Origin of the sequence: Bordetella pseudohinzii (assembly GCF_000657795.2) — a bacterium.
Lineage (GTDB): Bacteria > Pseudomonadota > Gammaproteobacteria > Burkholderiales > Burkholderiaceae_B > Bordetella > Bordetella pseudohinzii.
The window spans coordinates 454211-509204 of record NZ_JHEP02000001.1; the positions used below are offsets into that span (position 1 = coordinate 454211).

Consider the following 54994-nt stretch of genomic DNA (forward strand, 5'->3'; position numbering starts at 1 on the left):
TCGCGGAAGTCTTCCGGCGTCACCTGGCGAGCCAGGCACTGGCTGATGTCGTAGCCGCGCTTGCGGGCAGCAGCCACCGCCCGGGCATCCGGGGCCTCGCCAATATGAAAGGCATGAGTGCCGGCGGAATCGATCCGCACGATCTCACCCAAACCAGCGTCGTTCACCAGGTGGCGAAAGACACCCTCTGCGCTCGGCGAGCGACAGATATTGCCCATGCAAACGAAAAGTACCTTGGTCATCATGGGAGCTAGTGTGCGGGAAAACCCGGAATTTAGCAAGCTTTTTTTGCGTTTTTATGATTTAGCGACCAATCTCGTACAACTTAAATTTATTCAACAAAAACAATAGGTTATTAAATTAATTTAACGTGTTTGATGACGTTTTTTGGCGTCTTTTTGCTTATTTTCCGCCAATGTGCTTGACACACCCCTGGATAAGCATATTCCGCGATGCAGCAACGCGCGCGGCACGCCGGCCGCGCGCGCCCGCGCCGCTATCGCGCCCCGTCCAGCAGCACCCGGTTCTTCAGCGCGGTCAGGGCGTCGCGCGCCGCCGCCGCCTGCTCGAACTCGAGGTTGCGGGCATGATCCATCATCAGTTTTTCCAGGCGCTTGATCTCGCGCGCCATGGCCTTTTCGTCGGTCAGGGCGGCGGACGGCACGGCGTCTTCCAGCGCGTCGTGCGAACCGGCCGGCGCCAGCACGCCGTCTATCATTTCGCGCACCGCCTTGCTTACCCCGCGGGCGGTGATGCCGTGGTCCTTGTTGTGCTGCAGCTGCTTGGCGCGCCGCCGGCTGGTCTCGTCCATGGCCCGCCGCATGGAATCGGTGACATGGTCGGCATACAGGATGGCGTGGCCATGCAGGTTGCGCGCCGCGCGCCCTATGGTCTGGATCAGGCTGCGCTCCGAGCGCAGGAAGCCCTCTTTGTCGGCGTCCAGGATGGCCACCAGCGACACCTCGGGGATGTCCAGGCCTTCGCGCAGCAGGTTGATGCCCACCAGCACGTCGAAAGTGCCCAGGCGCAGGTCGCGGATGATCTCGACCCGCTCCACGGTGTCGATATCCGAGTGCAGATAGCGCACCCGCTCGCCGTGCTCGGTCAGGAAGTCCGTCAGGTCCTCGGCCATGCGCTTGGTCAGCGTCGTCACCAGGACCCGCTCCTGCCGCGCCACCCGCTTGCGGATCTCGCCCAGCAAATCGTCGACCTGGGTGCGCGCCGGCCGGACCTCCACCTCGGGGTCCACCAGGCCAGTGGGGCGCACCACCTGCTCGACGACATTGTCGGCATGCTGGCGCTCATACTCGGCCGGCGTGGCCGAGACGAACACGCACTGGCGCATGCGGGCCTCGAACTCCTCCAGCCGCAAGGGACGGTTGTCCAGCGCCGAAGGCAGGCGGAAGCCATACTGGACCAGGGTTTCCTTGCGCGCCCGGTCGCCGCGGTACATGCCGCCCAGCTGGCCCATGGTCACATGGCTCTCGTCGATGAACATCAGCGCATCGGCGGGCAGATAGTCGATCAGCGTGGGCGGCGGCTCGCCCGGCGCGGCGCCCGAGAGGTGGCGCGAATAGTTTTCGATGCCCTTGCAGAAACCCAGTTCCTGCAGCATTTCGAGGTCGAAACGGGTGCGCTGCTCCAGGCGCTGGGCCTCGACCAGCTTGCCGTCGCGCGTAAAGACGTCCAGCCGCTCGCGCAGCTCTTCCTTGATGGTCTCGATGGCCCGCAGCACTGTTTCGCGCGGCGTCACATAGTGCGAGCCCGGATACACGGTAAAGCGCGGCAGTTTCTGGCGCACCTTGCCCGTCAACGGATCGAAGAGCTCCAGCGTCTCGACCTCGTCATCGAACAGGGTCAGGCGCAGGGCCAGCTCCGGGCTTTCCGCCGGAAAGATGTCGATGGTCTCGCCGCGCACGCGGAAGGTCCCGCGCGTGAAATCGGCGTCGTTGCGCGTGTACTGCATGGCCACCAGCCGGGCCAGCACCTCGCGGCGCGAGATGTTGTCGCCCGTGCGCAGGATGAGCACCATCGCGTGGTAATCGCCCGGATTGCCGATACCGTAGATACAGGACACCGTCCCGACGATCACCGTATCGCGGCGCTCCAGCAGGCTTTTGGTGGCCGACAGGCGCATCTGCTCGATATGCTCGTTGATCGAGGAGTCTTTCTCGATGAACAGGTCGCGCGTGGGCACATAGGCCTCGGGCTGGTAGTAATCGTAGTAAGAGACGAAATACTCCACCGCGTTCTTGGGAAAGAACTCGCGCATCTCCGCGTAGAGCTGGGCCGCCAGCGTCTTGTTGGGCGCCAGCACCAGCGCCGGACGCCCCAGCCGGGCGATCACATTGGCCATGGTGTAGGTCTTGCCCGAGCCCGTCACGCCCAAAAGCGTCTGGTACATCAAGCCATCGGCCACGCCCTGCGTCAGCCCCTCGATGGCCGCGGGCTGATCCCCGGCCGGCGGATAGGGCTGGTACAGCTGAAAAGGGCTGCCGGGAAATTCCACGTATCCAGGGTCTGTCATGCTAGACTGTCCGAGGGTAAACCCCCCATTATCCACAGCACACGAATGTGCGTCCACCCATACTCTCCAGTCCCATGAGCACCCTCTTCGCTTCCGTCGAACTCGCGCCCCGCGATCCCATCCTTGGCCTGAACGAACAGTACAACGCCGACACCCGTCCCGGTAAAGTGAACCTGGGCGTGGGCGTGTATTACGACGATGAGGGACGCATCCCCTTGCTGGGCGCCGTTCGCAAGGCTGAAATCGCTCGCGTCGAGGCCGCCGCCGCGCGCGGCTACCTGCCCATCGAAGGCATCGCCGCCTACAACAAGGGCGCGCAGACCCTGCTGCTGGGCAATGACTCCACCCTGGCCGCCGAAGGCCGCGTGCTGACCACCCAGACCCTGGGCGGCACGGGCGCCCTGAAAGTCGGCGCCGACTTCCTGAAGCAGCTGCTGCCCCAGTCCAAGGTCATGATCAGCGACCCCAGCTGGGAAAACCATCGCGCCCTGTTCGAGCGCTCCGGCTTCAAGGTCGAAACCTACCCCTACTACGACGCCGCGACCCGTGGCCTGAACTTCGAAGGCATGCTGGCCGCCCTGAAGGCCGCCCCCGAGCAGACCATCGTCGTGCTGCACGCCTGCTGCCACAACCCCACCGGCGTGGATCCGACCCCCGAACAATGGAAGCAGATCGCCGAGGTGGTCAAGGCCCGCAAGCTGGTGCCCTTCCTCGACATCGCCTACCAGGGCTTCGGCGAAGACCTGGAGCAGGACGCTTCGGTCGTGCGCCTGTTCGCCAGCATGGACATGACCATGTTCATCAGCTCCTCGTTCTCGAAGTCCTTCTCGCTCTATGGCGAGCGCGTGGGCGCCCTGACCGTGGTGGCCGGCGACAAGGACGAAGCCACCCGCGTGCTGAGCCAGCTCAAGCGCGTCATCCGCACCAACTACTCCAACCCGCCCACCCATGGCGGCGTTGTTGTCGCCAACGTGCTGAACACGCCCGAGCTGCTGGCCGAATGGAAGCAGGAACTGGCCGGCATGCGCGACCGCATCCGCCTGATGCGCAAGCAGCTGGTCGAGAAGATCAAGGCCCAGGGCGCCACCCAGGACTTCAGCTTCGTGCTGCAGCAGCGCGGCATGTTCTCTTACTCCGGCCTTAGCTCGGCCCAGGTGGACCGCCTGCGTGAAGAGCACGGCGTGTACGCCGTGGCCAGCGGCCGCATCTGCGTGGCGGCCCTCAACAGCCGCAACATCGACGTCGTGGCCGCCGCCATCGCCGCCGTGCTGAAGTAAGCGCATCGCCCGCCTTGCGGCAAAAAGGAGCCTCCGGGCTCCTTTTTTCATGCGCGCCGGCTCTCAAGGCCCGCCTCCGGGCCGCTTGCTTTTTTTCGCTTCGTCCCCCAGAATCACGCTGTATATACATACAGTCCGTGGTTTATACAAGCCCCGGGCCATCAATGGGATCAATACCATGGCCACCAAACTCACGGATCGCCAGCAGGAAATCCTGGACCTCATCCGGCAGACCGTCGCCCGCACGGGCTTTCCGCCCACGCGCGCCGAGATCGCCCAGGCCCTGGGCTTCCGGTCGCCCAACGCCGCCGAAGACCACCTGAAGGCCCTGGCGCGCAAGGGCGCCATCGAACTGACCGCCGGCGCCTCGCGCGGCATCCGCCTCAAGGGGCCGGAGCCCGCCGCGTCCAGCCAGGCCCTGCTGCCCCACCCCGCCCTGGCGCAGCTGCTGCTGCCGCTGGTGGGCCGCGTGGCCGCCGGCAGCCCCATCCTCGCGGCCGAGCATGTCGAGCGCGAAGTCGGCGTGGACCCGGGCCTTTTCGCCCAGGCGCCCGATTACCTGCTCAAGGTGCGCGGCATGAGCATGCGCGACGCCGGCATCCTCGAAGGCGACCTGCTCGCCGTCAAGAAATCCACCGAAGCGCGCAACGGCCAGATCGTCGTCGCGCGGCTGGGCGACGACGTCACCGTCAAGCGCCTGCAGCGTCAGGGCAGCCGCATCGAGCTGCTGCCCGAAAATCCCGAGTTCTCGCCCATCCTCGTCAGCCCCGAAGACGAGTTCGCGCTGGAAGGCATCGCCGTCGGTTTGATCCGCACCCAGCCCCTGCATTAAAGCGGCATGAGCGCGCCGTCGTTTCGGCGCGCGACACGCCGCGGCGCCGGTTTACCAGGTATACCGATAGCCAACGTGAAAACTCCACGGAATGCTGATGCGGGCGCCCTTGCTGTACTCGTAGGATGCAAACAGGCTGCTATTCCTGCCCAAGGCCGCCGCCAGACCCAGATCCAGCTCGGTGCGCCCCCCGCGCAGCCTGACATGGTGACGCCCCATATCGGCAGTGCGCGCCTTGGCTACGCCATCGAATTCCTGCAACCAGCTCAGCTTGGCATAAGGCTGCACCGCCTTGCCGCCGCCCAGGTCGAACTTGCGGCCCAATTGCAGGCCGACACGGCCCATCACGGACTTAAGGCTCTTGATGTCGACATGCATGCCGTTGCTGGCCGTGTAATGTGCGCCACCCAAATGCAAGACAGCCATTTCGAGCTGCGGCTCGACAAACCAGTCACTCCCCCAGCTGATACGCTTGCCCGCCTCCAGTGACAGTCCCGCGCCGTTGGCGCGGTAATTGCCCCCACGGGTACCGCGGGCATGACTCACCTTGACATCGTGCTTGTAGCGATTGACCCGCACAATACCGTCGACGTAAAAGCCGCTGTCGCCGATATAGGTCGCATAGGCGCCCACATGCACGCTATCGCTATCACCGCGCGCGCTGTGATCCCACTTGCGCCGTGCGTGGCTGTAACCGGCAACCCCGCCCACATACCAACGGCCGCGGCGCACGGACCAGCCTTTGTCGGCGCCGATCTCAATCCCTTCCACGGTCTGGCTGAGTCGATCTGCTGCGTTGACCTTCAGGTGCTGGTGCTGTCCGAATGCGCGTCCCCACACACCGCTGGCCGCCGGCGTCAGGCGCAATTCGCCCATACGCTTGCTCAGGGCGTTCATCTCCGCCAGCCAAATCCCCATCGACGCGCTGTGCATCCCTAAATCCACGGTGTCCCCGCCGGCGGCTCGGCCAGCGCCAAGATCGCCACCGCTATTGGGAGCCTCGCCCCCGGGGACGCCATCAACGCCGGCGGCACCGGGGACAGCGCCTGGAACTCCTCCAACCCCAGGGACGCCGCCAAGCCCGGGAGCACCCGCAGCGCCTGGAACTCCTCCAACCCCAGGGACGCCGCCAGCCCCAGGAGCACCGGCGGCGCCCGGGACTCCTCCAACCCCGGCGGCGCCGCCAGCACCACCGGCGGCGGCGCCACCATTGCCGGGTCGAGCGTCAGCAGCACGACCGCCGCCCCCCGGACTGCCACTCGCGCCGCGACCGCCTCCACCGCCGGCATTACCGCCAGCGCCACCGGGGGGAACGCCGCCAACGGAGGCGCCGCCATTGCCAGGAGGACCGCCAACCGCAGCGCCACTACCGCCGCCAGGACCGCCGGCAACACCAGGGGGGCCACCGTTGGGGACGCCTCCAACTCCGGGAACGGCGCCAGGAACGCCGGCACCGCCAGAGGGGCCACCCGGGACTCCGCCGCCCGAGTTGCTACTACCATCGCCAGCGTTGCCACCGCGGCCGCCAGCTCCGCTGGGAGAGACGCCGCCAACGGGGGCACCGCCAGTGCTGGGGAGAGCACCAACAGCAGGGTTGACAACGCCGCCAGGACTGCCACCAGCACCAGAGACTCCGCTGCCACCAGGGACTCCTCCAACACCAGGACTGCCGCCAGCGCTGGGATTGCCGGCAGGACCAGGGACACCGCCAACAGTGGGGTTGTTACCACCGCCAGCGCCGATGACACCACCGGAACTGCTCCCGCCAGCGCCCGCGCCAGGACCGCCGACAGTATCGCCCCCTCCACCAGGGGCAGCGACAGCGCCGGGGACTCCGCTGCCACTAGGGGCTCCGCCAACGCCAGGGCGACTGCCTCCGCCGACGTTGCCGCTAACGCTGGGGCTGCTGGCACCGCCGGGGTTGCCACCAGCGTTGGAGCTGCTGCCACTACCGCCACCGGAACTGCCGCTGCCGGGGTTGAGGCCGCCAGCACCGCCGGAGGGAAGGCCACCCGGAAGGCCGACGCCAGAGCCGGCACTGCCGCCACCGCCGGAGCCCGCTCCTCCAACGGGAGCACCTCCAGAGCCAACGCCAGCACCGCCGCTGGGGCCAGCGCCAAGCACACCTCCTCCACCGGGCATGACGCCCACACTGGGCGCGCCGCCACCGCCGAGGGCGCCGGACCCGACATTGGAGCTGAGGCCTCCCCCTTGGCCTATTGTTGCCCCGCCGCTGATTCCCTGCTCTATGTTTAGAGAGCCTCCCCCACCGCCACCGAGTCCCTGTCCTTGGCCTCCTCCCCCTATCGTTATTGTTATTCCACTACCCGTTATCGTATTGATCTGCGATACCGCCTGAGATGGCACCAGCCAAACGCCAAGCAAGGAAGTGCCATATATGCAGAAGCGCTTTAACTGACGCCGGTCATCGGCAGCGCACGAACGAAACACCAACCGTCTTGAGGACACTGACTTCATAAATGGGCACGAAGAACATATGCGATCCTTGCGGCCCCCGCTGATTTTGCAGCACCCGTCAAGAATCCACTGGCGCCAGGTGAAATAACGCTTTCGCCGCTACCTGGCTGAACAACGCGACATCAATGCATAGTCTGTCGCACAGCGGCCGCCCAGAAATCCGGCGCCTTCGCCTTTCCGATAGCGAAAAATCCGACCCCCCCCCCCCCCCACAAACCTACTTTCTGTAGTACGAATCCCCAACCGTGTTATCGAGTACACGACGAGGACCATTGGGATGGGAAGACAAGCGCGTTCCATACAAGCTAGAAATAAAAAGGCCTGAGCCCGGTGCGATACCGGGCTCAGGCCTGTGGGCGTCAGCTTCCGACCGTCTAACTTCAGGGGCCGGGGCATCCTTCACGCCCTGTTGCGTGGGCAGCTGGCCGCGGCCAGCGCGACCTCAGTGCTTCATCACGGGATCCGACGACCCGGTTTCCGACGGCTTGGTCACGATGGCGTCTTTAACCGCCTCTTCGTCCGACAGGGGCTCGGGCTGACGCTCCAGCGCCAGCTCCAGCACCTTGTCGATCCAGCGCACCGGCACGATCTCCAGGAAGTTCTTCACATTGTCAGGGATCTCGGCAAGATCCTTGACGTTCTCTTCCGGTATCAGCACGGTCTTGATGCCGCCGCGATGCGCCGCCAGGAGTTTTTCCTTCAGGCCGCCGATGGGCAGCACCTCGCCGCGCAGCGTGATCTCGCCCGTCATGGCCACATCGGCGCGCACCGGAATGCGCGACAAGGCGGACACCATGGCCGTGGTGATGGCGATACCCGCAGACGGACCGTCCTTGGGCGTGGCGCCCTCGGGCACGTGCACGTGCATATCGTGCTTTTCGAACACGCTGTCGGCAAAACCCAGACGGCGGGCACGCGAACGCACCACCGTGCGCGCGGCCTCGACCGATTCCTTCATGACGTCGCCCAGCGAACCGGTGCGCTGGATATTGCCCTTGCCGGGCATATCCGCGACTTCGATGGTCAGCAGGTCGCCGCCCACCTCGGTCCAGGCCAGCCCCGTCACCTGACCGATCTGGTTTTCCTTCTCGGCCATGCCGAAGCTGTAGCGGCGCACGCCCAGATAGTCATTCAGGTTCTCGGCATTGACCACGATCGGGCCCTTTTCGGGCTCGCCCTTGTCCTTGGCCGTGAGCAGCTGCTTGACCACCTTGCGGCAGATCTTGCCGACCTCGCGTTCCAGCGAGCGCACCCCGGCCTCGCGGGTGTAGTAGCGCACGATGTCGCGCAGCGCGCTTTCCTCGACCGTCAGCTCATTCTCCTTCAAGCCGTTGTTCTTCATCAGCTTGGGCAGGAGGTGGTCGCTGCCGATATGGATCTTCTCGTCTTCGGTATAGCCCGACAGACGGATGACTTCCATGCGGTCCAGCAGGGCCGGCGGAATGTTCAGCGTATTGCTGGTCGCCACGAACATCACATCGGACAGGTCAAAGTCGACCTCGATGTAGTGGTCCTGGAAGGTGTGGTTCTGCTCCGGATCGAGCACTTCAAGCAGCGCCGAGGACGGATCGCCACGGAAGTCCATGCCCAGCTTGTCGATTTCGTCGAGCAAAAACAGCGGATTGCGCACGCCCACCTTGGTCATGTTCTGCAGGATCTTGCCCGGCATGGAACCGATATAGGTGCGGCGGTGGCCACGGATCTCGGCCTCATCGCGCACGCCGCCCAGCGCCATGCGCACGAACTTGCGGTTCGTGGCCTTGGCAATGGACTGCCCCAGCGAGGTCTTGCCCACGCCCGGAGGACCGACCAGGCAGAGAATGGGCGCCTTGACCTTGTCCACGCGCTGCTGCACCGCGAGGTATTCCAGGATGCGTTCCTTGACCTTTTCCAGGCCATAGTGGTCGTCATCCAGCACCCGCTCGGCATTGGCGATGGAGTTGTTGATCTTGCTCTTTTTCTTCCAGGGAAGATTGATGAGCGTGTCGATGTAGTTGCGCACCACCGTGGCTTCGGCGGACATGGGCGACATCAGCTTGAGCTTTTTGAGTTCGGCATCGGCCTTCTTGCGCGCCTCTTTGGGCATGTGCGCGGCGATGATTTTCTTCTCGAGCTCTTCGATGTCGGCGCCTTCCTCGCCCTCGCCCAACTCTTTCTGAATGGCCTTGACCTGCTCATTCAGGTAGTAGTCGCGCTGGCTTTTCTCCATCTGCTTCTTGACGCGGCCGCGGATACGCTTTTCGACCTGAAGAATGTCGATCTCGGTTTCCAGCTGCGCCAGCAGGCCTTCCAGGCGCTCGGCGGTGGGGACGATTTCCAGCATCTTCTGCTTCTGCTCAAGCTTGAGCGGCAGGTGCGCGGCTATCGTGTCGGCCAGACGGCCGGCGTCGTCGATGCCCGCCAGCGAAGTCAGGATCTCGGGCGGGATCTTCTTGTTGAGTTTTACGTACTGCTCGAACTGGGCCACGATGGCGCGGCGCAAGGCCTCGGCCTCGGGACCGGCCGAGGCGTCGGGCGCGATCGGCGTGACCTGGCAGGTGAAGTGCGAATCGGCGTCCTGGACGCTGTTGATGCGGGCGCGCTGCGTGCCCTCGACCAGCACCTTGACGGTGCCGTCGGGCAGCTTGAGCATCTGCAGGATGCTGGCCACGCAGCCGATGTCATAAACGTCCTCGGGAGTCGGGTCATCCTTGCCGGCGGATTTCTGGGCCACCAGCATGATGCTCTTGCCCGCTTCCATAGCCACTTCCAGCGCACGGATCGAGCGCGGGCGCCCGACGAACAGCGGAATAACCATGTGCGGAAACACCACCACGTCGCGCAGGGGCAACAGGGGCAGGTCAATCGGATCTGAAGGCAGGGTCTGGCTTGCAGACATAGGGGGTTCCTCAGAGTGAATGAGAGGGACGCAAGGGCTGCGTGGGCCGATGCGTCGGTTACGTCTGATATGGGAACAATAGCCCAAAAATCAAGATGCAGATCGCCGGTCGGCATCAAGATGCAAAAAAACCCGTCAAAGACGGGTTTTTTGCAGAACTCGCGGCTCAGGCCGCCGCGTCTCGGACCTCGCCTTGTCCGGGCTTGTCGGACCCGGCACTCTCGTCGGCGTAGATCAGCAGGGGCTTGCCGCCGCCTTCGATGGCGTTGCCATCGAGCACGACACGGCTGACATTGCCCTGCGAGGGCAGATCGTACATGGTGTCGAGCAAGGCGGATTCCAGGATGGAGCGCAGGCCGCGGGCCCCCGTCTTGCGCTTGAGCGCCTTGTGAGCAATGGCCGTCAGGGCGTCCGGACGGATGTCCAGCTCGGCGCCTTCCATCGCGAAGAGCTTCTGGAACTGCTTGACCAGGGCGTTCTTGGGCTCGGTGAGGATCTGCACCAGGGCGGCCTCGTCCAGCTCGTCCAGCGTGGCCACCACCGGCAGGCGGCCGACCAGTTCGGGGATAAGGCCGAACTTGATCAGATCCTCGGGCTCGGCTTCGCCGAACAGCTCGCCCACGCCGCGCTCGGACTTGGCGCGAACCGACGCCGAGAAGCCGATGCCGGATTTTTCGGTACGGTCACGGATGACTTTTTCCAGGCCGTCGAAGGCGCCGCCCACGATGAACAGGATGTTCGTCGTGTCAACCTGGACGAAGTCCTGGTTGGGATGCTTGCGCCCGCCTTGCGGCGGCACCGAGGCCACCGTGCCTTCGATCAGCTTCAGAAGCGCCTGCTGCACGCCCTCGCCCGAGACGTCGCGCGTGATCGAGGGGTTGTCGGACTTGCGCGAGATCTTGTCGATCTCATCGATGTAGATGATGGCCCGCTGGGCTTTCTCGACATCGTAATTGCAGTTCTGCAGCAGCTTCTGGATGATGTTCTCGACGTCCTCGCCCACGTAACCGGCTTCGGTCAGGGTGGTGGCGTCGGCCATCACGAAGGGAACGTTGAGCATGCGCGCCAGCGTTTGCGCGAGCAGCGTCTTGCCCGAGCCGGTAGGCCCGATCAGCATGATGTTGCTCTTGGACAGCTCGACCTCGTCGCCCTTGATCTCGCCGTGGCGGATCCGCTTGTAGTGGTTGTAGACGGCCACGGCCAGCATGCGCTTGGGGCCCGTCTGGCCGATCACGTACTGGTCCAGGAAGGATTTGATCTCAACCGGGGTCGGCAGTTCGGAGCGAATTGCCGCGCGCGCAGTCGCCTGCGCTTCTTCGCGGATGATGTCATTGCACAGGTCGATGCATTCATCGCAGATGAATACCGACGGACCTGCGATCAGCTTGCGGACCTCGTGCTGGCTCTTGTTGCAGAAAGAGCAATGCAGCACTTTTGCGTCTGCCGATCCCTTTTTTTCAGGCATAAGTGTTTCTAGTCTCTGGTAGAGGATGCGCCCCCAGTTACCGGGGGACGCATTCAACGCTTATCGGACGTGGCGGCAGGGCCTGCAAGCCAGGCAAAGACGACTCAAACGTCTTCGCGTCGGGCCAGAACCTTGTCTACCAGACCATACGATACCGCATCTTGAGCCGACATGAAGTTGTCACGCTCGGTGTCTACGGCGATGCGCTCGACCGGCTGGCCGGTATTCTCGGCCAGGATGCGGTTCAGGCGCTCGCGCAGGTCCAGGATTTCCTTGGCCTGGATCTGGATATCGCTGGCCTGGCCCTGGGCGCCGCCCGAGGGCTGGTGAATCATGATGCGGGAGTTGGGCAGCGAGAAACGCTTGCCCTTCTTGCCCGCGGCCAGCAGGAAGGCCCCCATGCTGGCCGCCAGCCCGGTGCACAGCGTGGACACATCGGGCTTGACGAACTGCATGGTGTCGTAAATGGCCATCCCGGCATACACCGACCCGCCAGGCGAGTTGATGTAGAACGAAATGTCCTTGTCAGGATTCTCCGATTCCAGGAACAGCAGCTGGGCGACGACCAGGTTGGCCGTGGCGTCATTGACCGGCCCGACCAGGAAGATCAGGCGTTCGCGCAACAGGCGCGAGTAAATGTCATAGGCGCGCTCGCCGCGGCCGGACTGCTCTATCACCATCGGGATATAGCCCAGGCCGGTGGGCGTCACCGACGCCCCGCCGTGCATTGCCGCATAGAAATCGGTGAATCGCTGCATAGTTATGCCATCCCCATCAACTGATCGAAGGGAACCTTTTCATCGGTTACCTTGGCCTTTTCCAGCACGTAGGCCACCACGTTGTCCTCCAGCACGATCGCTTCGATTTCAGCGCGGCGCTGGCGGTCCGACAGATAGTAGCTGACAACCTGGGCCGGCTGCTCGTAGTTCTGGGCGAACTCTTCGATGCGGGCGCGGACCTGCTCGGGCTTGGCTTGCAGCTGGGCTTGCTTGACCAGTTCCGACACCAGCAGGCCCAGGCGCACGCGGCGCTCGGACTCGGCGGCGAACACTTCGGCCGGCATGGGCATGGTGTCGGCATTGGGCACGCCGCGCTGCTTGAGCTCTTCGCGGGCCTGGGCAATGCGGCCCTGCACATCGTTGTCCACCAGCGCCTTGGGCACGTCGAACTTGGCGGCCTCGACCAGGGAATCCATCACGCTGGTCTTGGTGCGGCCTTGCGAACGGACCTTGACCTCACGCTCGATGTTGCTGCGGATGTCGGCCTTGAGCTTTTCGACGTCGGCATCGGCCTGGCCCAGCGACTTGGCGAATTCGGCGTCGACGGCCGGCAGGACAGCCTCGGCGACTTCCTTGATGGTGATGGTGAACTCGGCGGTCTTGCCGGCGACTTCCTTGCCTTGGTAGTCCTCGGGGAAGCTCAGCGGGAAGACCTTGGTTTCACCGGCCTTCAGGCCGCGGGCAGCGGCTTCGAATTCGGGCAGCATGCGGCCCTGGCCGAGGACGAAGGGGAAGTCTTCGGCCTTGCCGCCTTCGAAGGGCACGCCGTCGATGGTGCCGGCGAAATCCAGGATGACGCGGTCATCGTCCTGGGCCGCGCGGCCTTCACGGGTTTCGTAGGTGGCGCGCTGCTTGCGCAGGACGTCCAGCGTCTTGTTGACTTCAGCGTCGCTGACTTCGGTTTCGTAGCGGGTGACGGCCAGGGCGGAGAGGTCGGGCACGGCGACTTCGGGATAGACCTCGAAGGTGGCCGAGAAGGCCAGCGTGCCTTCGTCCACGCCTTCCGTCTTGGGCTCCAGCGAGGGGCTGCCGGCCACGCGCAATTGGGCGCCTTCGACGGCCTGCTCAAAGGCGCGGCCGACTTGGGAATTGATCACGTCGTAGCGGATGCTCGGACCATGGCTGCGCTCGAGCATGGCCATCGGCGCCTTGCCGGGACGGAAACCCGGCACCTTGGCGGTGCGGGCCACGCGCTTGAGCTGCGCCTGGACTTCCTTTTCCACGTCGGCCACCGAAATGGCCAGATCAACACGGCGCTCCAGGCCGGAGAGGGTTTCAACCACAGGCTGCATTAAAAGACCTATTTTCCGAGGGATGAGAAGAAATCGAACCAGGTAAACCGGCAATTTTACCGGAAAGTCGCCCAACAGCCCCAAAGCCCGTGGATCAAGGCCCCTGATCCGGCCCCGCGGCGGCTGGCGCCCCCCTCTGCCGCGGGCGGCATACCGTTGCTAGAATGCGTGCCGCCTGATTCAACCGCCAAAAAGCCCGCAACAATGAACCCCGAACAACGTCCCTCGCTCGGCCTCCTGCCCGCCCTCATCTTCAGCTCCCGCTGGCTGCAACTGCCCCTCTACCTCGGCCTGATCGTGGCCCAGGGGGTCTACGTCTTTCTCTTCCTCAAGGAACTGTGGCACCTGGTCTCGCACACCAGCAGCTTCGGCGAGATGGACATCATGCTGCTCGTCCTGGGACTTATCGACGTCGTGATGATCTCCAACCTGCTGGTCATGGTCATCGTCGGCGGCTACGAGACCTTTGTCTCGCGCCTGCGCCTCGAAGGGCATCCCGACCAGCCCGAGTGGCTCAGCCACGTCAACGCCAGCGTGCTCAAGGTCAAGCTGGCCATGGCCATCATCGGCATCTCGTCCATCCACCTGCTGCGCACCTTCATTGAAGCCGGCAGCCTGGGCTCGGCCAATACGCGCTTCACGGAGACCGGCATCATGTGGCAGACCATCATCCACGTGGTGTTCATCCTGTCGGCCATCGGCATTGCCTACGTGGACCGCCTCACCAGCAACAACGGGCACTGAGCACCGCGCAAATGAAATAAGCCCCGGCGACGGGGCTTATTTCATTTCAGGCTTCAGGCGATGATCTTGATGTTTTTCGCACTGGGGCCCTTCGGGCCTTCGCCGATCTCAAAAGAAACACGCTGATTTTCCTGCAGCGTTTTGTATCCTTCACTGCGAATTTCGGAGTAATGCGCGAAGAGGTCCTTGCCACCATCGTCGGGCAGGATGAATCCGTAGCCCTTTTCAGCGTTGAACCACTTAACAATACCGGTTGCCATGAACTGTCCTTGAACCAAAGAGGCGATTGCTCGCGGGATGCCGGACGCCAAGGATGGGACGGGAAACACGCTTGCGACATAGGACCTGTACCGCGTCGCTTGACCTCGCTGGATCAGTGTAGGAGTGTTTTTATGCAACGGTCAAACCGAACGTAACATCCCTGATTCTTGGAACAAAAGTTACGCCCGGAAACAACATTGACCCCGTGCGTGCATACAACACAACAGCCGGACTCGAATATTCCGCGCCCCAGCTCCATTATTCATCCCGCAAATCCGCCATTGTCGAGAAAATACTGTTCCTCGGGCAGGGTATCCCGGCCCAGGCTGGCATTTCGGTGCGGAAACCGACCAAAACGCGCAATAACATCCCGATGGATAAAGGCATAGCGCAAGGTTTCTCCACCGAGCGGCGTCATTAACCGAACCGCCTCATCCTGGGCCGCGATATTTTCGGCATGCTCATAGGGCAAATAAATGAACGGCCGCAATTCCGCCTCCACGGCCAAATCGAGGCCGCGCGCGACGGCCCGCCGCGCGACCGCCAGCGCCAGGCCGTCCGTCGCGAACATATGGGCCGTGCCGCGAAACGCATTGCGCGGGAATTGATCCAGCAGCACCAAGAGCGCCAGCACGCCCTCGGCATCCCCTTCCCAGTGCGCCAGCTCGCCCCGGGCGGCGGCGTAATGCGCCTCCAGGAAACGCTCGCGGAACTCCCGATCGAAGTCCGCATCGCGGGCGAACCAGCGCCGCGGGCCGGCCTGGCGCCAGAAGCCGACCACATCGGCAGCCTGGCAAGATGGTGAACAAGACATGTCGGACTCCTGAAAACGAGGGCGCGCGGGGCCCGTCGGCCCAAGGCCGCCCAGGCCGCGCCACGCCCTCGCAGGCAACAAAAAAGCCCCTTGCGGGGCTTCGGCTGTGGCCGGGATTCAGTGACTTATTAGATGATCTGAATCTTGGTAGCCTGGGGACCCTTGGGGCCCATCGCCGTGACGTAGCTCACGCGCTGGTTCTCTTCGAGGGTCTTGAAGCCATTGGACTGGATCTCGGAGAAATGTGCGAACAGATCCTTACCGCCCGATTCGGGGGTGATGAAGCCATAACCTTTCTCTGCGTTGAACCACTTAACGACGCCGGTTTCCATACTGTATTTCCTAAGATAGTGGGTGCGGACGCACCCGGAGCCACGATGCAATCAAGGAGGGGACAGCAGGACAATAACGGACGCCGGAAAAGGCACGGCACTGAACAGACTTCGCAACACTTGATCTCTCGTGCCGACACTATCGTCAGGTTCCTCTCCTAAGTCAAGATAATCCATAAAAAGGCGTCCCAAGAATGCAACAAATAGAAACGGCCGTTACGGCCTGCTTTATGTTCGCGCAAATATTTGCGGACGTCTTATTTACTAATAATCAAGGGGATAGCCCAAAAACTGTGCTAAACAGGGCCGCTTGGGCGCTCAATCGTCCACCGGCAGGCCCAACAGGTCGAGCGCGGCGGCGAAACAGTCCGCATCCGCGCAGAAGAACACGACCACATCGGCCGGATTGAGGTTCTCGAGCACCTCGTCGATCTGTTCCTGGGCGCCGTCCACCGTGTCCACGGAAGCCGCATGGATGGAGGCGCCTTCGGCCAGGGCCTCGGGCGGAACAAAGTCCGCGATGGCATCGAGGTCCGGTGCGCCCAGGACGATATAGACGCCGAAGCTGGCGCCATCCATCGTGGTTTCCAGGCTGATGCCCGATTCAAATTCGCCGGTCTGGCGGCTGATGATTTCCATTGATGCTTCCTAGTTGGCGGAAACGGCGCCTCAGGGTTGCGCGCCCAAATTGCGGCGCCGGATGCGCCGGGTCAAGAGTGCGCACGCGCAGGCGATCACCAGGCAGAAAAGGCCCGAGGCCAGGCCCAACGGCAAAGCCATGCCATCCGTTTCCCGGCCCTGGGCCAACGAAACCACCATGGCCAGCACCAGGGCAGCGGCCAGGACCACGCCGGACAGCGTGGCGCCCAGCGTCTTCAAACAGCCGGCGAGCACGCCCGCGCACAAGGCGAACGCGACGATGGCGGCCATGGACCAGAAAAGGCTCTCGTAGGGCATGCAGGACTCCGCGCGATTGCGACGCGCGCATTATAGGCGGCGGGCCCCTGCCCCTCAGAAGCGATAGGCGTAGCCCAGCACCAGGGTCAGCTCGCGCGAGATATCCGAGCCGTGCCCATAGCGCAGATCGGCGAAGGCGCGATGCGGGCCCGAGTCCAGGGCAATGCCGCCGCCCACTCGCCAGCGATTGCCCGGCAAGGCTGCCTTGAAGGAATCGCCGCCATAATCGACGGTGTTGTCATTGGACAATTGCGCCAGATAGGACAGCGTCACGTAGGGGCGGACATTACCGCCCCCCGACAAGGCGAAGTCGCGGCCGGCGCGCACCCCCAGCCGGCCGATCACCGAATGCTGGCTGCTATGTTCGTACAGCAGTTGCGCCTGGGGCTCGACGAACCAGGCCCGAGGCAAGGCGAAGTGATAGCCGGTCTCCAGGCTGCCCGTGAAGGCCGCATGCTTGTCGTCGGCATCGTAGGTTTTGTTGATCTCGGGAATATCCACCTTGAAATCCAGCTTCATGCGGCCGACCCGCGTGGCCAGGTCGACATACCAGCCTTCAGGCTCGAAATAGGTGAGATAGCTGCCGGCGTAGTAATTCCTGATCTCGCCATTCAGGGGGCCGCCATCATCATGGACGTCGGCCTTGCCCATCCCCACATAGCCGCCCAGGAACAGGGTGCCTTTGCCGAGTTTCCAGCCGTAGTCACCGCCCAGCGAACCGTATTTGAGACGTTCTTTGAAAGCCGGCGTATCGCTGGTGTCGGCATGATAGTCCGTGCCGCCCAGACGGACCCAGAGGCCGCCATCGCGGCCGTCGCGCAGCTCCCACATACGCTGCTGCAGGGTGCCCATCTGCGCGTCGAGCAGGAGAATGCCCGCGGTCTGGGTCATGGCCACGGCCTGGCGCGTGCGCTCCGCGACCAGCGCCTTGATCTGGCTGACTGTCGCCGTCGGCAGGGCCTGGGCCTGGGGCGCTCTGTCGACTTCGAGATGGACCCCGCGGATCGAGGGCCGGGCCCCCCATGCCGGGGCCTGCCCCAAGGCTATTACCGCGCACAGACACACACCATAGCTGACCAACCGCCGCTGGACCATGAAGCCGCTCCCTGAAATGTTTGCAATCGAGACGCTCTTGCTTACATGCTGCCCGGCGGCCCACTCCTGCCGTCAGAAGTTCGGACTACCGCTCGGATGTCTGATCGTATCTTGCTTCTATGGATTGCGACAGGCTTTCGTAAGCCAGCCTAGACGGTCACCCACAATCCCATAACCATAGACAATAAAGCCAATAAATAATTTATTACCACTAAAAATGGAATAATTTTTCTCATAACCAAGGGTTTATCCCAGTGATTTGACGGCGCACAATGCAGTCATTGGGAACAACAACGAACTTCGACGGAGAGGCCGCCGAGTCCGGATCCCAGATCCAAACGAATCGGAGGAATCATCATGAAGACCCTTGCTAGCGCTGTACTGGTTTCCCTGGCCGCCCTGAGCGCCGGTGCCTATGCATCCCAGAACATCGAACCCAACAACATCCCCTTCCAGGGCGTCTATAGCCAGAACGACAGTTCGGCCACGCGCGCCCAGGTCGCGGCGGATCTCCAGCAAGCCAAGGCCGACGGCCAATACACTTTTGGCGAACTGGACTACCCGCCCGTGCAGGCCCGCGCCGCGTCGCTGAGCCGCGACCAGGTCAAGGCCGAACTGGCCCAATCCAAGGCCAGCGGCCAGTACAGCTTCGGCGAACTGGACTATCAGAACTGATGTTTTTGTAGCGAGCAGTACCGGACCCCCGGGTCCGTAGCGGTAAGCAGGACGCCGGCGCAAGCCGGCGTCCTGTCTTTTTTGAAGCGCCGGCTAGAAACGGTAGGCATAACCCAGCATCACGGCGGTTTCCTGGGAGACGTCCGAGCCATGGCCGTAACGCAGATCCGCATAGGCACGATGCGACCCCTGGTCGAAGGCAAGACCCGCCCCCACGCGCCAACGATCGCCTGGCAGGGCGGCCTCGACGCTCTCGCCGCCATAGTCGACCTCGTCGTCCTCGGCCAGCTGCGCAAGATACGACAGGGTCAGATACGGCTGCAGCCGCCCATCTTCCGACAATGACAGGTCACGGCCCGCGCGCACGCCCAGCCGGCCCACGACCGAATGCTGGCTGCTGCGTTCGTAGAGCAATTGCGCCTGGGGTTCGACAAACCAGTCATCGCGCAATGCGAAGTGATAGCCCGTTTCGATGCTGCCGGTAAAGGCCTGGTGCGTATCCTCGTCGTCGTAGACCCGGTCAATCTCGGGCATCTCCACCTGGATCTCGGACTTCAAGGACCCCAGTTGCGAGGCCAGATCCACATACCAGCCGTTCTCTTCAAAATACGTGAGATAGCTGCCGACAAACCGGCGCTTGAGCTTGCCGCTGATGATCTCGCCATCGTCGATATCCGCCTGACCCGTGCCGCCATAGAGGCCCACGTACAAAGATCCGCGCCCGAGCCGCCAGCCGTAATCGCCGCCGACCGCGCCATAACCCATCCGCGCCTTGAATGCCGGGGTATCGTCGGTATCGGCATGCAGACGGCTGCCGCCGCCGGTAGCCCAAAGCCCGGCCTTGCCGCCATCGCGCAAGGCCCCCATGCGCTGCTGCACCCCCACCATCTGGGCCTCGAGCAGCAGCAGCCCCGACGTTTGCGACAGCGCGACGGCCTGCCGGGTGCGCTGCCTGGCAAGCTGCCGGATAGCCTGCTGCCGGCTGGCCTGGATGGCCTTGAGCTGGGCCGCGGCGGCCGCGGCGGCGGCCGCCCGCGCCGAGCCCGCGGTCGGCTGCGCGCCCCACGCTTTCCCGAGAAATATGGCCATGGCAATGCAGCCAGCTTGCCCGATCACTCTTAGGCGAATCATGAAGCATCTCCTGTGCGCTGGAGCGGGGATGCCCTGATCCTATCGGCGGACCGCGCAGAAGACCGTGACCGGCTTTTGCTGGCGACGGCGCATGAGCGTCATATCCCGTTTCCGGCGGGTAGAAGCTGTTCCTTTCTTGCAGGCGGCCGGCGCTGGCCGCCGCCCTCCATGGGCGCGCGCCGCATCAAACGTTTCGTAGCAACTGAGCAAGATTGCGCGGACACTCGCCCTCGCGGCAGCGGGCGGCGCTGCATGCAAGGCGAACACAAAGACGGCGCCCCGGATTTCGCGGCAAAATCCCCCCATGAGCCCGAACTTTCTTCTCTATGACAGCGATTGCCCTTTCTGCGCGAACTACGCGCGGCTGGTGCGACTGCGCAAGGCCGCGGGCCCCATCGAGATGCTCAACGCCCGCGACCACCCCGACCTTGCCGCCCAGTGCCTGCAACGGGGCTACGATCTCGACCAGGGCATGCTGCTCCACCTGGACGGCCAGGACTACTGGGGCGCCGATTGCATCCACCGGCTGGCGCTGCTGAGTTCGAACAATGATTGCTTCAATCGGCTCAATGCCCGACTGTTCCGGCACCGGGCGCTGTCCCGCGCCTTCTATCCCCTGCTGCGCGCCGGGCGGAATATCAGCCTGAAGCTGCGCGGCCGCCATAATATCCACGGCTAGCACGCGCCGACCGCACCAACAAAAACGCGCCGGCTCCAGGGCGGCCTGACATGGCCGCGCCAGGACGGCGCGCTATTGCGGGATACCGGCAAGCCCTCGCGGCGGCCGGCGGCCCGGATCATGCTTGGAAGAATAAACCCAAGCCCCTGATCCATAAGGAATATAGTGGTGCGAAGGGCGGGACTCGAACCCGCACACCTGTTACGGCGTCAGGACCTAAACCTGGTGCGTCTACCAATTTCGCCACCTTCGCAAGGCCAAGCCCGCTATTGTAGCTTGCTTGTTAAAATCTTGCTCTATGAATCCCAGACTTGATGCCCTGCATCCCTATCCCTTCGAGAAACTGCGCGCCCTGCTGGCCGAGGCCGGCACGCCGCCCGAAGGGCTGACCCCCATCAATCTTTCCATCGGCGAGCCCAAGCATGCCGCCCCCGCGCGCGTGGGCGAGGCGCTATGCGCCAATCTGCAGGGCTTGTCGGTCTATCCGACCACCAAGGGCGAGCCCGCCTTGCGCCAGGCGATCGCGCAATGGCTGGCGCAGCGCTACAGCATCCCGGCGCCGGACGCCGATCGCGAGGTGCTGCCGGTGCTGGGTTCGCGCGAGGCGCTGTTCGCCTTTACGCAGGCCGTGGTGGATCCGACCGCCGGCGCCCTGGTGATCTGCCCCAATCCTTTCTATCAGATCTACGAAGGCGCCGCCTTGCTGGCCGGCGCCACGCCCTATTACGTCAATGCCGACCCGGCGCGCAATTTCGCCTGCGATTGGGCAACGGTGCCCGAGGACGTCTGGAAGCGCGCGCAGCTGGTTTTCGTGTGCTCGCCGGGCAATCCGGCCGGCAACGTGATGTCGCTGGAAGACTGGCGCGTGCTGTTCGAGCTTTCCGACCGCCATGGTTTCGTGATCGCCTCCGACGAGTGCTATTCGGAGATCTATTTCGATCAGGCGCCCCTGGGCAGCCTGCAGGCCGCGCGCCGCCTGGGCCGCGACGACTACCGCAACGTGGTGGCTTTCTCCAGCCTGTCCAAGCGCTCGAACGTGCCGGGCATGCGCTCGGGTTTCGTGGCCGGCGACGCCCGCCTGATCGGCCGCTTCCTGCTGTATCGCACCTATCATGGCAGCGCCATGAGCCCGGTGATCGCCGCGGCCAGCGTGGCGGCCTGGACGGACGAGACCCATGTGGCCGAGAATCGCCGCGAGTATCGCGCCAAGTTCGAGGCGGTAGTGCCTATACTTCAGCGCGTGATGGATGTGCGCATGCCCGATGCGGCGTTTTATCTGTGGGCGCCCACGCCGGGTTCGGACACGGCCTTCGCGCGCGATCTGTATGGCCGCACGGGCGTGACCGTGCTGCCGGGCAGTTTTCTGGCCCGCGAGGCGCACGGCGTCAATCCGGGCGCCGGCCGCGTGCGCATCGCGCTGGTGGCCCCCTTGGCGCAATGCGTGGAGGCCGCCGAGCGCATCGCCCATTTCATCAAGACTTCCGTTTGACCAACCTTTGAAAAGTAAAGCGTCATGACTCTCGATCTGCAAACCACTATCGAAAAAGCCTGGGACGACCGGGCCAACCTGTCGCCTTCCGATGTGAGCGCCGAAGTGCGTGAAGCGGTCGAGCACACCATCGACGCCCTGGACCACGGCCGCCTGCGCGTGGCCGACAAGTCCAGCGGCGAGTGGGTGGTGCATCAGTGGATCAAGAAGGCGGTGCTGCTGTCTTTCCGCCTGCAGGACAACGAAGTCATGGGCCAGGCGCCCCTGACCTTCTACGACAAGGTGCCGACCAAGTTCGCCGAATACGGCGCCTCGGCCTTCAAGTCGGGCGGCTACCGCGTGGTGCCGCCGGCCGTGGCCCGCCGCGGCGCTTTCATCGCCAAGAACGTGGTGCTGATGCCTTCCTACGTCAACATCGGCGCCTATGTCGATGAGGGCACGATGGTCGACACCTGGGCCACGGTCGGTTCCTGCGCCCAGATCGGCAAGAACGTCCATCTCTCCGGCGGCGTGGGCATCGGCGGCGTGCTCGAACCCCTGCAGGCCAATCCCACCATCATCGAGGACAACTGCTTCATCGGCGCGCGTTCCGAGGTCGTCGAAGGCGTGGTGGTCGAGGAGAACTCCGTGCTGGCCATGGGCGTGTTCCTGTCGCAAAGCACCAAGATCTACGATCGCGCCACGGGCAAGATCAGCTACGGCCGCGTGCCGTCGGGCTCGGTGGTGGTGCCGGGTTCCCTGCCCTCGGCCGACGGTTCGCACAGCCTGGCCTGCGCCGTGATCGTCAAGCGCGTCGATGCGCAGACGCGCGCCAAGACCAGCATCAATGATCTGCTGAGGGCTTGATGAGCACCGTACTGGATCTGGTTAAAGACCTGATCGCCCGACCCTCGGTCACGCCGGACGACAAGGATTGCCAGCAGATGCTGGCAGCCCGCCTGGCGCGCATCGGTTTCAAATGCGAGACCATCGCGCGCGGCGGCGTGACCAATCTGTGGGCCCGCCGCGGCTCGCAGGCGCCGCTGGTGGTTTTTGCCGGGCACACCGATGTGGTGCCGCCCGGTCCGCGCGAAAAATGGGACAGCGACCCCTTCGTGCCCACCGAGCTAGATGGTTTCCTGTACGGCCGCGGCGCGGCCGACATGAAGAGCTCCATCGCCGCCTTCGTGGTGGCGGTGGAAGAGTTCGTGGCCGCCCATCCCGCGCATGATGGCTCCATCGCCTTCTTGCTGACTTCCGACGAAGAAGGCCCGGCCGTGGACGGCACCGTCATCGTCTGCGAGGCCCTGAAGGCGCGCGGCGAGACGCCGGATTTCTGCATCGTGGGCGAGCCGACCTCGACCACCGATGTGGGCGATGTCTGCAAGAATGGCCGGCGCGGCTCGCTGTCGGGCGAGCTGACCGTCAAGGGCATCCAGGGACATGTGGCCTATCCGCATCTGGCGCGCAACCCGGTACACCAGGTTGCGCCGGCCCTGGCCGACCTGGTCGCCATTGAATGGGACCGGGGCAATGAGTATTTCCCGCCCACGACCTTCCAGATCTCCAACATGAAGGCCGGCACCGGCGCCACCAATGTGGTCCCGGGCGAGGCGGTCGTGTCTTTCAATTTCCGCTTCTCCACGGCCAGCACACCCGAGTCGCTGAAATCGCGCGTGCACGAGGTGCTGGATCGCCACGGCCTGGAGTACGACCTGCGATGGGAACTGGGCGGCGAGCCCTTTCTCACGGCCCGCGGTCCGCTGACCGATGCGCTGTCCTCGGCCATCCTGGCCGAGACGGGGCGCACGACCGAGCTGTCGACCACGGGCGGCACCTCGGATGGCCGGTTCATCGCCAAGATCTGTCCGCAAGTGATCGAATTCGGTCCCTGCAACGCCACGATCCACAAGATCAACGAGCGTATCGCGCTGGACAGCCTGGTCCCCCTGAAGAACATCTACCGGCGCACGTTGGAAAACCTGCTGCCGGCACACTGAGGCGTTATGCCGTCTACCGACCGCCAAGAACTGCAGACCCTGCGCGACCTGATCCGCTACGCGGTGTCGCGCTTCCATGCCTGCCACGTCGCCCTGGGCCATGGCTCCGACAATGCCTGGGACGAGGCCGTCTACCTGGTGCTGCATGGCCTGCACCTGCCGCCCGACACGCTGGATCCCTTCCTGGACGCGCGCGTGCTGGGCAAGGAGCGCGAGCGTGTGCTGGACCTGATCGACCGGCGCGTCAACGAGCGCCTGCCGGCCGCCTATCTGACGCATGAGGCCTGGCTGCGCGGCCACCGCTTCTATGTCGACCAGCGCGTGATCGTGCCGCGCTCGCCCATCGCCGAGCTGCTGGACCACGGCCTGGCCCCCTGGGTGCGCGATCCGGCATCGGTGGGCCGCGTGCTGGACATGTGCACCGGCTCGGGCTGCCTGGCCATCCTGGCGGCCCTGGCTTTCCCCGAGGCCCAGGTCGATGCGGTCGACGTGTCGCCGGAGGCCCTCGACGTGGCCCGCCGCAACGTGGACGATTACGGCCTGCAGGAACGTCTCTCGCTGCGCCAGAGCAATCTCTTTGATGATCTGCCCCAGGCGGCCTACGACGTGATCGTCTGCAATCCGCCCTACGTCAACAGCCAGTCCATGGACGAACTGCCGGCCGAGTACCGCGCCGAGCCCGCCCTGGCCCTGGCCGGCGGCAGCGACGGCATGGACCTCGTGCGGCGCATCCTGCAAGCCGCGCCGCGCTATCTCGCGCCGCAAGGCGTGCTGGTGCTGGAGATCGGCCATGAGCGCGATCACTTCGAGGCCGCCTTCCCCGGCCTGGAACCCGTGTGGCTGGATACCGAACAGGCTTCCGACCAGATCCTGTTGTTGACCCGCGAGCAGTTGTGATACGTGCTTCTGGATTGACCTTGCGCCGTGGCACCAAGGTGCTGCTGGACGGCGCGGAATTCGTCGTCAACCCCGGCGAGCGCGTCGGCTTCGTAGGCAAGAACGGCGCGGGCAAGTCTTCGCTGTTCGCGCTGCTGACCGGCGCGCTGGACCAGGACGCCGGCTCGCTGGATGTGCCGGCGGGCTGGCGCATCGCCAGCGTGCAGCAGGAAATCGCCGCCGACGACAAGCCGGCGCGCGAGTTCGTCATCGATGGCGACACGCATCTGCGCGCCCTGCAGGCCGAACGCGCCGGCCTGGGCGACGACCAGGGCACGCGCATCGCCGAACTGGAGGCCGCGCTGGCCGAGGCCGGCGTCTGGAGCGCCAACTCGCGCGCCGAGCAGTTGCTGGCGGGCCTGGGTTTCGCGCCCGACGAATGGATGAAGCCGGTGGCCAGCTTCTCGGGCGGCTGGCGCATGCGCCTGGCCTTGGCGCGCGCCCTGATGGCGCCTTCCGAACTGCTGTTGCTGGACGAACCCACCAACCACCTGGACCTGGATGCCATGCTCTGGCTGGAGAAGTGGCTGGCGGCCTATCCGGGCACCGTGCTGCTGATCTCCCACGACACGGAGTTTCTCGATGCGGTGGCGCGCGTCATCCTGCATTTCGACCATGGCAAGCTGATTCGCTACCGGGGCGGCTATGAAGACTTTCTGACCCAGCGCGCCGAGCGACTTCGCCAGGCCAGCATCGCCCACGAGCGCCAGGCCCGCGAGACCGCGCGCCTGCAAGGCTTTATCGACCGTTTCAAGGCCAAGGCGTCCAAGGCCAAGCAGGCGCAGAGCCGGGTCAAGGCCCTGGCGCGCATGCAGACGCTGGCGCCCTTGCATGCCGAGGCGGGCATCGACATCCGCATCCCTTCGCCCGAGCACACGCCGGATCCGCTGCTGGTGCTGGACAAGATGGCGGCCGGCTATACCGACGCCAACGGGCAGCCTGTCTCCATCCTGCGCAACGTCACCCTCATGGTCCGGGCGGGCGCCCGGGTGGGCGTGCTGGGCGCCAACGGCGCGGGCAAGAGCACGCTGATCAAGACGCTGGCCGAGGAACTGCCCCTGCAGGCGGGCGAACGCCGCGCCTCGCGCGGCCTGGCGATCGGCTACTTCCACCAGCATCAACTGGACATGCTGGACCTGGACGCCACGCCGCTGCAGCACCTGGCGCGCCTGGCGCCCGATACGCGCGAACAGGAGCTGCGCAATTACCTGGGCGGTTTCGGTTTCTCGGGCGATACCGTCAACGGCAAGGTGGGCCCCATGTCGGGCGGAGAGAAGGCCCGCCTGGCCCTCTCCCTCATCGTGTGGCAAAAGCCGAACCTGCTCTTGCTGGACGAACCGAGCAACCACCTCGATGTCGAAACCCGCGAAGCGTTGGCCGCGGCGCTGGCCGAGTTCTCGGGCAGCATGCTGCTGGTCTCGCACGACCGTCACTTGCTGCGCACCACGGTCGACAGCTTCTGGATCGTGTCGGACGGCCAGGTCAGGGAATTCGACGGCGACCTGGAGGACTATCGCGACTGGCTCAATGCCCGCAATGCCGAAGAGCGCGCCGAAGCCGCCCCCCGGGACGGCGAGGCCATCGACCGCAAGGCGCAGCGCCGCCAAGAGGCCGAGCAACGCCAGAAACTGGCCGCCCTGCGCAAGCCCTTGCAGGCCCGCTTGAGCAAGGTCGAAAGCGAGATGGACAAGCTGCGCGCGCGGCTGCAGGCGCTCGACGCCCTGATCGCCGACGCCGATCTGTATTCCGATGCGCGCCGCGCCGAGCGCCAGCAGGTCATGGCCGAGCATGGCGAACTGGGCAAGCGCCTCAATACGCTTGAGGAAAGCTGGCTGGAGATCCAGACCTCGCTCGAAGACATCGAGCAAGGCGCGGCCGGCTAGCCTGCCCTGGCGGGACGGGCCGTTCGCGCCTGTCCTGCCGGACCATCGTCCCATGTCCCGGCAGGAAAACCGTAATCATCCGTCTTTCCTGTGAGACGTTTCCTTGGTCATGCAAGCCCGGTCGCAACCGGGCCGCGGCTCGCCTATAGTCTAGGTTCTCATTGGCTATCGGTTTTCCCATGCACGGCTGCTTCCCCCTGTTGTTCCGCGACTGTCTTTCACCGTCCTCCGGAACACCAGCATGTGGATTTCCCCGCTACGCCGTATCGCGGCGCTGACTCCGCTCCTGCTCTGCGGCAACGCGCAGGCCCAAGACCCCTCCCCTCCCGCCCGAACCGGCCCGCCCTGGCTGGAGCCGGTCACCGTCACGGCCCCCTTGCCGCGCGAGCACATCTTCACTCGGAGCGAAATCCAGGCCACGCCCGCGGCCAACCGCGACCTGAGCTCACTGATCTCGACATTGCCATCCATACGGCTGGACAATGCCGCGGCCGACAGCGCCGACCGCGGCTCGCTGGACGTGCCCAATATCGTGATCCACGGCGCGAGCCCCTACCAGAACCTTTTCCTGCTCAATGGCGTCGACGCCACCAGCCGGGTGGATCCGGCCAACAAGGACCGGCAGCTGGGCAGCGTGCCAGGCAATCCGCAAGCCTATTTCCTCGATACCGCCCTGCTCGGCGAAGTCCGGGTCTTTGACAGCGGCATCCCGGTCGAATACGGCACCTTCACCGGCGGCGTGGTGGACGCCCGCCTGCGGCGCCCCTCCGGCGGCAATCATGTCGAGTTTGGCTACCGCTGGAACGGCTCCAACCTGACCCGCCAGAAAATCCCCGATTACGACGCTGAACAATGGGCTCAAGGCGAGCCGGGCTTCTCGCCAACCTGGCGCAAGCGCTTCTACACGGTCACGACCGATCTCTCCCTGGGAGAACAGAGCGCCGTGATCCTGGGCGGCTCCCGGCGCGAATCGCGCATCGGGCGCTGGCGCCTGGGCTCCGCCAACCATCTGGACCAGCTGGAGCACGACAACTATCTGGACCGCGTCGATAACTTCATCGCCACCTTCAACCACCAGCCGAGCGCGGCGACCACCGTGGAGCTGGACGTCAAGCACGCGAACCGGCGCGAGCATCTGGTCAGCAATGTGTCGCGCGACACGGACTGGCGCAACCAGCACATCGCCCAGGGCCTGGGCGTGAATCTGGAGCACGACACGCGCCTGGGCCTGTGGTCGCTGCGCGCCGGCCTGGATGGCTTCAACAGCCGCCAACGCTCGGCCCACAATGCCTTTGTCCAGCATGAGTTCGAGGACGGCAGGCCGGAGTTTTCAAGCGGCGGCTATGGCAAGAGCGAACGAGGCCAGCGCAACCTGACGCTTGACGCCCGCCTGGACATCGAACCCTGGCAACACGGAGCCCTGCGCTTGAGCCCTTATGTCGGCGCCCAGCTCGAACATGTCAGCGCCCGCTTCAAGCGCTATCAGGTCGCTTATTCCTATCGCGCCATCCATTTGCAGGATGGCACGGAGGAACAGTCGACCAAGGTCCGGCACCTGCCGGGCAGCGTCAATCTGCACCACACCCGGCTGGGTCTTTACGCCTCGAATGAGCTGCGCTGGCGGCGCTGGAACCTCATGACAGGCTTGCGCTATGACGGGGATGATTTCCTGCACCAGCATCATGTCGCGCCGCGCAGCCGGCTGGACTGGGACGCGCTGGGCGATGGCAGCACGGTGCTCAGCGCCGGTTGGTCGCGCTACTACGGCACGCAGGCGCTGAAGATCGCCATGGAGGAGGAGTTCAGCCGCCTGAGCGAACTGGTCCTGGATTATTTCGGCAACCCGGTGGCCGATGGCAGCCTGGCCACGCGGGTGGACTACAAAGGCATACGCAGCCCCTACGACGACGAATGGGCCTTCTCGCTCACCCGCAAGGCTTTCGGCCTGCAGGGCGTGCTGTCCTTCGTGCACCGCAATGGGCGCGAACAACTGCTCAGGCGCGGCAACTCCTATGACGGCTACCGCTACACCAACGAAGGCCGTTCACGGACGCGCGATTGGAGCCTGAGCATCAGCAACGAGACGCCTTGGCGCCTGATGCAGACTTTCTGGCAGGCATCCTTCAGCTGGAGCTACCAGAAGCAGGAGCGCAACGCCCGCCTGGTCGAAGGCTATGACGCCACGCCGGCCGAACGCGATGTCTACGTGATCTACCAGGGCAAGCGCATCCCCGCCTCCAAACTGCCTCCCGGAGACTTCAACCTGCCGCACAAGCTTACGCTGGACATCCATGGGCAATGGCCCCGCCTGGGCTTGAGCTGGACCAATGTGTTGAATTGGCAAGGCCGCCGCAGCGACATCATGTACGTGGACACCACGCCCGGCCGGCGGCCGCTGGACATCTACGCCCCCGTCCGCCTGCCTTCGCACTGGACGTGGGATACGCGCATTGCCTGGCAGCCGGCCTTCGCCCGGGGTCTGATGGTGGCCGTGGATGTGCTCAACGTCCTGAACCGCATGCCGCCGCTGACGGCCACGCGCCCGGGCAACGATATCGACGAAAGCCGCTATCGCACCGGGCGCGAGATCTGGCTGCAGGTGGCTTACCGGTATTGAGCGCGGCGCTCAGGCGATGATGTCCAGCTTGGCGATGCCCAGCGCCAGCGTCTTGGTGCCGACATCGCGGAACTGGATCTGCGCCTGGGCGTCCTGGCCATTGCCGCTCAGGCCGATGATGGTGCCTTCGCCGAAGCGCGCATGCCTGACCCCTTGGCCGACCCGGTACTGGATCTCGCCCACGGTCACGCCGCTGGTGCCCGTGCGCGGCGCGCGCGGCGCGATGGCGCCGGTCTGGCGCCGGCCATAGGCGTCGCCACGCTCGGTCCAGGCGATGCCGCCGCTTGCGAAACCATTGCCGGCGCCCGCCCGCGGCGTAAGCCACTTGAGATGGGCCTCGGGGATTTCTTCCAGGAAGCGCGAGCGCATGGCGTAGCGCGTCTGGCCATGCAGCATGCGGCTTTGCGCCAGCGTCAGGTAGAGCCGTTCGCGCGCGCGCGTGATGGCCACATACATGAGACGGCGTTCTTCTTCGAGTCCCGCGGGCTCGAGGATGCTGTTCTCATGCGGAAACAGACCCTCTTCGAGGCCGGTGATGAACACCGCATCGAACTCCAGGCCCTTGGCCGCGTGCACCGTCATGAGCTGCACGGCGTCCTGGCCGGCTTGCGCCTGGTTGTCGCCCGCCTCCAGCGCCGCGTGCGACAGAAAGGCCGCCAGCGGCGTCATGCCGGCCACGGGCGGCGCATCGGGCCCGTCCGCGCCGGCATCGGGAATCCGCCCCGCCGGCAGGCCGTCGAAGTTTTCCTCGGCGGCGAACACCGCCGCCGCGGTGATGAGTTCGTTGAGGTTCTCGAGGCGTTCGGCGCCTTCGCGCTCGGCCTGGTAATGCGCCTTCAGGCCGCTTTCCTCGATCAGATGCTCGACCATCTCGGGCAAGGGCAGGTCGCGCGTCTCCGCCTCCAGGCGGCCGATCAATTGGGCGAAAGCGGCCAGATTGGCGCCGCCCTTGCCGGGCACGCGGGCCACGGCGCCGAACAGACTGGTCTGGCCGCTCGAGGCGGCGTCGGCCAGCTGTTCCAGGGTGCGCGCGCCTATGCCGCGCGTCGGGAAATTGACAACCCGCATGAAGGAGGTGTCATCGTCCGGATTGGCGATCAGCCGCAGGTAGGCCAGCGCGTGCTTGACTTCCTGGCGTTCGAAGAAGCGCAGGCCGCCATAGACTTTGTAGGCCACGCCCGCGGAAAACAACGCATGCTCGAGCACGCGCGATTGCGCATTGCTGCGATAGAGCACGGCGATTTCGCTGCGCGAACGGCCCTCGTGGATGAGCGAACGGATTTCATCGACCACCCACTGGGCTTCCATGCCATCCGAGGGCTGCTCGATCACCCGTATCGGCTCGCCCTCGCCCTGGTCCGTCCAGAGGTTCTTGCCCAGGCGGCCCTGGTTATGGCCGATCAGGGCATTGGCGGCATCCAGGATATGGCCGAAGGAGCGGTAGTTCTGCTCCAGCCGGATGACCCGCCCGTGGGCGTAATCGCGCTCGAAATCGGCCATATTGCCGACATTGGCGCCCCGGAAGGCGTAGATGGACTGATCGTCGTCGCCCACGGCGAAGATGGCCGCGCCGCCGCCGGCCAGCAGCCTGAGCCATTTGTACTGCAGCGTATTGGTGTCCTGGAACTCATCGACCAGGATATGGCGGAAGCGCCGTTGATAGTGCTCGCGCACCGGGGCGTTGCGTGACAGCAGCTCGTAGGCGCGCAGCAGCAGCTCGGCGAAATCGACCACGCCTTCTCGCTGGCACTGCGCTTCGTAGAGCTGGTAGATCTCGATCAGCTTGCGGCGATGGGCGTCCCAGGCCTCGACGTCGGCGGGCCGCTGGCCCTCTTCCTTGGCCCCGGCGATAAAGCGCTGCACATCGCGCGGCGGGTATTTCTCGTCGTCGATGCCCTGGGCCTTGAGCAGGCGCTTGATGGCGGCCAGCTGGTCGGCGGTGTCGAGGATCTGGAAGGTCTGCGGCAGGCCGGCGTCGCGATGGTGGGCGCGCAGCATGCGGTTGCACAGGCCGTGAAACGTCCCGATCCAAAGACCGCGGGTGTCGATAGGCAATAGGGCCGCCATGCGCGTCAACATCTCGCGGGCGGCCTTATTGGTAAAGGTGACGGCCAGAATGCCAAAAGGACTGGCCTGGCCGGTTTGAATCAGCCAGGCCATGCGGGTCGTGAGGACCCGTGTCTTGCCGCTACCCGCCCCGGCCAGGACCAGGGCGTGTTGCGGTTCGAGGGTGACAGCGGCGCGTTGTTCGGGATTGAGCTTGTCGAGCATCATGCCGCGTAGCGGCGCAGATGGAGGGCAAATTGCTCGAGCCCGGCGATGCCGCTTTGCTGGGCGCGCTGGCACCAGGCCTGCAGGTCATGGAGCAATTGCTCGCTGCTGGCGCTGGAGCTTTCCCACAGGCGACCCAGCTCGCGGCGCATCTGCACCAGCGTGGACAGGGAAGCATTCTTGGCGATGACCTGGTCCACCTCGGCCAGCTGGGCCGGCTGCAGGACGTCCTCGTTGCGGGTCAGCGTGCGGCGGGCGCGCTTGAGGATGGTCCAGTTGCAATCGGCGCTGCCCTTGCGGCGCGAAGCCTTCAGCTTGGCGAGTTCTTCGCCGGCGGCCTTTTTGATCACGTCGGCGTAACGGGCCATGACTTCGTAACGGTGCGTGATCACGCCTTGCAGCGTGCGCAGGTCGATGTTCTTGGCGTCCGGATCCAGGGTCAGCTTGGGAGCGACCTTCTTGACCTTGGCCAGGCCCAGCCAGCGCATGACGGTGATGTAGCCCCAACCGATATCCAGCTCATACCACTTGGCCGAGAACTTGGCCGAGGTGCCATGGGCGTGGTGGTTGTTGTGCAGCTCTTCGCCGCCGATCACGATGCCCCAGGGGAACACATTGGTGCTGGTGTCCGGGCTGTTGTAGTTGCGATAGCCCCAGTAGTGGCCGATGCCGTTGACCACGCCGGCGGCCCAGAACGGGATCCAGGCCATCTGCACGGCCCAGACCGTCAGGCCCATGGCGCCGAACAGGGCGATATCGATGGCCAGCATCGTCAGCACGCCCCACAGGCTGTGCTTGGCATAGACGTTGCGCTCGAGCCAGTCATCGGGCGTGCCATGGCCGAACTTGGCCATGGTTTCCTTGTTGGCGGACTCCTGGCGATACAGTTCGGCGCCGCGGAACAGCACCTTCCAGATGCCGAACAGCATGGGCGAGTGCGGATCGCCCTCTTTTTCACATTTGGCGTGGTGCTTGCGGTGAATGGCGACCCATTCCTTGGTGACCATGCCCGTGGTCATCCACAGCCAGAAACGGAAGAAATGCATGACCGCGGGATGCAGGTCGAGGCCCCGGTGGGCCTGGCTGCGGTGCAGGAAAACCGTCACCGACACGATCGTGACGTGCGTCATGATCAGGGTGTAGGCAAGAATCTGCCACCAGCTGGCTTGGGTCAAACCACCGGATACGAAAGAAAGGATGTGATCCATAAAACCGTTTTCTGAGCCTCATAGAAAGAGTGGGTGAAGTGTAGCCCACCTGAATTTCATATGACAGCGCAGTTTCAAAATAGTTTTTGAGAGAAATCAAGCACTAAGCCCATATTGGCATGCCCCGCGAGGGTTCTCATGCGCAAGCCTTGGCAAGGGTGCCTGCCCGCCTCTGTTATGGGGATGGCGCGGCCATATCCCAGGGCGCGCCTACATTTTGCTACAAGAAGGCTGGCACAATATATTGTGTCTTACCCCATGCCGGCCCCAAGAGGCCCTACCGCCATGTTACGCCTTTTCGCCGCTTCGCTGCTCGCCTTGGCCGTCGCGCCGAGCTGGTCCGCCCCCATTTCGGTAAAACCGGGACAGACGGTTGTGCTGGCCAGTTATTACGAACTGCGCGGCTGCCAGGCGCTGGCGGCCCCGCGCCTGCGGCTCACGCAAGAGGCCAGCCTGGGCCGGGCCACCGTGGTCGGCCGCCAGGGCAATACCGGCGGCAGCGGCGGCTGCGGCTACCTGGCCGCGCCGGTCTCCCAGGTGATCTATCGCGCCGGCAAGACCGGCCGCGACACCGTCAGCTGGGAGGTCCGTTACCAGACACGCGGCCGCGCGCCGGAAACCGGCAGCGCGGACATCGTGGTCCTGCCCTGAGCCCGGGGCATCAATCCTGGCCGCCCTGCGCCTTGGCAACCGCCTCGGCCGGCGCGGCGGCCTCCTCATCGGTTTCCTCGGCGGCGGCCTGGATCACGGCCTCGGCCTGCGCCTTGGCCTGGGCCGCGCGGTCGGCCTTCTTGCGCTCGAACACCGCGGCAAAAAAGCCATCGGTGCCGTGTAAATCGGGACGCAACTGCACATAGGGGCCATCCAGCGCCAGATTTTCGCAGCGATTACGCAACAGCGCGGCCGCATCCAGGCGCTCGAAATCGGGGTGTTCGGCCAAGAAGCGGTCGGCCTGATCGGCGTTTTCCTCGGGCAGCAGGCTGCAAGTGGCGTAGACCAGGCGGCCGCCCGGCGCCACGCAGCGGGCCGCGCTCTTGAGGATGCGGTACTGCAGCTCGCACAGTTCGCCCAGCGATTGCGGCTGCTGGCGCCATTTGAGGTCGGGGTTGCGGCGCAGCGTGCCGATCCCGGTGCAGGGCGCATCGACCAGCACGCGCTGCGCCTTGCCCGCCAGGCGCTTGACCCGGGCGTCGTTTTCGCTGTCGATGACGACCGGCACCACATTGGACAGGCCGCTGCGCGCAAAACGCGGCTTGGCCTTGGCCAGGCGGGCGGCCGAGACGTCGAAAGCGTACAGCCTGCCGGTCGAACGCATCAGCGCGCCCAGCAGCAGCGACTTGCCGCCGGCGCCGGCGCAGAAATCGATGATCATCTCGCCGCGGCGCGGGCCCACGAGCAAGGCCAGCAGCTGGCTGCCCTCGTCCTGCACTTCGACCAGCCCGTTTTCGAATTCCGGCCAGCGGTTGATGGGCGGGTGGCCCTTGAAGCGGATGCCCCAGGGCGAATACGGCATGGGCTGCGGATCGTAGCGTCCGGCCGGGCCCTCGCGCAGCTTGGCCAGCAAGGCATCGCGCTCGATCTTCAGCGGATTGGAGCGGACATCCAGCTGGGCGGGCTGCTGCAGGGCCTCCATCAGCGCGTCCGGCTCGGGCAGGCTGCCCAGGCGCTCTTCCAGCCAATCGGGCAGGCTGAAACGCACCGCGCGCGGCAAGGAGGCGGGATTGACGTGGTCCACCCGCGCCACCCAGTCGGCCTCGCCCGGGTCCAGGGCGTCTTTGAGCCACTCCAGACCGCGCGTGGCGGCCAGTCCCAGGATGGCGAGACGGCGGTTCGCGTTGCCGACCCCGCTTTCGGCCAGCTGGCGGTAGCGGCGCAGGTTGCGCACCACATCGTAGACGCCCTCGGCCAGTTCGGCCCGGTCGCGGCCGCCCAGGGCGGGATTGGCGCGCAGCCAGTGCGACAGCACGGCGTCGGCGGGGCTGGCCCACTGAAGCACCTCGCCCAGCACGCGCTGGACCTGTTCGATGCGGAAAGCCGCCAGCGAGCGGCGCGGACGATTGTCGCCGCGCTCGGCCGGCCGTGCCTGGGCCGGCCGCGCCTGGGCCTGGCGTTCCGGCCTGGCGTTGGAGGGCCGCGGGCTTGGGTTCTTCTTGTTCATGATGATTCCTGGGGAAAATCCCCGATTGGACCGCCGCGCCTTACTGGGCGGCGGACGGCCAGGTAAACAGTCGCGCCGGGTCGCCTTCGACCTCGACGCGGTGATCGGCGGTCAGGCTGACACGCCGTTCGGCCAGCCAGCGCGCCGCGGCCGGGTAAGCCACATGCTCGACTTCGAGCACGCGCCCGGCCAGCGCCTCGGGCGTATCGCCGGCCAGCACCGGCACGCAGCCCTGGGCAATGATCGGCCCGTGGTCCAGCACGGGGGTGACGAAATGCACGGTGCAGCCATGGACCCGCACCCCGGTGGCCAGGGCCTGGGCATGGGTATGCAGGCCCGGAAAGGCCGGCAGCAGCGAGGGATGGATATTGACCAGCCGGCCGGCATAATGATTCACGAAACCGGGCGTGAGCACGCGCATGAAGCCCGCCAGCAGCACATAATCGGGCTGGAATGAGTCGACAAGCTCGGCCAGCGCGGCATCGAAGGCCTCGCGGCTGGCGAAATCCTTGTGAAACAGGGCCGCCGTGGGGATGCCCCGCTCGGCCGCCCATTGCAGGCCGGCCGCATCCGGGCGGCTGGCGATCACGGCGGCGACCTGCGCCGGCCAGCCCTGGTCTACGCAGCTCTGCACCAGCGATTGCATATTGCTGCCCCGCCCTGAAATCAGGATGACGAAGCGGCACGGAGTCGATTGGGATTGAGGCAAGATAAGAAATTCCAAGGCGAGCCAACCCAAAATTGTAAACTCTTGCCCGTGAAACCATCGCTGCGCATCTACCACCACCTGCCGCCCGCCGGGCAGCGCTCCCCCTGTGCCCTGACCATCGGCAACTTCGACGGCGTGCACCGGGGCCATCAAGCCATCCTCGCCCGGGTGCGCGAAGCCGCGCAACAGCGCGGGCTGACGCCTTCGGTCATGACGTTCGAGCCGCACCCGCGCGAATACTTCGCCCAGCTGCACCAGCGCCCGGAACTGGCCCCCACCCGCATCAGCGGCCTGCGCGACAAGGTCGCTTCGCTGGCCCGCGCGGGCATGGCGCAGATCCTGATCGAGCCTTTCGATGCCCGCCTGGCCGAAATGTCGGCCAATGCCTTCATCGAGGACCTGCTGGTCGCCGGGCTGCAAACCCGCTGGCTGCTGGTGGGCGAGGACTTCCGTTTCGGGCACAAGCGCAGCGGCGATATCGACCTGTTGCGAGAGGCCGGCCTGGCCCATGGCTTCGAGGTCGCCACCCTGGCCGACGTCACGGACCGCCAGGGCCACCGGATTTCCAGCTCCGAGGTGCGCACCGCCCTGGCCGTGGGCGACCTGGCCCGCGCCGAACACCTCCTGGGGCGGCCCTTCCATATCAGCGGCCATGTGATCCACGGCCGCAAGCTCGGCCGGCAGCTGGGTTTCCCGACCATGAACCTGCGCGTGGCGCCCCGCTGCGCGGCGCGGTCGGGCATTTATGTGGTGCGTGTCCAGGGCCTGGGCGCGGGGCCGATGGCCGGCGTGGCCAGCCTGGGCGTGCGGCCCAGCGTCGAGGACGCCGGCCGGGTTCTGCTGGAAGTCCACCTGCTCGACGAGAGTCTCGACGCTTACGGTAAACTCGTATGCGTTGAATTCCTGCACAAACTGCGGGACGAAGAAAAGTTTCCCGATCTCCCTTCCCTGACTGCCGCCATCGCCGAAGACGCGCGAAACGCGCGCGCCTATTTTGCCGTTCATGGACTATAAAAAGACCCTCAACCTGCCCGATACCTCTTTCCCCATGCGGGGCGACCTTGCCAAGCGCGAGCCTGGCTGGGTGCAGCAGTGGGAGGAAAACCGCGTCTACCAGGCCATCCGCGCCGCCAGCAAGGGCCGGCCGCGCTTCATCCTGCACGACGGCCCGCCGTATGCCAACGGCGATATCCACATCGGGCACGCGGTCAACAAGATCCTGAAGGACATCATCGTCAAGAGCCGCAACATGGCCGGCTTTGACGCGCCCTATGTGCCGGGCTGGGACTGCCACGGCATGCCGATCGAGATCCAGATCGAGAAAAAATACGGCAAGAACCTGCCCGTCACCGAGGTCCAGTCCAAGGCTCGCGCCTACGCGCTGGAGCAACTGGACCGGCAGCGCAAGGACTTCAAGCGCCTGGGCGTGCTCGGCGACTGGGACAACCCCTATCTCACGATGAACTTCAGCAATGAAGCCGATGAGATCCGGGTGTTGGCGCGCATCCTCGAAAAAGGCTATGTCTTCCGCGGCCTGAAACCCGTGAACTGGTGTTTCGACTGCGGCTCGGCGCTGGCCGAGGCCGAGGTCGAATACGCCGACCGCGTGGACCCGGCCGTGGACGTGGCCTTCCCCTTCATCGACAAGCCGGGCCTGGCGCGCGCCTTCGGGCTGGACAGCGTCGAAGACGGCGCCATCGTGATCTGGACCACCACGCCCTGGACCATTCCGTCCAACCAGGCGCTCAACGTCCATCCCGAGATCGAGTATGCGCTCGTGCGCGTCTCGCCCACGCCGGTGCATGGCCCGCTCATCCTGATCGCCAAGGAAAGGGTCGAGGCCTGCCTGCAGAGCTGGGGCCTGGAAGGCGAAATCATCGCCACGACCCAGGGCGAGGCCCTGTCCGGGCTGCGTTTCGCCCACCCGCTGGCCAAGGCGGCCGAAGGCTACGACCGCAGCTCGCCCATCTACCTGGGCGATTACGTCACCCTGGACGCCGGCACCGGCGTGGTGCATTCGGCGCCCGCCTACGGCATCGAGGACTTCGTTTCCTGCAAGGCGCACGGCCTGGCCGACGCCGACATCCTGAGCCCGGTCATGGGCGACGGCAAATACGTCTCCACCCTGCCGCTGTTCGGCGGCCTGTCGATCTGGGACGCCAATCCCAAGATCGTCGAGGCGCTCAAGCTGGCGGGCTCGCTCATGCACGTGCAAAAGCTCTCGCACAGCTATATGCATTGCTGGCGCCACAAGACGCCGGTGATCTATCGCGCCACGAGCCAATGGTTCGCCGGCATGGACGTCACCCCGGTCGACAGCGGCCCGACGCTGCGCGAGGCCGCGCTGGCCGGTATCGAGGCCACCGCCTTCTACCCGGCCTGGGGCCGGGCCCGCCTGCACGCCATGATCGCCAACCGTCCGGACTGGACGCTGTCGCGCCAGCGCCAATGGGGCGTGCCCATGGCCTTTTTCGTGCACAAGGAGACCGGCGAACTGCATCCGCGCACGGTCGAGCTGCTCGAAGAAGTCGCCAAGCGCGTCGAGAAGCACGGCATCGAGGCCTGGCAGGCGCTGGACCCGCGCGAACTGCTGGGCGATGAGGCCGACAACTACGAAAAAAACCGCGACACGCTGGATGTCTGGTTCGATTCGGGCAGCACCCACGCCACCGTGCTGGGCGGCAAGAACCACGCCCTGGCCGGCTCGCATGGCGAACAGCTGGCCTGGCCGGCCGACCTCTACCTCGAAGGCTCCGACCAGCACCGCGGCTGGTTCCACTCTTCCCTGCTCACCGGCTGCATGCTGTATGGGCAGCCGCCCTACAAGGGCCTGCTCACCCATGGCTTCGTGGTCGATGGCCAGGGCCGCAAGATGAGCAAATCGGTCGGCAATGTGATCGCCCCGCAAAAGGTGTCGGACTCGCTGGGCGCTGAAATCCTGCGCCTGTGGGTGGCCTCCACCGACTACTCGGGCGAACTGTCCATCTCCGACGAGATCCTCAAGCGCGTGGTCGAGGGCTACCGCCGCATCCGCAATACGCTGCGCTTCCTGCTGGCCAACGTGGCGGATTTCGATGGCGTCAGCCAGGCCGTGCCCTTTGGCGATCTGCTCGAAATCGACCGCTATGCGCTGGTCATGACCGCGCAGATGCAGGCCGAGGTGCTCGGCAACTACGAGCGCTACGACTTCCATCCGGCGGTCTCGCGCCTGCAGACCTTCTGTTCCGAAGACCTGGGCGCCTTCTATCTCGACATCCTGAAGGACCGCCTCTACACCAGCGCGCCGGACAGCCATGCCCGCCGCAGCGCCCAGACGGCCCTGCTGGAAATCACGCAGACGCTGCTCAAGCTGATGGCCCCCATCCTCACCTTCACGGCCGAAGAAGCCTGGAAGGTGCTGGTGGACTCGGCCCTGAAGCACCAGGCCGATGCCGCGCGCCTGACCATCCTCACCGAGGTCTACCACCAGCTGCCGCCCTATGCCGACGCCGAAGCGCTGGCCGGCCGCTGGAGCCGCCTGCGCGCCATCCGCGCCGAGGTCCTGCGCAAGCTCGAGGACGTCCGCGGCGAAGGGCTCATCGGCTCCTCGCTGCAAGCCGAGGTCGACCTCTACGCCGAGGGCGACGACCATGCGCTCTTGTCCAGCCTGGGCGATGACCTGCGTTTCGTGCTCATCGTTTCGCGCGCCACCGTGCATGCCCGCGCCGGCGAACTCGCCATCGAGATCGCGCCCTCGGGCCACAAGAAGTGCGAGCGCTGCTGGCATTGGCGCGCCGATGTGGGGCAGGACGCCGATCATCCCGAGATCTGCGGCCGCTGCGTGTCGAATCTGTTTGGCGCGGGCGAGCCGCGCGAGAAGGCCTGAGCATGACGCAAGCAGCCCGGGGAAAACTGGGCGGCGCGCTGGCGCTGGCCCTGTTGATCATCGTGGTGGACCAGATCACCAAGGTCTATTTCAACACCGCGTTTTCCTTTGGCGAGCGCGTCAACGTGCTGCCTTTTTTTGACTTCACGCTGCTGTACAACCGCGGCGCGGCCTTCAGCTTCCTGGCGGCCGAAGAAGGCTGGCAGCGCTGGTTCTTCACCGGCCTGGGCCTGGCGGCGGCCGTCGTCATCCTGTGGCTGTTGCGCCGCACGCCGGGCCAGCCGCGCTTTCGCGCCGCCCTCATCCTCATCCTGGGCGGCGCGGTGGGCAATGTGATCGACCGCCTGGTCTACGGCCATGTGGTGGACTTCCTGTTGTTCTACTGGAAGGACTGGTATTACCCTGCCTTCAACATCGCCGACGTCGCCATCACCTGCGGCGCGGTGCTGCTGGTGCTCGACGAGCTGTTGCGCGGCCGCGCCAAGGCCAAGCAGTCTTCCGGCGCCTGACACGCCTACAATCCGTATCACCGACAACCAGGAAAGCGGCGCCCGCGCCGCGCAGCCACCATGCTTGATCTCGCCCGCAAACGCATCGTCCTCGGAATGACCGGCGGCATTGCCTGCTACAAGATCGCCGAACTCGTGCGCCGCCTGACCGAGCAAGGGGCTACCGTCGATGTCGTGATGACCGAGGCGGCCACCCACTTCATCACGCCGGTGACCATGCAGGCCCTCTCGGGCCGGCCGGTCTTCGTCGATGCCTGGGATGCGCGGGTGCCGAACAACATGGCGCATATCGATCTGACGCGCGGCGCCGATGCCGTGCTGATCGCGCCGGCCAGCACGGATTTCATGGCCAAGCTGGCCCATGGCCTGGCCGATGACCTGCTTTCCACGCTTTGCGTGGCCCGCGCCTGCCCCCTCCTGGTCGCGCCGGCCATGAACCGCGAGATGTGGGCCAACCCGGCCACGCAGCGCAATGTCGCCCAGCTGCTGGCCGACGGCGTCACCCTGCTCGGCCCGGCTTCGGGCGAGCAGGCTTGCGGCGAAACCGGCTCGGGCCGCATGCTGGAGCCGCATGAGATCCTCGCCGACCTGATCGCTTTTTTCCAGCCCAAGCTGCTGGCCGGCCTGCACGTGCTGCTGACCGCGGGCCCCACCTCGGAACCCGTGGACCCGGTGCGCGTGCTGACCAACCGTTCGTCGGGCAAGACCGGCTACGCCCTGGCGCGGGCCGCGCACGAGGCCGGCGCGCGCGTCACCCTGGTGACCGGCGCCACGGCGCTGAAGGTGCCGCGCGGCGTCACGGCCATCCCGGTCATGACCGCCCGGCAGATGTATGACGCCGTCATGGCCAACGCCATGGAGGCGGATATCTTCGTGGCCGTGGCCGCCGTGGCCGATTGGCGCGTGAAGAACCCCGCCGGCCAGAAACTCAAGAAAGACAGCGAAGGCGGCGGCCAGCCCAAGATGGAGTTCGAACCCAATCCGGACATCCTGGCCGAGGTGGCGCGCCTGCCCAAGGGCCCATGGTGCGTCGGCTTCGCGGCCGAAACCGAGAAGCTGTCCGAACACGCCGAAGCCAAGCGCCAGCGCAAGGGCATTCCGCTCCTGGTGGGCAATCTGGCGCACAAGGTCATGGACGCCGACACGACCGAGCTGGTGCTCTTTGACAGCCAGGGCGTTCATCCCCTGCCGGCCGCGCCCAAGCTGGACGCCGCGCGCCGCCTGGTGGCCGAGATCGCGAGCCGCCTGCCCAGGAAAGGCTGATTACCGCCCGGCGGCCCGCCGTCAGCAGTTGCCGGGCGCCGCGGCGACGCGCTCGGTCCAGAGGCGGGCCAGCGCCGCGACCACCAGCAAGGTCAGCGCTACCCGGCCCAGGAGCACGATCCAGCCATTGGCGCCCACCGCCATCAAGAGCAGCGTGTCCTCGATCAATGAGTGAGACAGCGACAGCCAGGACAGGGCAAGAAAGCGCGTGCGCGCCGAGAACTGCCGCCGCTGCGCCTCCTCGATGATGAGCGCCCCGCCATAGGACAGGCCCAGCAGCACGCCCAACATGGTCACCGGCGCGACCTGCGGGTCCAGGCCGGACCAGCGCAGCACCGGCGTCAGGCCGCGCGTCAGCAGGGCCGTGATGCCGCTGCGCTCCATGAGGTCCAGCACCAGGAGCAGCGCCAGTATCACGGCAAGGGTCAGCGCCATCGAGACCGCGGTGCCATAAAGCCAATCCAGCAGGCTGGGATCGCCGCCGGCCATTTCCGAGCCCTGCAGCCACTCAAAGGACATGGGCTGCGACAGCCAGCCCATCGCATGACAGGTCCAGGAGACCGCGCCGCCGTAGACAACCGCGGCCCCCAGGCGCAGGCCGCCGGTCGCCCAGAAGCTCGCCCCGGCGCGGCGCACAATGGCCTGCTCGACCGGCAGGCCGTGGGCAAACAGAATCATGGACGCCAGCGCGCTGAACTGGGCCGCCGTCATGTCCAGGCCGCCGGCCAGGCCGGCCAGCGCCGCGAGCGCGCCATACACGCCGACAAAAATGCTCGCCATCCAGATCAGGGCGGCCTGGGCCGGCAGATTCAGCCAGCCCATGACGGGGCCGAAGAAATGGCCCAGGGCGTCGATCCAGCCCAGCCACTGCCCGATCTGCACCAGCAGCATGATGGGCAGCATGACCTTGGCCAGGGCGTAGAACAGACGCAGGCCGCGGCGCAGCAGGTGTTGGAGGTAGGCAAGCATAAGCGCTGTCTTGTGGGCGGAAGTCGTAAAGGCGGCAGCATATCGCGGAACCCTCGCAATGAGTACGCTATTCATTGCTGTGCGGGCGAAAACTACGCTATAAATCGCCCGTGATTCACAACAATATTGTGCCCATGCTGCTGGACCCCATAGACCACCGGATTCTTGCCCTGCTACAGCGCAACGCGGACCTCTCCAACGCCGCGCTGGCCGAACAGGTCGGCCTGTCCGCCTCGGCCTGCCTGCGGCGCGTGGCGCGCCTGAAAGAAACCGGCATCATCCAGCGCGTGGTGGCCCTGCTGGACCCGGCGCATACGGGCCGGCCCCTGACGGCCATCGTGACCATCGAGTTCACGCGGCATGGTTCGGACTACCGCCGCAAACTCATGCAGGCCCTGGTGGCGGAGCCCGCGGTGACCCAATGCTATCTGGTGACCGGCCACGTTTCCTGCGTCATCGTCGTCCACATGAACAATATGGACGAATACCTGGCCTTCGCCGACCGGCATTTCGACCAGGACGAGAACGTCGAGGCCTTCTATACCCATGTGGTGATGCAGACGGTCAAGTACGAACCGGGCCCCCCGCTGCCCGATCTGCCCTGAGCGGCGCGGCAGCCGCCCCCTTAGCCCAACGACAGCTTGCCCGGCGCCAGCGCGCGCGGGGCAAGCCCGCCATGAAAGAGCATGGCGTCATGCGGGCCCAGCAAGGCCAGCCCGCGCGCATCCAGGCGCAGGGCGTCGCCTTCGGGCAGGGCCAGCACCATGCGCTGCGGATTCAGCGCGCAGAACTCCGCCAGGCGCTGGTCGCGCGTCTCGCCGCGATGGCCCGGGGGATGGGCATTGGTGTAATGGGGGTTGATCTGGAAAGGCAGCAGGTCCAGCGCATCGAAGCCGCCCGGATCCACGATGGGCATGTCATTGGTGGTGCAGATGGTGGGCGAGGCCAGATTGGCGCCGGCGCTCCAGCCCACATAAGCCGCGTGGCCGGCGCGCACGCGCTCGGCGATGAGCGCCAGCAGGCCCCGGCGGCGCAGCTCGCGCAAGAGCTGGAAGGTATTGCCGCCGCCCACCACGATCAGGCGCGCCTCGGCCAGCGCGCAAGCGGGATCGGCCTCCTGGTGCAGGGCGCGCGTGGCGATGCCGGCGGGCAGGAGCGCGTCGGCGACCTGCTGGGCGTAATCATCCCAGGAGCGGGTCACGCCGGCGAAGGGCACGAACAGCGCCGGGCCGCTGCCGGCCAGCGTGGAGGCGAACTCCGCCAGCCAGGGCCGGGCGTGCGTCAGGTAGCCGGCGTCGCTGGCCGAGTTGCTCAGGAGAAGTGCGTTCATGGTTCTCGTATTCAATCAAAATTGCGCTCGGCCCATTGGGCCAGCGGCAGCGGCGTGCCGGCGATGCGCGCCAGTATTTGACGCAATTCCGTCCAGCCGCCCCGGTCGCTGGGCCAGCGCCGGGGCGTGATCGCCTGCCAGGCCGAACCATGGCGTTCGGCCATGGCGAAACGAAACGTATAGTAGCCGGGCAGCCCCATGCGCAGGTCCGTGACCACCAGGGTATCGCCCATGACGTCATACCGCAGCCAATCGTTGGTGAACCAGCGCAGACGCGCCAGCAGGAAGTCGTCGTCCAGGGCCTGGCCCAGGTCCGCGTTCAGCGGCTGGGCCAGGAGCTGGGGCGGGCCGCGATCCAGCCAGCCGCTGATGGCCTCGTAATAGCCCCCGTCCTCGGTCTTGGCGATGACGCGCCACAGCAGGATATTGAAAGGCGTGGGCGTGGCCAGCACCCGGGTGGGCGGCCGGCCTTGCGCTTGCAGGGCGGCCGCGACCTCGCGTTCGGCATGAAACCGTCCCGCCAGGCCGGCGAACAGATAGGCGGTACTGAAGACCAGGGCGGCGGCCAGGATGCGCCGCATGCGCAGGGACAGCCCGGTCAGGCCCGCGGCCAGCACCGCCAGCAGGAGAGGCACGGTATAGACCGGATCGATGATGAAAATCGCCGACCAGCTCTCGGGCACCCAGGCCAGGGGCCAGAACAATTGCGTGCCGTAGACGGTGAAGGCGTCCAGCAAGGGGTGGGTGACCAGCACGAGCCACAAGGCCAGGAACAGACGCCAGGCCGGATAAGGCGCGGCGGGCCAGCGCTTGCGGATCAGCCAGGCCAGTACCGCCGCCAGGGCCGTCAGCACGAAAATCGAATGCGAGAATCCCCGATGGAACGTCATGACGGACACCGGATCCGGATAGGGAATGACGACATCCAGGTCCGGCAGGGTCGCCAGCACCGCGCCGTAGATGAGCGCCCGCCGGCCCTGCCAGCGTCCCATGAGCGTGGCCTGTATGCCGGCGCCCAGTACCGCCTGTGTCACTGAATCCATATATCCGCCTGTCCTAACCTCGATCGCTTCCGCCATCCTGCACTGGGACGGCATCTCCCCGGCTCGCAGGCGTTAAGATACAGGATTGATTTTCATCGGTTTTCGCATGGATGCTTATATCGACAGAATCGGGACGTTCATAGAAGCCAACCAGGCTTGGGCCGGCCCCATCACCTTTTTGCTCACGCTGGGCGAATCGCTGCTGGTCGTGGGCCTGCTGATCCCGGCCACCGCCCTCATGCTGCTGACCGGCGGGCTGATCGGCGCGGGCACGCTGCCGGCCTGGAGCATCCTGGCCTGGGGCCTGGCCGGCGCCGTCTTGGGCGATGCCCTGTCCTATCTGATCGGCCGCTGGCTGGGGCCCGGCATCACCCGGCGCTGGCCGCTTTCCACGCAGCGCACGGCCGTGGCCCGCGCGCGGCTGTTCTTCTACCGCTACGGCTTTGCCTCGGTCTTCCTGGGACGCTTTCTGGGCCCGATCCGCTCGACCATCCCCACGGTGGCGGGCATCATGGGCATGAATCACGCGCGCTTCCAGCTCGCCAATGTGCTCTCGGCCCTGGTCTGGCTGCCGGCCATGCTGGCGCCGGGCTATTTTGCCGCGCGTGGCCTGGCCGCCGCGCGCGACAGCCAGCAGTTCGGCCTCATCGCGGGCGCCCTGGCGTCCGTGCTCGTGGGCGTGTGGCTGGCCGCCAGCATGCTGAAAAAACGCCGCCAGGCCGCGCACCGCGGCCTGGATAACTCCTGACCGAGGGCCATCATGTCCATCTACGGCGAACCCAAGAATGGCGATTTTGCCCGCTACGTCGAGGAACTCTCGCGCCGCGGCATGGCATCCGCCGCGCCATCGCCCGGCGAGATCCCGCGCCGGGGGCGGCAGGCTCCAGACGCCGCTCCCGCCGCCCCCGTGCCGGCCGCCACGCCTGCCGGCGCCCCCGCGGGCCAAGCGCCCACGCTGGCCCAGCAGGCCAGCCTGCGCCAATCCAGCTCCCGCCAGACCTTCCTCGGCTTTGTCGCCCTCTGCCTGGCGGTCTGGAACCTGGCGGCCTATGTCGCCCAAGAGCACCAGAGCGCGGCGCGCTTCATCATCCCGGCGCTGGTGGGCTTCTGGCTGTTCCGCGGCGCGGCGCGCAAGCGCGCCCGCTCCCGCGCCGCCGGCCGCATCCTGCCGCCCCTGAATCTTCCGCCCAAGCCCTGAGCCTCTGTTAGGCTTGAGGCTTTTTCCGCCGCTCTCCTTCCCGCAATGAAATCCGTCGACCTCAAGATTCTCGACGCGCGCATGCGCGACTGCCTGCCCACCTATGCCACGCCGGGCTCCGCCGGCCTGGACCTGCGCGCCTGCATCGATCAGGCCATGGTGATCGAACCGGGCGCCACGGTGCTCATCCCCACCGGCCTGGCCATCCACGTGGCCGACCCCGGTTATGCGGCCGTCATCCTGCCGCGCTCGGGGCTGGGCCACAAGCACGGCATCGTGCTGGGCAATCTGGTCGGTCTGATCGACTCCGACTACCAGGGCCAGCTCATGGTCTCGACCTGGAACCGCGGCCAGACCGCCTTCACGCTGGAGCCCATGGAGCGCCTGGCGCAGCTGGTCATCGTGCCGGTGATGCAGGTCAGCTTCAATGTGGTGGAAGACTTCGGCGCCTCGGAACGCGGCGCCGGCGGCTTCGGCAGCACGGGCCGGGGCTGATGCCCCGGGGCGGCCTCAGCGCTGCCCGTGGCGCGCCCCCGCGAACAAATCCTTCACGCCATGCGGGGGACTGCGCCAGTATTGGGGCGGCGCCGAGACCTGCGCGCCCAGCCGCGCGGCCGCATGCCAGGGCCAGCGCGGGTCATAGAGCATGGCGCGCGCCAGGGCGATCATGTCGGCCTGGCCTTCCTGCAGAATCGATTCGGCCTGCGCGGCCTCGGTGATGAGGCCCACCGCCATGGTGGGCAGCCCGGTGCCCGCCTTGATGGCCTGGGCAAAAGGCACTTGGTAGCCCGGCCCCACCGGTATCTGCTGGCGCGGCGTCAGGCCGCCGCTGGAGACATCGATGAAATCGGCGCCGCGCGCCTTGGCCGCCGCGGCCAGGCGCAGGGTCTGGTCCAGATCCCAGCCGCCCTCGACCCAGTCGGTGGCCGACACGCGCAGCCCCACCGCCAGGTCGGGCGCGGCTTCGCGCACCGCCTCGAACACCTCCAGCGGAAAGCGCATGCGACGCTCCGTCGAGCCGCCGTAGGCGTCGTCGCGGATGTTGGCCAAGGGCGAGAGAAACTGATGCAGCAGGTAGCCATGCGCGGCATGCACCTCGATGGCGTCAACGCCTAGCCGCGCCGCCCGGCGCGCGGCCTGGGCAAAGGCCTGGCGCAAGGCCTGCAGGCCGGCGGCATCCAGCGCGGCCGGCGCGGCCTCGCCCTCGGCATGCGCCAGGGCCGACGGCGCCACGCACTCCCAGCCGCCATCGGCCAGGCTCAGTTGGCGCCCACCCTGCCAGGGCGCGCCGCTGGAGCCTTTGCGCCCGGCGTGGCTGAGCTGCACCCCCAGCCGAATCGGCGAATAGCGCCGCACCGCGTCGATCACGCGCCCCAGGGCCTGTTCGCAGGCATCGTCATACAGGCCCAGATCGCTGGGCGAAATGCGCCCCTGGGCGGTGACCGCCGTCGCCTCCGTGAACATCAGGCCGGCTCCCGAGAGCCCCAGATGCCCCAGATGCATCATGTGCCAGTCGGTGGCCCGCCCCTCGGACGCCGAATACTGGCACATCGGCGCGATCACGATACGGTTGGCCAGGCTCAGGCGGCCCAGGGAATACGGCGAGAACAGCAGGCTCATGGCTCGGTCCGGAAAGGCAAAACCGCAGCATACCGCCAGCGCGGGACGGCGGGCTACACCGCTTCGATCACGCACTGCAGGAACTGGCGCGTGCGGTCTTCCCTGGGATCGGCGAACAGTTCCGCCGACGGCCGGTCTTCGACGATATTGCCCTCGTCGAAGAACAAGGTGCGGTCGGAGCTGCGCTCGGCGAATTTCATCTGATGGGTGACGATGATCATGGTCATGGTTTTCCTGGCCGACAGATCGCTCAGGATCTGCAGGATGCCGCCCACCAGTTCGGGGTCCAGCGCCGACGTCACCTCATCGAAGAGCATTACCTCGGGGCACATCGCCAGGGCGCGCGCGATGCCCACGCGCTGCTTCTGGCCGCCCGACAGGCGCGCCGGATGCGCGTCGAGCTTGTCGCCCAACCCCACCATCTCCAGGTATTCGCGTCCGCGCGCCTCGGCCTGCTCGCGCGACAGGCCCAGCACCCGCAGGGGCGCCTCGGTGACATTGCCCAGGGCCGTCATGTGCGGGAAGAGATTGAAGTGCTGGAACACCATGCCTATCTTGCCGCGCACCTTGCGCACATGGGCCGAATTGGGGCCGACCTCCCTGCCCTGGGCATCGCGCCACATGGACTCGCCGTCGATCTCGATCTCGCCGCCGCTGGGTTTGTCCAGGGTCATCAAGAGCCGCAGCAAGGTGGACTTGCCCGAACCGGAGGGCCCGATGATGGACAGCGTCTGTCCCGCCGGGATCTCCAGATCGATACCGCGCAGGACCTCATGATCGCCGTAGCGTTTGCGCAGGTTCTTCAGGCGTATGCTCGCGCTCATCGCGCACCTCCATAAATGATTTTCAGCCGCGCCTCCAGGCGGCGCACGCCCCAGGCAGCAACCAGGCTCAGGACCAGGAACAGCACGCCCACCAGGGTCAAGGGTTCGGTGTAGCGGAAGGTGCTGGAGCCGATGATCTTGCTCTGCTGCAGGAGTTCGACCACCGTGATGGCCGACAGCAGCGGCGTGTCCTTGAACATGGCCACAAGATAGTTGCCCAGGGCCGGCACCACCGGCGGGATGGCCTGCGGCAGGATGATGTCGACCGCCGCGCGCCAGGGCGAGAGGTTCAAGGCCGTGGCCGCCTCGAACTGGCCGCGCGGCACGCCCTCCAGGCCGGCACGGTAGACCTCGGCGCAGTAGGCCGCGTAGTGCAGGCCCAGGGCCAGGATGCCGGTGGTCAAGGGCGACATGCTCATGCCCAGCGTGGGCAGCACGTAGAACAGGAAATACATCTGCACCAGAAGCGGCGTGCTGCGCACGAACTCCACGAACAGCCCCGCGGCCCAGCTCACCGGCCGCCATGGCGAACGGCGCAACAGCGCCAGCGCCAATCCGACCACGATGGCGAACAGCATCCCCAGCACCGTGGCCTGCACGGTGATCCGCAGGGCCGAGCCCAGCGTGGGCAGGATTTCCCAGGCGAACTTCCAATCGAAGATAGGGCTCATTGGATACGCACCCTTCTCTCCAGCCAGCGCACCACGGCCGTGATGCAAAGCGCCACCGCAAAGTACATGAGCAGCATGATGCTGAAGATCTCCGTGGTCTGCAGGGTCTCGCTGCGCAACATCTGGCCGCGGAAAGTCAGATCGGTGATCGTGACGAGCGACACCAGCGCCGTGTTCTTGAGCAGCTCGATCAGCAGATTGCCCGCCGGCGGCAACATGGCGGGCAAGGCCTGCGGCAGCACGATGCGCCGCATGATCTGGCGGCGCGTGAAGTTCAAGGCCACGCCGGCCTCGCGCTGCCCCGGCGGCACCGCCTGGATCGCCCCCCGGACGACTTCAGCGCCATAGGCGCCGGCGTTCAGGGCCAGCACCACGATGCCGACCAGGATGGCGGGCAGGCGCAGGCCGAACATGGGCAGCACGAAGTAGAACCAGAACAGCTGGACCAGGGCCGACGTCCCCCGGAAGATCTCCACATAGACCGTGGCGATCATCCGCAGCCAGAGCAGGCTGGACAGGCGGGCCAGGCCGGCCAGGACCGCCAGCGGAATGGCCAGCAGCGCCGCGCCCAGCGTGATGCGCAACGTGACCTGCAGGCCCAGCCACAGGGGCCCGATCAGTGACGAGATGGTGTCCATGACCACCCCGTCAGGGCGTGCCGCAGAGCTTGGCGGCGGTCATCTCGCCCGGCAGTTCAGCCTTGGTAAAGCCGAAGGGCGCCACCAGCTTGGCATGTTCCTCGGTGCCGATGAATTTGGCCAGCTCCGCATTGAAGGCATCGGCGAAGGCCTTGTCCTCCTTGCGGAAGGCGAAAGCCCCATAGCCGCGTGTCTCCTTGCCGTCGATGACCGGATTCTTGAACGGCTGGGCGCGCTCCATCCCGCCGCCGCCATTGGTCTTGTTCAACAGGTCGTTGATGGTCAGCGCGGTGGCGGCGTAGGCATCGGCCCGGCCGGCCTGCACGCCGGCAAAGGCGCTGACCGCGTCCGGGAAGACCACCATCTGGCCCGCCGCGACCTTGGACTGGCGGGCGTAGTCCGCCTCGATCGCGCCCACGACCACGCCCAGCTTCACATCCTCTTTATTGGCCACGTCCTCGAAACTGTGCAACTGCTTGGGATTGCCCTTGGGCACCAGAAAGCCCTCGTCCACGCCATAGGTGGGGTTGGAGAAGGCGACTTGCTGGCAGCGCTCCGGCGTGACATACATGCCGGCGGCAATGATGTCGAAGCGTTTGGCCTGCAGGCCCGGAATCAGCGAGCCGAATTCCGTCAACACGCCCTCCACTTCATCGATGCCCATGCGCTTGAGCACCACCCTGGCCACCTCCACGGCCTCGCCGGTCACGCGGGCCTTCTGGCTGTCCATGAAGGCATAGGGCGCCTCATTGGCATAGCCGATGCGGATACGGCCCGCCGCCTTGGCCGCCTGCAGGGTGTCTTGTGTACCGCTTTGTTTCTCGGGGGCCGGCGGCGCCGCGCTATTGCTGCCGGAATCGCAGGCCGCCAGGGCGGCCAGGCTGAGCATGGCGGCCAAGCGTTTGGCCCAGGTGGTCGTATTTGTCATCTTGATGCTCCCCGAAATGAATTCACCAAGAATGTTATGCGAATAAATAATTTGAGTGCGAATCAAAATTCAACAAAAAGGGGCAGGATCATGCCTGCCCCTCTTGCGCGCCGCTATTTAACCCGGGTATATATCAGGGTTGTCCCGCATAAGAAAACTTGCCGTCCTTGATCACGCCCATGACGCGGGCCCGCTCATCAAAGCCCTGGTGGTCCTGGGCCGTGACGTTGAGCACCCCGTTGGGCACCACCAGGCCGCGGGTGTTTTCCAGCGCATCGCGCAGGGCGCGGCGGAACTCGGGCGTGCCGGGCTTGGCGCCCGTCTTGAGGGCACGCCCCACCGCGGAATCCAGCAACATCCAGGCGCCATAGGCATCGCCCGCGAACTGCGTCAGGCTGTGGGCCCCATGCTGGGCCTCGTACTTGTCCGCAAAGGCCACGGCCACCTTCTTGACCGGATTGCCGTCGGGCAGCTCGCGCGCCACCACGCCGGGGCCGGTCGGGAAGAGCGTGCCCTCGACATCACGCCCGCCCACCTGCAGGAACTCCAGGGTTCCGATGCCATGGGTCTGGTAGATGGCGCCTTTGTAGCCGCGCTCCAGCAGGGTTTTTTGCGGCAGGGCCGAAGGCGTGCCCGCCCCCGCGATCAGCACCGCGTCGGGCTTGGCGGCCAGGGTCTTCAGCGCCTGGCCCATCACCGAGGCGTCGGTGCGCTGGAAGCGCTCCTGCGCGACGATGTTCAGGCCGGCGGCCTGGGCCGCCGCCGAGAACTCCTTCCACCAGCTGTCGCCGTAGGAGTCGGCGAAACCGATGAAGGCCACGGTCTTGAGACCTTTTTTCTTCATGTCCTGGGCCAGCACCGAGGCCATGAGCGAGTCGTTCTGCGGCATCTTGAATGCCCAGGCCCGCTTGGGGTCGGACAGCGGCTCGACGATGACGGCCGAGGCGGCCAGCGCCACCATGGGCGTGCCGGTCTCGGCCAGCACGTCCAGGCCAGCCAGGGCCGCGGCGGTGGTATTGGGCCCCACGATGGCGTCGACCTTGTCTTCCGAGGTCAGCTTGCGCATGTTCTTGACCGCGCGGCTGACGTCGGTGCCGTCATCCAGGACGACATAGCGCGCCGGCTGGCCGCCCAGGGTGGCGGGCCAGAGGCGGATGGCGTTATTGGTCTGGATGCCGATGGCCGCGGCCGGCCCGGTGGTGGACACATCCACGCCGATGACGACTTCGGCCTGGGCGCCGAAGGCGCAGCCCATGGCAAGCGCAAGCGCGGCGCATCGCTGGAGAATCGAAGACATGAGGGGAATCCGAAGAAAAGAAAGAAAAGGCCTGGCGGCGGGGCCCGCATTGAGGCGTATTTTGCCCTATGTCCGCGCCGTCCGCGTCCGCCGGCGCCCCGCTGCCCGCGGCTTGGCCTGCAGGGACTCATAGACGAGCGCGGCCAGCGCAAGATCCTCCAGCGCGCTGCCCACCGCCTTGAACACCGTGATCTGCCCGTCGTCGGCCCGGCCCGCCACCTTGCCGGCGACCAGATCGAACAGGGTGCCCCGGATGTCCGGCACCCGCAGCGTGCCGGCCTTGAAGGCCTCCAGCAGGTCGCCGGACTTGGTCGGCGCCTCGTCGGTATCGACATAGACGGCGTGACCGGCGAAACAGGCGGGATCGGTCTCCTTCATCTCGGGCTTGAAACTGCCGATGAGATCCAGGTGGGTGCCCGGCCGCAGCCAAGCGCCGCGCACCAGCGGCACCGTGGACAGCGTGGCGCAGCTGACGATGTCGGCCTGGCGCACGGCGGCCTCCAGATCGGTGACGGCGGTCGCGGCAAAGCCCTCTTCGCCCAGACGCCGGGCCAGGGCCTGCGCGCCCTCGGGACGCACGTTCCAGACCAAGACCTCCTCGATGGGGCGCACCGCCTTCATGGCCGCCGGCAGCAGCCCGGCGATGCGGCCGGAGCCCAGCACCAGCAGGCGGCGCGCATCGCGGCGCGCGAGATAATCCGCGCCCAGGGCGGCGGCGCCCGCCGTGCGGAAGGCCGTCACCACATCGCCATCGACCTGGGCCAGCGGCACGCCGTTGCGCGCGCTGTACAGCGTATAGGTCGCATGCAGGCCCGGCAGGCCGTCGCGGGTGTTCTCCGGGAAGATATTGATGACCTTCACGCCGAAATAACCGGCCTCGCTCCAGGCGGGCATGATGAGGGATGTGCCCTGGCGATCGCCCGAGACGATGCTGTGCACATGCCGCGGCGGCACCGTATAGCCGCCGGCAAAGGCGGCGCGCAAGGTGGCGATGACGGGTTCGAACGCGAGTGCCCGGCGCGTGGCGTCGGTATCGATGATCTGCATGGTTGGCCTCCTGCGCTGCATTATGACCGCATCCTGTCCCGGTTTTCCAGTCGCTGGCGCGGCGATATGATGGACCGACCGGGAGCGCGTCTCCCCTGACATCACGCAACAGGAGTTCCCCATGAAAAAGACGGCATCCGCGGTCTGGCAAGGCGACCTGAAGAACGGCAAGGGCAGCATCTCGACGCAGAGCGGCGCGCTCAAGAACCAAGCCTATGGCTTCCGTACGCGCTTTGAGGGCGAGCCGGGCACCAATCCCGAGGAGCTGATTGGCGCGGCGCATGCCGGCTGCTTTTCGATGGCGCTGTCCAATGTGCTGGGCGAGGCCGGCCTGACCGCCGATCGTATCGACACCACGGCCGACGTCACGCTGGACAAGACCGACGATGGCTTTGCGATCACGGCCATCCACCTGACCGTGGTGGCGGCCATTCCCAATGCCAGCGACGCCGCCTTCCAGGAGGCCGCCGCCAAGGCCAAGGCCGGCTGCCCGGTCTCCAAGGTGCTCAACGCCAAGATCACCATGCAGGCCTCGCTGGCCTGACAAGAAAAAAGCCAGCCGCAAGGCTGGCTTTTCTCGAGACGGCGGGCGTCTCAGGCATTGTCGAGGTGATCCAGGTCCACCGGCAGCGCCCGGTTGAGCACCGAGGCCACCTTGACGCGCAAGGCGTTGGAATGGGCGCGCCGCACCTCGCGCTTGACGTCCAGCAATTGCTGCGGATGCATGGAAAACTCCGTCAGGCCCAATCCCAGCAGCAGGCGCGTCAGGCGCGCGTCGCCCGCCATCTCGCCACAGACCGCCACTGGCTTGCCGGCCCGCTCGCCCGCATTGATGGTCGCGGCGATCAGCCGCAGGACCGCCGGATGCAGGGGGTCATACAGGCCCGCGACATCATGGTCGCCCCGGTCGATGGCCAGGGTGTACTGGATCAGGTCATTGGTGCCGATGGACAGGAAATCCAGCGCCTGGGCAAAGGGCTCGATGGCGATCGCCATGGCCGGCACTTCCACCATGGCCCCGACGTCCATCCTGGGCGCATAGGCCTGGCCGCGCAGGTCCAGCTCGCGGCGGGCGGCGTCCAGCGCCGCATAAATCGCCTTGACCTCGTGCATGTGGGCGATCATGGGCACCAGCATGCGCACCGGGCCATGGGCCGAGGCGCGCAGGATGGCGCGCAGCTGGCTGGCGAACATATCGGGACGCGCCAGGCAGTAGCGGATGGCGCGCTGCCCCAGCGCCGGATTGGTGGCGACCGTCGCCTCGCCATCCAGCGTCTTGTCCGAGCCGATGTCCAGGGTGCGTATCGTCACCGGCCTGCCGGCCATGGTCCGGACCACGGAAACATAGGCCTGGTACTGCTCTTCCTCGCCCGGCAGATCGGCCCGCCCCATGAACAGGAACTCGCTGCGGAACAGGCCGATCGCATCGGCGCCACAAGCCAGGGCCAGGGCGGCTTCCTCGGGCAATTCGATATTGGCTTCGAGCTTGACGTCTATCCCGTCCAGCGTGATGGCGGGCACATCGCGCAGCAGCGCCAGTTCGGCCCGCTCATCGGCATAGGCGCGCTGGCGGGCCCGGTACTCTTCCAGGATGGCGGCTGAAGGGTTGATGACCAGGGCGCCGGCCGCGCCGTCGACGATCAGCACATCGCCGTCGCGCACCAGCTCGCGCACATTGCCCATCGCCACGACGGCCGGCACGCCCATGCTGCGCGCCACGATGGCCGTGTGCGACGTCGGTCCGCCCAGGTCGGTCACAAAGGCCGCGAAACGCCCGCCGCGCAGCCTGAGCATGTCGGCCGGCGAAATATCGTGGGCCACCACCACCAGGGCATCGTCGCCGTCGACGCTGGAACCATCGGGCAGCATGGTCGAAGTGCCCGAGAGCACCTGCAGCACGCGCTCGATGGCCTGGCGGACATCGCCCCCGCGCTCGCGCAGGTACTCGTCCTCCATGGCGTCGAACTGCTCGCTCAGGATCTGGCCCTGGGCGGTCAGCGCCCATTCGGCGTTGTAGAAACGCTCGCCTATCATGGCGCGCGCCTGCTCGGCCAGCAAGGGATCGCCGATCAACAGGCGGTGCACGTTCAGCATGGCGCCGAGTTCGCGCGGGGCGTCTTCGGGCAGGCTGTCAGCCAGCTGGAGCAAATCGGATTGCGCCTGCAGCAAGGCCTCGGTCAGGCGCTGGCATTCGGCGCCGACGTCCTCCGGGGCGATGCGGTAGTGGGCCACTTCGAGCGCGGCGGCGCCCATGACCACGGCGCGGCCGATGGCATAGCCGCGCGCCACCCCCTTGCCGAACAAAGACAAGACGGGGCTGCCACAC

The 54994-nt window shown here is 65.9% G+C and carries 51 protein-coding genes and 1 tRNA gene (1 of these 52 only partly in view); 21 read left to right on the plus strand and 31 right to left on the minus strand.

The window, feature by feature from the left end; genetic code table 11:
• A protein-coding gene (locus tag L540_RS01975) for a low molecular weight protein-tyrosine-phosphatase (protein ID WP_043211475.1) crosses the window boundary here: on the minus strand, positions 1-245 show its start. Its footprint begins 247 nt before the window's first position; 245 of the gene's 492 nt are visible here — the first part of the coding sequence; it begins with the start codon at positions 243-245; its stop codon lies beyond the left edge, outside the window.
• A 251-nt stretch (positions 246-496) separates the two neighbouring features.
• Positions 497-2527 (minus strand): excinuclease ABC subunit UvrB, encoded by a 2031-nt coding sequence (gene uvrB, locus L540_RS01980; protein ID WP_043211474.1) that lies wholly within the window; start codon positions 2525-2527, stop codon positions 497-499.
• Between the two features lie 74 nt (positions 2528-2601).
• Here uvrB and L540_RS01985 point away from each other — a divergent pair, with 74 nt between their 5' ends.
• Positions 2602-3804 (plus strand): amino acid aminotransferase, encoded by a 1203-nt coding sequence (locus tag L540_RS01985; protein ID WP_043211472.1) that lies wholly within the window; start codon positions 2602-2604, stop codon positions 3802-3804.
• 178 nt (positions 3805-3982) lie between these two features.
• Complete coding sequence (lexA, locus tag L540_RS01990) at positions 3983-4636, plus strand: transcriptional repressor LexA (RefSeq protein WP_043211471.1); 654 nt, start codon at positions 3983-3985, stop codon at positions 4634-4636.
• A gap of 51 nt (positions 4637-4687) precedes the next feature.
• Here the strand turns inward: lexA and L540_RS01995 are convergent, their stop codons facing one another.
• From L540_RS01995 to tig, 6 genes are all read right to left on the minus strand, one after another.
• A complete protein-coding gene (locus tag L540_RS01995) occupies positions 4688-5533 on the minus strand; it encodes an autotransporter outer membrane beta-barrel domain-containing protein (RefSeq protein WP_231584729.1) in 846 nt (281 codons plus the stop codon).
• Between the two features lie 38 nt (positions 5534-5571).
• The gene (locus L540_RS02000; protein WP_048025739.1) at positions 5572-6756 is read right to left on the minus strand and encodes a hypothetical protein; all 1185 of its coding nucleotides are present in this window, start codon (positions 6754-6756) and stop codon (positions 5572-5574) included.
• Positions 6757-7556: 800 nt separating this feature from the next.
• The gene (gene lon / locus L540_RS02005; RefSeq protein ID WP_043208542.1) at positions 7557-9992 is read right to left on the minus strand and encodes an endopeptidase La; all 2436 of its coding nucleotides are present in this window, start codon (positions 9990-9992) and stop codon (positions 7557-7559) included.
• Between the two features lie 166 nt (positions 9993-10158).
• Positions 10159-11457 carry an ATP-dependent Clp protease ATP-binding subunit ClpX gene (gene clpX / locus L540_RS02010; protein WP_043208545.1) on the minus strand — a complete coding sequence of 433 codons (1299 nt, stop codon included), beginning with the start codon at positions 11455-11457 and terminating at the stop codon, positions 10159-10161.
• A gap of 104 nt (positions 11458-11561) precedes the next feature.
• Positions 11562-12215: an ATP-dependent Clp endopeptidase proteolytic subunit ClpP gene (clpP, locus tag L540_RS02015; RefSeq protein WP_043208546.1), complete on the minus strand. Its 654-nt coding sequence runs from the start codon at positions 12213-12215 to the stop codon at positions 11562-11564.
• 2 nt (positions 12216-12217) lie between these two features.
• Positions 12218-13528: a trigger factor gene (tig, locus tag L540_RS02020; protein ID WP_043208547.1), complete on the minus strand. Its 1311-nt coding sequence runs from the start codon at positions 13526-13528 to the stop codon at positions 12218-12220.
• Between the two features lie 204 nt (positions 13529-13732).
• Here tig and L540_RS02025 point away from each other — a divergent pair, with 204 nt between their 5' ends.
• Positions 13733-14272 carry a TIGR00645 family protein gene (locus L540_RS02025; protein ID WP_043208548.1) on the plus strand — a complete coding sequence of 180 codons (540 nt, stop codon included), beginning with the start codon at positions 13733-13735 and terminating at the stop codon, positions 14270-14272.
• 53 nt (positions 14273-14325) lie between these two features.
• Here L540_RS02025 and L540_RS02030 read toward each other — a convergent pair whose 3' ends face one another.
• The 6 genes from L540_RS02030 to L540_RS21410 form a co-directional block, all read right to left on the minus strand.
• Positions 14326-14532: a cold-shock protein gene (locus L540_RS02030; RefSeq protein ID WP_029580519.1), complete on the minus strand. Its 207-nt coding sequence runs from the start codon at positions 14530-14532 to the stop codon at positions 14326-14328.
• Between the two features lie 263 nt (positions 14533-14795).
• On the minus strand, positions 14796-15347 hold the full coding sequence (locus L540_RS02035) for a DUF924 family protein (protein WP_043208550.1): 552 nt from the start codon (positions 15345-15347) through the stop codon (positions 14796-14798).
• 128 nt (positions 15348-15475) lie between these two features.
• On the minus strand, positions 15476-15679 hold the full coding sequence (locus L540_RS02040) for a cold-shock protein (RefSeq protein WP_005014599.1): 204 nt from the start codon (positions 15677-15679) through the stop codon (positions 15476-15478).
• Positions 15680-15997: 318 nt separating this feature from the next.
• A complete protein-coding gene (locus L540_RS02045) occupies positions 15998-16318 on the minus strand; it encodes a hypothetical protein (protein WP_043208552.1) in 321 nt (106 codons plus the stop codon).
• A gap of 30 nt (positions 16319-16348) precedes the next feature.
• The gene (locus tag L540_RS02050) at positions 16349-16636 is read right to left on the minus strand and encodes a hypothetical protein (protein WP_043208553.1); all 288 of its coding nucleotides are present in this window, start codon (positions 16634-16636) and stop codon (positions 16349-16351) included.
• A 54-nt stretch (positions 16637-16690) separates the two neighbouring features.
• Positions 16691-17677 (minus strand): autotransporter outer membrane beta-barrel domain-containing protein, encoded by a 987-nt coding sequence (locus L540_RS21410; RefSeq protein ID WP_068945284.1) that lies wholly within the window; start codon positions 17675-17677, stop codon positions 16691-16693.
• 411 nt (positions 17678-18088) lie between these two features.
• On the opposite strand from L540_RS21410, the gene L540_RS02060 reads away from it, so the two are divergent.
• A complete protein-coding gene (locus L540_RS02060) occupies positions 18089-18406 on the plus strand; it encodes a DUF4148 domain-containing protein (RefSeq protein WP_043208555.1) in 318 nt (105 codons plus the stop codon).
• A 93-nt stretch (positions 18407-18499) separates the two neighbouring features.
• On the opposite strand, the gene L540_RS02065 is transcribed toward L540_RS02060, so the two are convergent.
• Positions 18500-19537: an autotransporter outer membrane beta-barrel domain-containing protein gene (locus L540_RS02065; protein ID WP_082149518.1), complete on the minus strand. Its 1038-nt coding sequence runs from the start codon at positions 19535-19537 to the stop codon at positions 18500-18502.
• Between the two features lie 304 nt (positions 19538-19841).
• Between L540_RS02065 and L540_RS02070 the strand changes: the two genes are divergently transcribed.
• Positions 19842-20216 (plus strand): DCC1-like thiol-disulfide oxidoreductase family protein, encoded by a 375-nt coding sequence (locus L540_RS02070; protein WP_043208557.1) that lies wholly within the window; start codon positions 19842-19844, stop codon positions 20214-20216.
• 166 nt (positions 20217-20382) lie between these two features.
• On the opposite strand, the gene L540_RS02075 is transcribed toward L540_RS02070, so the two are convergent.
• A tRNA-Leu gene (locus L540_RS02075) sits at positions 20383-20469 on the minus strand.
• Positions 20470-20514: 45 nt separating this feature from the next.
• On the opposite strand from L540_RS02075, the gene dapC reads away from it, so the two are divergent.
• From dapC to L540_RS02105, 6 genes are all read left to right on the plus strand, one after another.
• The gene (gene dapC / locus L540_RS02080; RefSeq protein WP_043208559.1) at positions 20515-21705 is read left to right on the plus strand and encodes a succinyldiaminopimelate transaminase; all 1191 of its coding nucleotides are present in this window, start codon (positions 20515-20517) and stop codon (positions 21703-21705) included.
• Between the two features lie 24 nt (positions 21706-21729).
• Positions 21730-22551 carry a 2,3,4,5-tetrahydropyridine-2,6-dicarboxylate N-succinyltransferase gene (gene dapD, locus L540_RS02085; protein ID WP_043208562.1) on the plus strand — a complete coding sequence of 274 codons (822 nt, stop codon included), beginning with the start codon at positions 21730-21732 and terminating at the stop codon, positions 22549-22551.
• A complete protein-coding gene (gene dapE, locus L540_RS02090; protein WP_043208564.1) occupies positions 22551-23684 on the plus strand; it encodes a succinyl-diaminopimelate desuccinylase in 1134 nt (377 codons plus the stop codon). The genes dapD and dapE overlap by 1 nt, the downstream gene beginning before the upstream one ends.
• A 6-nt stretch (positions 23685-23690) precedes the next feature.
• Entirely contained in the window at positions 23691-24581 is an 891-nt protein-coding gene (gene prmB, locus L540_RS02095) for a 50S ribosomal protein L3 N(5)-glutamine methyltransferase (RefSeq protein WP_043208566.1), read from the plus strand.
• Positions 24578-26503, plus strand: a complete 1926-nt coding sequence (locus tag L540_RS02100) for an ABC-F family ATP-binding cassette domain-containing protein (RefSeq protein WP_109842415.1) — start codon at positions 24578-24580, stop codon at positions 26501-26503. The genes prmB and L540_RS02100 overlap by 4 nt, the downstream gene beginning before the upstream one ends.
• A 241-nt stretch (positions 26504-26744) precedes the next feature.
• Positions 26745-29120 carry a TonB-dependent receptor plug domain-containing protein gene (locus L540_RS02105; protein ID WP_043208569.1) on the plus strand — a complete coding sequence of 792 codons (2376 nt, stop codon included), beginning with the start codon at positions 26745-26747 and terminating at the stop codon, positions 29118-29120.
• A gap of 9 nt (positions 29121-29129) precedes the next feature.
• Here L540_RS02105 and L540_RS02110 read toward each other — a convergent pair whose 3' ends face one another.
• The gene (locus L540_RS02110; RefSeq protein WP_043208572.1) at positions 29130-31394 is read right to left on the minus strand and encodes a UvrD-helicase domain-containing protein; all 2265 of its coding nucleotides are present in this window, start codon (positions 31392-31394) and stop codon (positions 29130-29132) included.
• Positions 31391-32599: a DesA family fatty acid desaturase gene (locus tag L540_RS02115; RefSeq protein ID WP_043208575.1), complete on the minus strand. Its 1209-nt coding sequence runs from the start codon at positions 32597-32599 to the stop codon at positions 31391-31393. Before L540_RS02115 ends, L540_RS02110 begins: the two co-directional genes overlap by 4 nt.
• 285 nt (positions 32600-32884) lie before the next feature.
• Between L540_RS02115 and L540_RS02120 the strand changes: the two genes are divergently transcribed.
• Positions 32885-33250 (plus strand): hypothetical protein, encoded by a 366-nt coding sequence (locus L540_RS02120; protein WP_197085622.1) that lies wholly within the window; start codon positions 32885-32887, stop codon positions 33248-33250.
• Between the two features lie 10 nt (positions 33251-33260).
• Here the strand turns inward: L540_RS02120 and L540_RS02125 are convergent, their stop codons facing one another.
• On the minus strand, positions 33261-34607 hold the full coding sequence (locus L540_RS02125) for an RsmB/NOP family class I SAM-dependent RNA methyltransferase (protein ID WP_048025778.1): 1347 nt from the start codon (positions 34605-34607) through the stop codon (positions 33261-33263).
• A 190-nt stretch (positions 34608-34797) separates the two neighbouring features.
• The gene (gene purN, locus L540_RS02130) at positions 34798-35403 is read right to left on the minus strand and encodes a phosphoribosylglycinamide formyltransferase (RefSeq protein WP_231584734.1); all 606 of its coding nucleotides are present in this window, start codon (positions 35401-35403) and stop codon (positions 34798-34800) included.
• A 111-nt stretch (positions 35404-35514) separates the two neighbouring features.
• Between purN and L540_RS02135 the strand changes: the two genes are divergently transcribed.
• Genes L540_RS02135 through coaBC form a run of 4 tightly spaced genes read left to right on the plus strand, consistent with a single transcriptional unit; the run spans position 35515 to position 41103 of the window.
• Positions 35515-36480 (plus strand): bifunctional riboflavin kinase/FAD synthetase, encoded by a 966-nt coding sequence (locus L540_RS02135; protein WP_043208617.1) that lies wholly within the window; start codon positions 35515-35517, stop codon positions 36478-36480.
• Positions 36470-39331 (plus strand): isoleucine--tRNA ligase, encoded by a 2862-nt coding sequence (gene ileS / locus L540_RS02140; protein ID WP_043208578.1) that lies wholly within the window; start codon positions 36470-36472, stop codon positions 39329-39331. The genes L540_RS02135 and ileS overlap by 11 nt, the downstream gene beginning before the upstream one ends.
• Before the next feature lie 2 nt (positions 39332-39333).
• On the plus strand, positions 39334-39840 hold the full coding sequence (lspA, locus tag L540_RS02145; protein WP_043208579.1) for a signal peptidase II: 507 nt from the start codon (positions 39334-39336) through the stop codon (positions 39838-39840).
• A 60-nt stretch (positions 39841-39900) separates the two neighbouring features.
• On the plus strand, positions 39901-41103 hold the full coding sequence (coaBC, locus tag L540_RS02150) for a bifunctional phosphopantothenoylcysteine decarboxylase/phosphopantothenate--cysteine ligase CoaBC (protein WP_043208581.1): 1203 nt from the start codon (positions 39901-39903) through the stop codon (positions 41101-41103).
• 21 nt (positions 41104-41124) lie between these two features.
• Here the strand turns inward: coaBC and L540_RS02155 are convergent, their stop codons facing one another.
• The gene (locus tag L540_RS02155) at positions 41125-42072 is read right to left on the minus strand and encodes a hypothetical protein (protein ID WP_048025745.1); all 948 of its coding nucleotides are present in this window, start codon (positions 42070-42072) and stop codon (positions 41125-41127) included.
• Positions 42073-42206: 134 nt separating this feature from the next.
• On the opposite strand from L540_RS02155, the gene L540_RS02160 reads away from it, so the two are divergent.
• On the plus strand, positions 42207-42677 hold the full coding sequence (locus L540_RS02160; RefSeq protein WP_043208622.1) for an Lrp/AsnC family transcriptional regulator: 471 nt from the start codon (positions 42207-42209) through the stop codon (positions 42675-42677).
• Positions 42678-42697: 20 nt separating this feature from the next.
• Here L540_RS02160 and pepE read toward each other — a convergent pair whose 3' ends face one another.
• Both pepE and L540_RS02170 read right to left on the minus strand, forming a co-directional pair.
• Positions 42698-43402, minus strand: a complete 705-nt coding sequence (gene pepE / locus L540_RS02165) for a dipeptidase PepE (protein ID WP_043208582.1) — start codon at positions 43400-43402, stop codon at positions 42698-42700.
• 11 nt (positions 43403-43413) lie between these two features.
• Complete coding sequence (locus tag L540_RS02170; protein ID WP_043208584.1) at positions 43414-44445, minus strand: metal-dependent hydrolase; 1032 nt, start codon at positions 44443-44445, stop codon at positions 43414-43416.
• Between the two features lie 106 nt (positions 44446-44551).
• Between L540_RS02170 and L540_RS02175 the strand changes: the two genes are divergently transcribed.
• From L540_RS02175 to dut, 3 genes are read left to right on the plus strand one after another with little or no spacing between them, the layout of a single operon-like run.
• Complete coding sequence (locus tag L540_RS02175) at positions 44552-45193, plus strand: DedA family protein (protein WP_043208623.1); 642 nt, start codon at positions 44552-44554, stop codon at positions 45191-45193.
• Positions 45194-45205: 12 nt separating this feature from the next.
• Positions 45206-45643: a hypothetical protein gene (locus L540_RS02180; protein ID WP_043208586.1), complete on the plus strand. Its 438-nt coding sequence runs from the start codon at positions 45206-45208 to the stop codon at positions 45641-45643.
• A gap of 45 nt (positions 45644-45688) precedes the next feature.
• On the plus strand, positions 45689-46138 hold the full coding sequence (dut, locus tag L540_RS02185; protein WP_043208589.1) for a dUTP diphosphatase: 450 nt from the start codon (positions 45689-45691) through the stop codon (positions 46136-46138).
• Between the two features lie 15 nt (positions 46139-46153).
• On the opposite strand, the gene L540_RS02190 is transcribed toward dut, so the two are convergent.
• The 7 genes from L540_RS02190 to lhpI all read right to left on the minus strand — a co-directional run bounded on the left by L540_RS02190 (position 46154) and on the right by lhpI (position 52668).
• Positions 46154-47263: an NADH:flavin oxidoreductase/NADH oxidase gene (locus tag L540_RS02190; protein ID WP_043208591.1), complete on the minus strand. Its 1110-nt coding sequence runs from the start codon at positions 47261-47263 to the stop codon at positions 46154-46156.
• A 53-nt stretch (positions 47264-47316) separates the two neighbouring features.
• Positions 47317-48087: an amino acid ABC transporter ATP-binding protein gene (locus L540_RS02195; RefSeq protein ID WP_043208593.1), complete on the minus strand. Its 771-nt coding sequence runs from the start codon at positions 48085-48087 to the stop codon at positions 47317-47319.
• Positions 48084-48758, minus strand: coding sequence for an ectoine/hydroxyectoine ABC transporter permease subunit EhuD (ehuD, locus tag L540_RS02200; protein ID WP_043208595.1), 675 nt, complete (start codon positions 48756-48758; stop codon positions 48084-48086). The genes L540_RS02195 and ehuD overlap by 4 nt, the downstream gene beginning before the upstream one ends.
• Complete coding sequence (gene ehuC, locus L540_RS02205) at positions 48755-49396, minus strand: ectoine/hydroxyectoine ABC transporter permease subunit EhuC (RefSeq protein ID WP_043208596.1); 642 nt, start codon at positions 49394-49396, stop codon at positions 48755-48757. The genes ehuD and ehuC overlap by 4 nt, the downstream gene beginning before the upstream one ends.
• Before the next feature lie 10 nt (positions 49397-49406).
• Positions 49407-50324 (minus strand): ectoine/hydroxyectoine ABC transporter substrate-binding protein EhuB, encoded by a 918-nt coding sequence (gene ehuB / locus L540_RS02210; protein ID WP_109842414.1) that lies wholly within the window; start codon positions 50322-50324, stop codon positions 49407-49409.
• A 133-nt stretch (positions 50325-50457) separates the two neighbouring features.
• Positions 50458-51621: an ABC transporter substrate-binding protein gene (locus tag L540_RS02215; RefSeq protein ID WP_043208597.1), complete on the minus strand. Its 1164-nt coding sequence runs from the start codon at positions 51619-51621 to the stop codon at positions 50458-50460.
• A gap of 66 nt (positions 51622-51687) precedes the next feature.
• Entirely contained in the window at positions 51688-52668 is a 981-nt protein-coding gene (gene lhpI, locus L540_RS02220) for a bifunctional Delta(1)-pyrroline-2-carboxylate/Delta(1)-piperideine-2-carboxylate reductase (RefSeq protein WP_043208599.1), read from the minus strand.
• Positions 52669-52789: 121 nt separating this feature from the next.
• On the opposite strand from lhpI, the gene L540_RS02225 reads away from it, so the two are divergent.
• A complete protein-coding gene (locus tag L540_RS02225; RefSeq protein ID WP_043208602.1) occupies positions 52790-53212 on the plus strand; it encodes an OsmC family protein in 423 nt (140 codons plus the stop codon).
• Between the two features lie 50 nt (positions 53213-53262).
• Here L540_RS02225 and ptsP read toward each other — a convergent pair whose 3' ends face one another.
• Positions 53263-54957, minus strand: coding sequence for a phosphoenolpyruvate--protein phosphotransferase (gene ptsP, locus L540_RS02230; RefSeq protein WP_060831892.1), 1695 nt, complete (start codon positions 54955-54957; stop codon positions 53263-53265).
• Positions 54958-54994 lie beyond the last annotated feature (37 nt).

Coding starts and splice junctions, on each gene's coding strand:
- uvrB (WP_043211474.1), bottom strand. CDS start 2,527: ATGACAGACCCTGGATACGTGGAATTTCCCGGCAGCCCTTTTCAGCTG.
- L540_RS01985 (WP_043211472.1), top strand. CDS start 2,602: ATGAGCACCCTCTTCGCTTCCGTCGAACTCGCGCCCCGCGATCCCATC.
- lexA (WP_043211471.1), top strand. CDS start 3,983: ATGGCCACCAAACTCACGGATCGCCAGCAGGAAATCCTGGACCTCATC.
- L540_RS01995 (WP_231584729.1), bottom strand. CDS start 5,533: ATGAACGCCCTGAGCAAGCGTATGGGCGAATTGCGCCTGACGCCGGCG.
- lon (WP_043208542.1), bottom strand. CDS start 9,992: ATGTCTGCAAGCCAGACCCTGCCTTCAGATCCGATTGACCTGCCCCTG.
- clpX (WP_043208545.1), bottom strand. CDS start 11,457: ATGCCTGAAAAAAAGGGATCGGCAGACGCAAAAGTGCTGCATTGCTCT.
- clpP (WP_043208546.1), bottom strand. CDS start 12,215: ATGCAGCGATTCACCGATTTCTATGCGGCAATGCACGGCGGGGCGTCG.
- tig (WP_043208547.1), bottom strand. CDS start 13,528: ATGCAGCCTGTGGTTGAAACCCTCTCCGGCCTGGAGCGCCGTGTTGAT.
- L540_RS02025 (WP_043208548.1), top strand. CDS start 13,733: ATGAACCCCGAACAACGTCCCTCGCTCGGCCTCCTGCCCGCCCTCATC.
- L540_RS02030 (WP_029580519.1), bottom strand. CDS start 14,532: ATGGCAACCGGTATTGTTAAGTGGTTCAACGCTGAAAAGGGCTACGGA.
- L540_RS02035 (WP_043208550.1), bottom strand. CDS start 15,347: ATGTCTTGTTCACCATCTTGCCAGGCTGCCGATGTGGTCGGCTTCTGG.
- L540_RS02040 (WP_005014599.1), bottom strand. CDS start 15,679: ATGGAAACCGGCGTCGTTAAGTGGTTCAACGCAGAGAAAGGTTATGGC.
- L540_RS02045 (WP_043208552.1), bottom strand. CDS start 16,318: ATGGAAATCATCAGCCGCCAGACCGGCGAATTTGAATCGGGCATCAGC.
- L540_RS02050 (WP_043208553.1), bottom strand. CDS start 16,636: ATGCCCTACGAGAGCCTTTTCTGGTCCATGGCCGCCATCGTCGCGTTC.
- L540_RS02060 (WP_043208555.1), top strand. CDS start 18,089: ATGAAGACCCTTGCTAGCGCTGTACTGGTTTCCCTGGCCGCCCTGAGC.
- L540_RS02065 (WP_082149518.1), bottom strand. CDS start 19,537: ATGATTCGCCTAAGAGTGATCGGGCAAGCTGGCTGCATTGCCATGGCC.
- L540_RS02070 (WP_043208557.1), top strand. CDS start 19,842: ATGAGCCCGAACTTTCTTCTCTATGACAGCGATTGCCCTTTCTGCGCG.
- dapC (WP_043208559.1), top strand. CDS start 20,515: ATGAATCCCAGACTTGATGCCCTGCATCCCTATCCCTTCGAGAAACTG.
- dapD (WP_043208562.1), top strand. CDS start 21,730: ATGACTCTCGATCTGCAAACCACTATCGAAAAAGCCTGGGACGACCGG.
- dapE (WP_043208564.1), top strand. CDS start 22,551: ATGAGCACCGTACTGGATCTGGTTAAAGACCTGATCGCCCGACCCTCG.
- prmB (WP_043208566.1), top strand. CDS start 23,691: ATGCCGTCTACCGACCGCCAAGAACTGCAGACCCTGCGCGACCTGATC.
- L540_RS02105 (WP_043208569.1), top strand. CDS start 26,745: ATGTGGATTTCCCCGCTACGCCGTATCGCGGCGCTGACTCCGCTCCTG.
- L540_RS02110 (WP_043208572.1), bottom strand. CDS start 31,394: ATGATGCTCGACAAGCTCAATCCCGAACAACGCGCCGCTGTCACCCTC.
- L540_RS02115 (WP_043208575.1), bottom strand. CDS start 32,599: ATGGATCACATCCTTTCTTTCGTATCCGGTGGTTTGACCCAAGCCAGC.
- L540_RS02120 (WP_197085622.1), top strand. CDS start 32,885: ATGTTACGCCTTTTCGCCGCTTCGCTGCTCGCCTTGGCCGTCGCGCCG.
- purN (WP_231584734.1), bottom strand. CDS start 35,403: ATGCAATCGCTGGTGCAGAGCTGCGTAGACCAGGGCTGGCCGGCGCAG.
- ileS (WP_043208578.1), top strand. CDS start 36,470: ATGGACTATAAAAAGACCCTCAACCTGCCCGATACCTCTTTCCCCATG.
- lspA (WP_043208579.1), top strand. CDS start 39,334: ATGACGCAAGCAGCCCGGGGAAAACTGGGCGGCGCGCTGGCGCTGGCC.
- coaBC (WP_043208581.1), top strand. CDS start 39,901: ATGCTTGATCTCGCCCGCAAACGCATCGTCCTCGGAATGACCGGCGGC.
- L540_RS02155 (WP_048025745.1), bottom strand. CDS start 42,072: ATGCTTGCCTACCTCCAACACCTGCTGCGCCGCGGCCTGCGTCTGTTC.
- L540_RS02160 (WP_043208622.1), top strand. CDS start 42,207: ATGCTGCTGGACCCCATAGACCACCGGATTCTTGCCCTGCTACAGCGC.
- pepE (WP_043208582.1), bottom strand. CDS start 43,402: ATGAACGCACTTCTCCTGAGCAACTCGGCCAGCGACGCCGGCTACCTG.
- L540_RS02170 (WP_043208584.1), bottom strand. CDS start 44,445: ATGGATTCAGTGACACAGGCGGTACTGGGCGCCGGCATACAGGCCACG.
- L540_RS02175 (WP_043208623.1), top strand. CDS start 44,552: ATGGATGCTTATATCGACAGAATCGGGACGTTCATAGAAGCCAACCAG.
- L540_RS02180 (WP_043208586.1), top strand. CDS start 45,206: ATGTCCATCTACGGCGAACCCAAGAATGGCGATTTTGCCCGCTACGTC.
- dut (WP_043208589.1), top strand. CDS start 45,689: ATGAAATCCGTCGACCTCAAGATTCTCGACGCGCGCATGCGCGACTGC.
- L540_RS02190 (WP_043208591.1), bottom strand. CDS start 47,263: ATGAGCCTGCTGTTCTCGCCGTATTCCCTGGGCCGCCTGAGCCTGGCC.
- L540_RS02195 (WP_043208593.1), bottom strand. CDS start 48,087: ATGAGCGCGAGCATACGCCTGAAGAACCTGCGCAAACGCTACGGCGAT.
- ehuD (WP_043208595.1), bottom strand. CDS start 48,758: ATGAGCCCTATCTTCGATTGGAAGTTCGCCTGGGAAATCCTGCCCACG.
- ehuC (WP_043208596.1), bottom strand. CDS start 49,396: ATGGACACCATCTCGTCACTGATCGGGCCCCTGTGGCTGGGCCTGCAG.
- ehuB (WP_109842414.1), bottom strand. CDS start 50,324: ATGACAAATACGACCACCTGGGCCAAACGCTTGGCCGCCATGCTCAGC.
- L540_RS02215 (WP_043208597.1), bottom strand. CDS start 51,621: ATGTCTTCGATTCTCCAGCGATGCGCCGCGCTTGCGCTTGCCATGGGC.
- lhpI (WP_043208599.1), bottom strand. CDS start 52,668: ATGCAGATCATCGATACCGACGCCACGCGCCGGGCACTCGCGTTCGAA.
- L540_RS02225 (WP_043208602.1), top strand. CDS start 52,790: ATGAAAAAGACGGCATCCGCGGTCTGGCAAGGCGACCTGAAGAACGGC.